The sequence below is a fragment of the Streptomyces sp. NPDC096079 genome (genome assembly GCF_040303145.1).
GTDB lineage: Bacteria > Actinomycetota > Actinomycetes > Streptomycetales > Streptomycetaceae > Streptomyces.
In genome coordinates this window covers 1-57,671 of sequence record NZ_JBEOST010000025.1, presented here as the reverse complement: position 1 = coordinate 57,671, position 57,671 = coordinate 1, and the positions used below count along the sequence as shown (strand labels likewise).

The 57,671-nt window shown below is 74.4% G+C and carries 45 protein-coding genes (1 of these 45 running past the window's edge); 26 read left to right on the top strand and 19 right to left on the bottom strand.

Annotated features, from left to right (window positions below; translation table 11 throughout):
* The 3 genes from ABTY59_RS32950 to ABTY59_RS32940 form a co-directional block, all read right to left on the bottom strand.
* A protein-coding gene (locus tag ABTY59_RS32950; RefSeq protein ID WP_352022774.1) for a phosphatase PAP2 family protein crosses the window boundary here: on the bottom strand, positions 1-116 show its 5' portion. 958 nt of this gene lie to the left of the window's left edge; only the first 116 of its 1,074 coding nucleotides appear in the window; the start codon lies at positions 114-116; its stop codon lies beyond the left edge, outside the window.
* A gap of 158 nt (positions 117-274) precedes the next feature.
* Positions 275-418, bottom strand: coding sequence for a hypothetical protein (locus ABTY59_RS32945; protein WP_352022773.1), 144 nt, complete (start codon positions 416-418; stop codon positions 275-277).
* 45 nt (positions 419-463) lie between these two features.
* Positions 464-2,299 (bottom strand): glycoside hydrolase family 15 protein, encoded by a 1,836-nt coding sequence (locus ABTY59_RS32940; protein WP_352022772.1) that lies wholly within the window; start codon positions 2,297-2,299, stop codon positions 464-466.
* A 135-nt stretch (positions 2,300-2,434) separates the two neighbouring features.
* On the opposite strand from ABTY59_RS32940, the gene ABTY59_RS32935 reads away from it, so the two are divergent.
* The 10 genes from ABTY59_RS32935 (at position 2,435) to ABTY59_RS32890 (ending at position 15,106) form a co-directional block, all read left to right on the top strand.
* Positions 2,435-3,217, top strand: coding sequence for a glycosyltransferase family 2 protein (locus ABTY59_RS32935; protein ID WP_352022771.1), 783 nt, complete (start codon positions 2,435-2,437; stop codon positions 3,215-3,217).
* Between the two features lie 299 nt (positions 3,218-3,516).
* On the top strand, positions 3,517-3,672 hold the full coding sequence (locus tag ABTY59_RS32930) for a hypothetical protein (RefSeq protein ID WP_352022770.1): 156 nt from the start codon (positions 3,517-3,519) through the stop codon (positions 3,670-3,672).
* Positions 3,673-3,765: 93 nt separating this feature from the next.
* Positions 3,766-4,515: a glycosyltransferase gene (locus ABTY59_RS32925; protein WP_352022769.1), complete on the top strand. Its 750-nt coding sequence runs from the start codon at positions 3,766-3,768 to the stop codon at positions 4,513-4,515.
* Positions 4,516-4,520: 5 nt separating this feature from the next.
* Entirely contained in the window at positions 4,521-5,972 is a 1,452-nt protein-coding gene (locus ABTY59_RS32920) for a glycosyltransferase family 4 protein (RefSeq protein WP_352022768.1), read from the top strand.
* Entirely contained in the window at positions 5,969-8,422 is a 2,454-nt protein-coding gene (locus ABTY59_RS32915) for a hypothetical protein (RefSeq protein ID WP_352022767.1), read from the top strand. The genes ABTY59_RS32920 and ABTY59_RS32915 overlap by 4 nt, the downstream gene beginning before the upstream one ends.
* Entirely contained in the window at positions 8,419-10,275 is a 1,857-nt protein-coding gene (locus tag ABTY59_RS32910; RefSeq protein WP_352022766.1) for a glycosyltransferase, read from the top strand. Before ABTY59_RS32915 ends, ABTY59_RS32910 begins: the two co-directional genes overlap by 4 nt.
* Positions 10,257-11,129 carry a PIG-L deacetylase family protein gene (locus tag ABTY59_RS32905; protein WP_352022765.1) on the top strand — a complete coding sequence of 291 codons (873 nt, stop codon included), beginning with the start codon at positions 10,257-10,259 and terminating at the stop codon, positions 11,127-11,129. The genes ABTY59_RS32910 and ABTY59_RS32905 overlap by 19 nt, the downstream gene beginning before the upstream one ends.
* Positions 11,126-12,754 carry a phospholipid carrier-dependent glycosyltransferase gene (locus ABTY59_RS32900; protein WP_352022764.1) on the top strand — a complete coding sequence of 543 codons (1,629 nt, stop codon included), beginning with the start codon at positions 11,126-11,128 and terminating at the stop codon, positions 12,752-12,754. Before ABTY59_RS32905 ends, ABTY59_RS32900 begins: the two co-directional genes overlap by 4 nt.
* Entirely contained in the window at positions 12,741-13,835 is a 1,095-nt protein-coding gene (locus tag ABTY59_RS32895; RefSeq protein ID WP_352022763.1) for a glycosyltransferase family 4 protein, read from the top strand. Before ABTY59_RS32900 ends, ABTY59_RS32895 begins: the two co-directional genes overlap by 14 nt.
* Positions 13,832-15,106, top strand: coding sequence for a beta-galactosidase (locus ABTY59_RS32890; protein WP_352022762.1), 1,275 nt, complete (start codon positions 13,832-13,834; stop codon positions 15,104-15,106). Before ABTY59_RS32895 ends, ABTY59_RS32890 begins: the two co-directional genes overlap by 4 nt.
* Here ABTY59_RS32890 and ABTY59_RS32885 read toward each other — a convergent pair.
* From ABTY59_RS32885 to ABTY59_RS32865, 5 genes are all read right to left on the bottom strand, one after another.
* Positions 15,097-15,906 carry a class I SAM-dependent methyltransferase gene (locus tag ABTY59_RS32885; protein ID WP_352022761.1) on the bottom strand — a complete coding sequence of 270 codons (810 nt, stop codon included), beginning with the start codon at positions 15,904-15,906 and terminating at the stop codon, positions 15,097-15,099. The two genes, ABTY59_RS32890 and ABTY59_RS32885, sit on opposite strands and share 10 nt — an antisense overlap.
* A complete protein-coding gene (locus tag ABTY59_RS32880) occupies positions 15,903-20,402 on the bottom strand; it encodes an aminotransferase class I/II-fold pyridoxal phosphate-dependent enzyme (protein ID WP_352022760.1) in 4,500 nt (1,499 codons plus the stop codon). Before ABTY59_RS32880 ends, ABTY59_RS32885 begins: the two co-directional genes overlap by 4 nt.
* A 116-nt stretch (positions 20,403-20,518) precedes the next feature.
* Complete coding sequence (locus tag ABTY59_RS32875) at positions 20,519-21,553, bottom strand: LacI family DNA-binding transcriptional regulator (RefSeq protein WP_352022759.1); 1,035 nt, start codon at positions 21,551-21,553, stop codon at positions 20,519-20,521.
* 94 nt (positions 21,554-21,647) lie between these two features.
* Positions 21,648-21,977 carry a putative quinol monooxygenase gene (locus tag ABTY59_RS32870; protein ID WP_352022758.1) on the bottom strand — a complete coding sequence of 110 codons (330 nt, stop codon included), beginning with the start codon at positions 21,975-21,977 and terminating at the stop codon, positions 21,648-21,650.
* A gap of 45 nt (positions 21,978-22,022) precedes the next feature.
* Positions 22,023-22,775, bottom strand: a complete 753-nt coding sequence (locus tag ABTY59_RS32865; RefSeq protein ID WP_352022757.1) for an IclR family transcriptional regulator — start codon at positions 22,773-22,775, stop codon at positions 22,023-22,025.
* A gap of 187 nt (positions 22,776-22,962) precedes the next feature.
* Between ABTY59_RS32865 and ABTY59_RS32860 the strand changes: the two genes are divergently transcribed.
* Both ABTY59_RS32860 and ABTY59_RS32855 read left to right on the top strand, forming a co-directional pair.
* A complete protein-coding gene (locus tag ABTY59_RS32860; protein WP_352022756.1) occupies positions 22,963-24,765 on the top strand; it encodes a VanW family protein in 1,803 nt (600 codons plus the stop codon).
* A 104-nt stretch (positions 24,766-24,869) separates the two neighbouring features.
* Entirely contained in the window at positions 24,870-25,901 is a 1,032-nt protein-coding gene (locus ABTY59_RS32855) for a serine hydrolase domain-containing protein (protein WP_352022755.1), read from the top strand.
* An 86-nt stretch (positions 25,902-25,987) separates the two neighbouring features.
* On the opposite strand, the gene ABTY59_RS32850 is transcribed toward ABTY59_RS32855, so the two are convergent.
* The gene (locus ABTY59_RS32850) at positions 25,988-29,107 is read right to left on the bottom strand and encodes an AfsR/SARP family transcriptional regulator (RefSeq protein WP_352022754.1); all 3,120 of its coding nucleotides are present in this window, start codon (positions 29,105-29,107) and stop codon (positions 25,988-25,990) included.
* Positions 29,108-29,244: 137 nt separating this feature from the next.
* Between ABTY59_RS32850 and ABTY59_RS32845 the strand changes: the two genes are divergently transcribed.
* From ABTY59_RS32845 to ABTY59_RS32825, 5 genes are all read left to right on the top strand, one after another.
* Positions 29,245-30,690, top strand: a complete 1,446-nt coding sequence (locus ABTY59_RS32845) for a glyceraldehyde-3-phosphate dehydrogenase (protein ID WP_352022753.1) — start codon at positions 29,245-29,247, stop codon at positions 30,688-30,690.
* Positions 30,691-30,792: 102 nt separating this feature from the next.
* Positions 30,793-31,671, top strand: a complete 879-nt coding sequence (locus ABTY59_RS32840) for a DUF817 domain-containing protein (RefSeq protein ID WP_352022752.1) — start codon at positions 30,793-30,795, stop codon at positions 31,669-31,671.
* Between the two features lie 142 nt (positions 31,672-31,813).
* Positions 31,814-32,017, top strand: coding sequence for a cold-shock protein (locus tag ABTY59_RS32835; protein WP_015031667.1), 204 nt, complete (start codon positions 31,814-31,816; stop codon positions 32,015-32,017).
* A 94-nt stretch (positions 32,018-32,111) separates the two neighbouring features.
* Positions 32,112-33,485, top strand: coding sequence for a DEAD/DEAH box helicase (locus ABTY59_RS32830; protein ID WP_352022751.1), 1,374 nt, complete (start codon positions 32,112-32,114; stop codon positions 33,483-33,485).
* 108 nt (positions 33,486-33,593) lie between these two features.
* Positions 33,594-33,971: a MazG-like family protein gene (locus tag ABTY59_RS32825; protein WP_352022750.1), complete on the top strand. Its 378-nt coding sequence runs from the start codon at positions 33,594-33,596 to the stop codon at positions 33,969-33,971.
* On the opposite strand, the gene ABTY59_RS32820 is transcribed toward ABTY59_RS32825, so the two are convergent.
* Together ABTY59_RS32820 and ABTY59_RS32815 are read right to left on the bottom strand one after the other, a co-directional pair.
* Positions 33,940-36,555: an MDR family MFS transporter gene (locus ABTY59_RS32820; protein ID WP_352022749.1), complete on the bottom strand. Its 2,616-nt coding sequence runs from the start codon at positions 36,553-36,555 to the stop codon at positions 33,940-33,942. The genes ABTY59_RS32825 and ABTY59_RS32820 overlap by 32 nt on opposite strands.
* Before the next feature lie 151 nt (positions 36,556-36,706).
* Positions 36,707-37,255: a hypothetical protein gene (locus ABTY59_RS32815; protein ID WP_352022748.1), complete on the bottom strand. Its 549-nt coding sequence runs from the start codon at positions 37,253-37,255 to the stop codon at positions 36,707-36,709.
* A 167-nt stretch (positions 37,256-37,422) separates the two neighbouring features.
* Between ABTY59_RS32815 and ABTY59_RS32810 the strand changes: the two genes are divergently transcribed.
* From ABTY59_RS32810 to ABTY59_RS32795, 4 genes are all read left to right on the top strand, one after another.
* Positions 37,423-40,554, top strand: coding sequence for an AfsR/SARP family transcriptional regulator (locus tag ABTY59_RS32810; RefSeq protein WP_352022747.1), 3,132 nt, complete (start codon positions 37,423-37,425; stop codon positions 40,552-40,554).
* A gap of 275 nt (positions 40,555-40,829) precedes the next feature.
* Complete coding sequence (locus tag ABTY59_RS32805) at positions 40,830-41,267, top strand: DUF3995 domain-containing protein (RefSeq protein ID WP_352022746.1); 438 nt, start codon at positions 40,830-40,832, stop codon at positions 41,265-41,267.
* Positions 41,254-41,775, top strand: coding sequence for an RNA polymerase sigma factor (locus ABTY59_RS32800; RefSeq protein WP_352022745.1), 522 nt, complete (start codon positions 41,254-41,256; stop codon positions 41,773-41,775). The genes ABTY59_RS32805 and ABTY59_RS32800 overlap by 14 nt, the downstream gene beginning before the upstream one ends.
* The gene (locus ABTY59_RS32795; RefSeq protein ID WP_352022744.1) at positions 41,772-42,245 is read left to right on the top strand and encodes an SRPBCC family protein; all 474 of its coding nucleotides are present in this window, start codon (positions 41,772-41,774) and stop codon (positions 42,243-42,245) included. Before ABTY59_RS32800 ends, ABTY59_RS32795 begins: the two co-directional genes overlap by 4 nt.
* Here the strand turns inward: ABTY59_RS32795 and ABTY59_RS32790 are convergent.
* From ABTY59_RS32790 to ABTY59_RS32765, 6 genes are all read right to left on the bottom strand, one after another.
* Positions 42,242-42,664 (bottom strand): VOC family protein, encoded by a 423-nt coding sequence (locus tag ABTY59_RS32790; RefSeq protein WP_352022743.1) that lies wholly within the window; start codon positions 42,662-42,664, stop codon positions 42,242-42,244. The two genes, ABTY59_RS32795 and ABTY59_RS32790, sit on opposite strands and share 4 nt — an antisense overlap.
* Before the next feature lie 135 nt (positions 42,665-42,799).
* Complete coding sequence (locus ABTY59_RS32785) at positions 42,800-44,209, bottom strand: amidase (protein ID WP_352022742.1); 1,410 nt, start codon at positions 44,207-44,209, stop codon at positions 42,800-42,802.
* Between the two features lie 83 nt (positions 44,210-44,292).
* The gene (locus ABTY59_RS32780) at positions 44,293-45,378 is read right to left on the bottom strand and encodes a chitinase (protein WP_352022741.1); all 1,086 of its coding nucleotides are present in this window, start codon (positions 45,376-45,378) and stop codon (positions 44,293-44,295) included.
* Positions 45,379-45,530: 152 nt separating this feature from the next.
* Positions 45,531-46,379: a YhjD/YihY/BrkB family envelope integrity protein gene (locus ABTY59_RS32775; RefSeq protein ID WP_352022740.1), complete on the bottom strand. Its 849-nt coding sequence runs from the start codon at positions 46,377-46,379 to the stop codon at positions 45,531-45,533.
* 50 nt (positions 46,380-46,429) lie between these two features.
* The gene (locus ABTY59_RS32770) at positions 46,430-47,125 is read right to left on the bottom strand and encodes a DUF6766 family protein (protein WP_352022739.1); all 696 of its coding nucleotides are present in this window, start codon (positions 47,123-47,125) and stop codon (positions 46,430-46,432) included.
* Between the two features lie 81 nt (positions 47,126-47,206).
* Positions 47,207-47,410, bottom strand: a complete 204-nt coding sequence (locus tag ABTY59_RS32765) for a hypothetical protein (protein WP_352022738.1) — start codon at positions 47,408-47,410, stop codon at positions 47,207-47,209.
* 342 nt (positions 47,411-47,752) lie between these two features.
* Here ABTY59_RS32765 and ABTY59_RS32760 point away from each other — a divergent pair, with 342 nt between their 5' ends.
* Positions 47,753-48,106 (top strand): PRC-barrel domain-containing protein, encoded by a 354-nt coding sequence (locus ABTY59_RS32760; RefSeq protein WP_352022737.1) that lies wholly within the window; start codon positions 47,753-47,755, stop codon positions 48,104-48,106.
* A gap of 45 nt (positions 48,107-48,151) precedes the next feature.
* Here ABTY59_RS32760 and ABTY59_RS32755 read toward each other — a convergent pair whose 3' ends face one another.
* Positions 48,152-49,486 carry a M64 family metallopeptidase gene (locus tag ABTY59_RS32755; RefSeq protein WP_352022736.1) on the bottom strand — a complete coding sequence of 445 codons (1,335 nt, stop codon included), beginning with the start codon at positions 49,484-49,486 and terminating at the stop codon, positions 48,152-48,154.
* A gap of 133 nt (positions 49,487-49,619) precedes the next feature.
* Between ABTY59_RS32755 and ABTY59_RS32750 the strand changes: the two genes are divergently transcribed.
* A complete protein-coding gene (locus ABTY59_RS32750) occupies positions 49,620-50,960 on the top strand; it encodes a helix-turn-helix domain-containing protein (protein WP_352022735.1) in 1,341 nt (446 codons plus the stop codon).
* A gap of 12 nt (positions 50,961-50,972) precedes the next feature.
* Here the strand turns inward: ABTY59_RS32750 and ABTY59_RS32745 are convergent, their stop codons facing one another.
* Positions 50,973-52,274: an MFS transporter gene (locus tag ABTY59_RS32745; protein WP_352022817.1), complete on the bottom strand. Its 1,302-nt coding sequence runs from the start codon at positions 52,272-52,274 to the stop codon at positions 50,973-50,975.
* Between the two features lie 314 nt (positions 52,275-52,588).
* On the opposite strand from ABTY59_RS32745, the gene ABTY59_RS32740 reads away from it, so the two are divergent.
* From ABTY59_RS32740 to ABTY59_RS32730, 3 genes are all read left to right on the top strand, one after another.
* A complete protein-coding gene (locus tag ABTY59_RS32740) occupies positions 52,589-53,188 on the top strand; it encodes an RNA polymerase sigma factor (protein ID WP_352022734.1) in 600 nt (199 codons plus the stop codon).
* Positions 53,185-53,544: a hypothetical protein gene (locus ABTY59_RS32735; protein ID WP_352022733.1), complete on the top strand. Its 360-nt coding sequence runs from the start codon at positions 53,185-53,187 to the stop codon at positions 53,542-53,544. Before ABTY59_RS32740 ends, ABTY59_RS32735 begins: the two co-directional genes overlap by 4 nt.
* 311 nt (positions 53,545-53,855) lie before the next feature.
* On the top strand, positions 53,856-57,671 hold a 3,816-nt coding region (locus ABTY59_RS32730; protein ID WP_352022732.1), incomplete at its 3' end, for a type I polyketide synthase.

The window sequence follows — 57,671 nt, the reverse complement described above, 5'->3', positions numbered from 1 at the left end:
ACCCGGGTGCTGAACGAGCCGGCGGCTTCGCCGGCCACGGCGGCGTACCACCAGGTGTCACGGGTCTTCGGCGGCCTCGGGGAGCCGCCGGCGCGGAGCCTGTCGTAGGAAGCCATGCCCCGATTCGAACCCACGCGCGGCCGTGGCGCCCGCTGGAGGCACCCGAACGACACGCCGGGCGGCGGGGCCCGGCCGGCCGGGCCCGGGCCGGGGCCCCGCCGGGCCGTGTGACGCCCGCGGGGTGCGGGCGGCCCGGCGCGGTTCCCGCCGCGCCTCAGCCGTCCTGGCGCGGGCGCTGGGACAGGGACAGGACGACGCGTCCGACGAGGAGCAGGCCCGGGGCGATCCCCGGGAACGCGGAACTCGCGCCGCGGGCGGCGAGCAGCACGGCGCTCGGGATCGCGAGATACCAGGACACGGTTCCCCCCCCGCCTCTCCGGCACGCCGCCGGAGGACGCGGCGATCATGCCACGGCGAGGTGCCGCGCGCGCTCGCGGCGGCGGGTGCCGTACAGGGTGAACGCCGTGTTCACGAGGGCGACATGACTGAGCGCCTGGGGCATGTTGCCGAGCTGGCGGCCGGCCACCGGGTCCCACTCCTCGGCGAGCAGCCCGACGTCGTTGCGGACGTCGAGGAGCCGCTCGAAGACGGTCCGGGCCTCGTCGGCGCGGCCGGTCATGGCGAGGGCGTCGGCGTACCAGAACGTGCAGGCGACGAAGCTGCCCTCGGTGCCGCCGAGGTCGTCGAGCTCGTGTGTGCCGCCGTCGCGGACGTCGCCGTACCGCCGCAGGAAGCCGTGGTCCGTGAGCCGGTCCATGGCCCGGACCGTGCCGAGGACGCGCGGGTCGGCGGCCGGGAGGAAGCCGAGCCGGGGGATCAGCAGGGCCGTGGCGTCGACCTGCCGGCTCCCGTAGTACTGGGTGAAGGAGCCCTGTTCCTCGCTCCACCCCCGGGCGCAGATCTCCGCGTGCAGTTCGGCGCGGAGCGCCTGCCAGCGGGCGAGCGAGCCGCGCAGTCCGGCGACGCGGGCGAGGCGGACGGCCCGGTCGGCGGCGACCCAGGCCATGACCTTGGAGTGGACGAAGTGGCGGCGCGGGCCCCGGACTTCCCAGATCCCCTCGTCGGGCTCCCGCCAGCGCTCGCCGAGGTACTCCAGGAGCGAGGCCACCAGCGCCCAGGCCGCGGGATCGAGGGAGACGCCGGCGCGCACGGCCGAGTAGACGGTGCTGAGCACCTCGCCGTAGACGTCGAGCTGGAACTGGCCGACGGCCGCGTTGCCGAATCTGACGGGACGTGAGTTCTCGTAGCCGGGCAGCCAGTCGGCGTTCGTCTCGGGGAGCCGTCGCTGGCCCTCGACCCCGTACAGCGGCTGGAGGTCGGCGGGGTCGCCCGCGACGGCGCGCAGCAGCCAGTCCGTCCAGGCCTGCGCCTCCCTGCGGTATCCGCCGCGGAGCAGACAGGAGAGGGTGAAGGTGGAGTCGCGCAGCCAGCAGAAGCGGTAGTCCCAGTTGCGGCCGCCGCCGATGGCCTCGGGGAGGGAGGTGGTGGCGGCGGCGACGATGCCGCCGGAGGGGGCGTAGGTGAGGGCCTTGAGGGTGAGGAGCGAGCGGATCACGGCCGGGCGTTCGGGTCCTTCGTAGCGGAGGGTGGCGGCCCAGTCGCTCCAGAAGGCGAGGGTGCGGTCGAGGGCGGCGGCGAGGTCGGCGGGTGACGCGGGCGGCGGGGCGGGGGCGTGCGAGGGGCTCCAGCCGAGGACGAAGGCGACCCGCAGGCCGGCCGTGACGGTGAACTCGCAGCTCGTGCGGTCCGGGGTGACGTCCAGTTCGACGCCGGGCCCGCAGGAGAGGTGGGCGGCGTCGGGTCCGGCGACGGAGACGACGGTGCGCCGGTCCGTCGAGCGGGTCCAGGGGACGATGCTGCCGTGGTGGAAGCGGACCCTCAACTCCCCCCGGACGGCGACCCGTCCGGCGATCCCCTCGACGACGCGGACGATCCTCGGACCGCTCTCGCCCGGGCGGCGCGGCGGCATGAAGTCGGTGACCCGGACGCTGCCGGAGAGGGTCTCCCACAGGGTGTCGAGGACGAGCGTGTCGCCCCGGTAACTCCTGCGCGCACAGCGCCCCTTGCCGACTGGGGCGAGGATCCAGCGGCCGTGGTCCCGGTCCCCGAGGAGGGCGGCCAGACAGGCGGGCGAGTCGAAGCGGGGCGCGCACCACCAGTCGACGGACCCGTCGGTCCCCACGAGCGCGGCGGTCTCCAGGTCACCGACGAGGGCGTAGTCCTCAATTCGCCCTGCCATGACGGGATTGTATTCCCGTCGGAGCGCGCGCGCAGAAGTCGACGGAAAGGACGGCCTTCATCCCTTCACGGACGACCGCATATTCTTCCGCAATTCTTGACGTCATCACCCCGGGCGCAGGATTCTGAACGGACGATGAGCAGCGATTCGCACCCCCTGCGGCGGTCGACCGACCGGACGCCCCGTTCCGGCACCCGGACGGTGACCCTCGTCCTGACCGTCCGCCCCGGTGACGGGCAACCGGGAGCGGCGCTCGGCCTTCTCCTCGACCAGGTGCCGGCGAGCGTGCGGGAGGTCGTGCTGATCGGCGGCCCCGCCGGGCGGGGCGCCGCCCGCGAGGGGATCGACGTGCGGCGGCTCGGGGACTGGGACTTCACGCGGGGCGACATCCCGCACGCGGCACTGCTCGCGGCGACCGGGGACCTGGTGGTCCTGATGAACGCCGACGGGAGCATGTCACCGCACGAGATCCCGCATTACCTGCATTACCTGGAAAGCGGTTACGACTTCGTGAAGGGCTCGCGTTTCATCGCGGGCGGCGATTACGCCGACTATCCGCTGTCGCGGCGCCTCGGGCACCGCGCCCTGCTGCGGGTCGCCCGCCGTCTCTACGGTCAGCACCTCACGGATCTCTGGTACGGATTCTGCGCGTTCCGGCGGCCCTTCGTGGACCTGCTCGACCTGCGGGAGGACGGCGTCGAGCTCGGTGCCGAACTCGTCACGCACGCGCTGCACTACGGGCTGCGCGTGGCCGAGGTGCCGAGCCTCGAACTGCCGCGCCGTCACGGCCCGCCACACCCCCGCACGGTCCGCGACGGCGCCCGCATCCTCGGCACGCTCCTCCACGAGCGGCCGCACAACGCCCTCTCGCGCCTCGCGCACGGCCCCTTCCGCGGTTCCCGCACCCCTTCCGGTTGACGAACCCAGTCAAAGGGTGCTAACGGTAGGAGAAGCAACATTTCAGGACAAACCAGACCCTGAGCGCACACCCTCGGCAGGGTCGGTTGACGGAAGAGGCTCGTCGTGACCTCACATCCCCTCAGCCGAACGCCGGTGGCACCCGTTCCGCACCCGTTGCGACGCGTGACCGACTGGCCCCTCGCCGCTGCCCGGCGCCGCTCGCTCTGCCGTCCCCCGCAGCCCCCGACCGCCCACCCGGCCCGCCGGGCCTCCGACCGGATCGGCCTCGGCACCGCCCCGCCGCCCCGGAGCCGGGCGTGCAGGCCGCGCGGCACCCCGCGCCGGCGGCGGGCCCGTACGACCCACACGCGCACCGCGCGCCGAGGGCGCGGCTCGGGCCGATCGTCCGGCTCGTCCTGTTCACCCGGTTCACCCGGTTCACCCGGTTCACCAGGCTCGTCCGGCGCGGCTGACGGGAGCGCCCGCCGCACCCCGGTGCCCGCCCTGACCCCCCGCGCGACCGTGCGCCCCGCGCGCCGCGCCTTCCCCCGAGGAGGCGAGGCGTGATGGCCGCCGCACGCACCCACGCACCGCTCCCCCGCCGGCTCGTCCGCCCGCCGGTGGAACTGGAACTCCTGATCCCCGCGTTCAACGAGCGGCGCCGGCTGCCGTCCACCGTGGCCGCCACCGTCGACTACCTGACGACGAGGCCCTGGTCGTCGGCGGTCGTCGTCGTCGACAACAACAGCGCCGACGGCACGCTCGACGTCCTCCGGCGCTTCGCCGACTCCCCCGTACCCGTCCATGCCATCGGCTGCAGCGACCAGGGCAAGGGCGCGGCGGTGCGGCGCGGGATCGAGACCTCGTCGGCCCGGTTCGTCGGCTTCGCCGACGCCGACAACGCCACCCCCGTCGACACCCTGGACCGGGTCATGCGACTGCTCCGGGCCGGCCACGGCGCCGTCATCGCCTCCCGCCACGCGCCCGGCGCGCACCTCGACGTGGAACAGCCGTTCCTGCGGCGCGGCGGCGGCCTGCTCTTCCGGACGCTCGCGCACCTGTCGCTGCCCGGAGTGGCCGACACCCAGTGCGGCTTCAAGTTCTTCCCCGGCCCGCTGGCCCGGGCCGTCGTGCGGGACTGCCGCATCGACGGCTTCGCCTTCGACGTCGAACTGCTCGCCCGGGTCGTACGGGCCGGGCGGGACGTCGTGGAGGTGCCGGTGGTCTGGCACGACGTGCCCGGCTCGACGTTCTCGGCACGGCGCGACGGACTGCGCTCGATGGCCGACCTGCTGCGGATCTCGCTGGCCCGGTGATCGCCGTGACCGCACTCGAAGGGCTCGCCCGCACCGACCTCGCCTTCCTCAACTGGCGCGACCCCTCCCACCCGGAGGCGGGCGGGGCCGAGGCGTACTGCTGGGAGATCGCCCGGCGGTTCGCGGCGGCCGGCGCCCACGTCACCCTCTTCTCCTCGCGCCACCCCGGCTCGCGGGCGTGGGAGTACCGCGACGGCATCCGCGTCGTCCGCGGGGGCGGCACCTTCGGCGTGTACGGGGCGGCCGCGGCCCATCTGCTGCGGAACCGTCACGCGTACGACGCCGTGGTCGACTTCCAGAACGGGATCCCGTTCTTCTCCCCGCTCTTCACCCCCCGGTGGACCGCCGACATCTGCGTCATCCACCACGTCCACCAGCAGCAGTTCGACACCCGGTTCCACTGGCCCCTGAACTCCGTGGGGCGGGTCCTGGAGAAGCAGGTCAGCCGCCGGGTCTACCGGGGGCGGCCGGTGGTGGTCGTCTCGCCCTCCACCCGCGAGGGCACCCGCAGGGAACTCGGCTTCGGCAATCCGATCCACATCGTCCCCAACGGGCGTCCGGGCCCCGCGCCCGCCGCCCCGGCCGGGCACCGCTCCGAGCTGCCCGCGCTGACCGTGGTCAGCCGGCTCGTCCCGCAGAAGCGGGTCGACCTGATCCTCCGGGCCGTGCCCGCGCTGCTGCGCCGCCGACCCGAGCTGCGGGTGGACGTCTGCGGGGACGGACCGGAGGCGGAGCGACTGCGGAAGCTCGCCGCCGAACTCGGGGTGGGCGCGGCCGTCGTGTTCCACGGACACGTGAGCGACGAGCGCCGGCAGGAGCTGTTCCACCACGGGTGGCTGACGGTCGTGCCCTCCGTCGCCGAGGGCTGGGGACTCGCCGTCATCGAGGCGAACACCGTCGGCACCCCCGCGCTCGCCTTCGACGTGCCGGGGCTGCGGGACGCGATCAGGCCCGGTGTCAACGGCTGGCTGCTCGACCCCGGGGCCGACCTCGCGGACGGCGTGGCCGCCGCGCTCGACGCGCAGTCCACGCCCGAGGCGCGGCGCCTGACCGCGCTCCGCTGCCGGGCCTGGGCCGACGCCTTCTCCTGGGACGCCAGCGCCGAACGCCTCGCCCAGGTCGTCCTGGAGGACCTGCAGCGCATCCACCGCCACCGGCGCTCCCGGCGCCGCGCGAGCGACCTCTCGGTGCTCACCCGCTTCACCTCCGCCGACCCCGACGCGACCGAACGGGCGGTGCGGCGCTCCCTGCGCGAGACCGACGTCTGGAAGCGCGACGGCGAGGCCTTCCGGCTGCTCCTCCACGGCTGCGACGAGGTGCGGGCGCTGACCGCCCTGCGGCGGCTCGACGTCGCCGAGGCCGACGTCTCCCTGGCGAACGGCCACGACGTCCTGCTCGGTACGGCGGAGCCCGGTGACGGATCCGCCACGGGGCAGGCCCCGGGGAGGCGGCCGTGAAGGCCGCCGGCTCCGTCGCCTCCCGGCCCGCCGTACCCCAGGACGAGGTCACGGCGGTACACGGCGCACGCTGGATCGGCACGGCCGTGGTCGTGGTCGGCGCGCTGAACTACGCGTACTCCCTGGTCCTCACCCGGCTCCTCGACGTCGCCGGATACGCCACCTTCGCCGCCGGTCAGGGGCTCATCGTGTGCACCGCCGCGGTGGCCGTGGTGACCGTTCCCTGGATGCTCGCGCAGGCCCTGGCCCGCGCCCGCTCGGACGCCGAGCGGGGCGAGGCGGTCCGCTTCGCCGTGGTCACGGCGTTCGCCGGCGGCACCGTCGCCGCGATCGTGGTGGCCGCCGTGTCCCTGGAGTTCGCGAGCGCCGCGACGACGCTGGTCATCGCGGGCGGCACCATGGCCGTGTACGTCACCCGGGTCAGCGCGGGCTGGCTCCAGGGCACCGAACGGCTGCGGACCCTCGCCGTCCTCACCGCCCTGGAGGCCGCACTCAAGTTCGGCGTGGGGCTGTTCTTCGTCACGGCGCTCGGCATGGGCGAGACGGGCGCCCTCGCGGCCTTCGGGATCGCCGTCCTGCCGTACGTCTTCTTCCGGCCCCGTCGGATCCCCGGCGTCCCGCGCCGCCCCTGGCGGGCCGTGAGCGCCGACCGGCAGCTGTGGCGGCGGGCCATGGGCGTCGCCTCGCTCCAGGGCGTGGTCGCGATGCTCGCCGCCGTGGACATCGTGCTCGTCGCGATGCTGCCCACCGACCGTGCGGCGGCCGCCAGTTACCAGGCGGCCGTGATGCTGGGGCGGGTGCCGCTCTTCCTCGCCGGGGCCGTCTCCATCGCCTTCCTGCCCGCGCTGTCACGGCGGCGGGCGGGCGACCCTCTGACCGCGAGCGCCCTGCGGATGTACCTCACGGTGGCACTGCCGCTGACCGTGGTGGCCGCGACGGCGCCCGGCGCGGTGCTCGGCGTGATCTTCCCGCCGGGTTACTCGATGGTCGCCACCCTGATGGCCTGCACGGCCGCCTCGGGCCTGGCGCTCGGCGCGCTCGCCCTGCTCGTGACCTTCGCGCAGGCGGTCAACGACTACGCCTGCCTGCGGACCCTCCTCGCCGGTCTCACCGTGTACGTGACGGCCCTGGTGACCGGCTGGGCCGTCGGCGGGGTGCTCGGCATGGCGGTCGGCGGGCTGTGCGGGACGGTCACCGCGCTGGTGCTGCTCGCCGTCCGGCACGCCCGGCGGCACGGCTTCGGGACGGCGGAACGCCCCTTCGGCCGGGTGGTGCTGCCCGTGCTCGCGCTGGCCGCCGCGATGGCCCTGCTCCGGCCGTACGCCCACGCCTGGTTCGCCGCCGCCGTGGTCGTGACGGCCGTCGCCCTGTGGCGCTTCTTCGGACGGCGCGGCTCGCCCGTCGGGGCGGCCGAGGCCGATTCCGGTACGGCTGCCGCGGCCCCGGACACCGCCACCGTCTCCGGCCTCGACCGGCCCGGGACACCGGCGGGGGAGGCACGGCCGACGGAACGGGCCGCGGCCCACGACGAGCGGGGCGCGCCGCTGCTCGTCGACGCCGTGTGGCGGGGCCGGGTCCGGCCCGCCGACGACGAGGAGCTGCGCGACGCGCTGGCCGCGGCCCGGCGCAACCAGGTCGAGGGCCGGCTGGCCCGCGCGTATCCCCGGCAGCTCGCGGCGACGCTCGACGAGGTGAAGAGCGCGACCGGGCTGTTCCGGCGGAACCTGGTGGAGTCCACGGACCGGCTGCGGACGGCGGGCATCCCCACCGTCCTGATCAAGGCGGACCTCGCGGGCGACTACGTGTACGGCAACTTCGACCTGGTGGTGCCGCCGGGACGGCTGCGGGCGGCGCAGTCCGCGCTCGACGGCTGGTACGCGCACCGCACGACGTACTGGCTGGAACGCACCAGCAAGGTGCTCCTGGAGCCCCCGGACGGCCCGGCGGCGCACCTGCACGGCTCGGTCTCCTGGTTCGGCGTGCCGGTGGTGCCGAACGAGCGGCTCTTCGCGCGCGCCGAGCGGCCCGTCCACGCCGCCGGCGAGGCCGACGGATACGCCTGGCTGACGCCCTGCCCGTCGGACCGCCTGCGGATCTGGCTGGCGCACGCCCTCTTCCAGAACCTCACTCTGGACCTCTCCGAACTCCTCGCGCTGCGGCCGCTGCTGCGCCCCGAGGTGATCGCGGAGGCCTTCCGCGAGGCCGCCCGCGAAGGCTGGAGCGCGGGCGGCCGCGCGACCCTGGCCGTCGCCGTCGCGGCGATGGCGCGGCTCGACCGGGGCGAGTGCGTCCCGCTGCCGCTGCCGCTGCCCGTCGGGACCTCGCTCCGGGCCGGGGCCGAGCACTCCGGGCACCTCCTCGGCGCGGGCCGGGTCCGGGCCGCGACCCGTGAGGCGTCCCTGCGCGTCCCCCTGGTGATGACCAAGAAGCTGAGGGGGCGGGTGCCATGACGAACACCCGGGGCCCTCTGCTCGTCGCGGTGTCGGGACCGGACGGCGCGGGCAAGTCCTCGCTGGTCCGCCGGCTCTCCACGCTGCTCCGCGAGCGCGGGGTCACCGTCGTCACCACCCACAGCTACGGCTGCTTCCTGTGCCGCCGGTTCCCGGTCCCGCCCCGCGCGAGCGAGACGGACGGACCGGGCGGGGACGAGTGGGCACGGCGCGCCTCGGATCCCGAGCGCCGGGGATCCCGGCTGCGCCGTGCCCACGCGTTCCTGGACGCGGGCGAGCTCACCGCCCGGATCACCACGGCCCGGCTGCTCGCGCGAGCGCGGGCGCGCAGGCGCGGGCGCGCCGCGCCGGCGGTGGTCGTGACCGACCGGGGGCCGCTGGACGGCCTGGTGAAGTTCGACCTGCCGGCTTCCTCCGGGGCGGCGGCCGTCTTCCGCCGGATCGCCGACGGCTACGGCCTGACGCTGCTGATGGAGACCGGCCCCGAGACGCTGCGCGGCCGGGGCTGGGAGGAGATCGCGGGACCCCCCACCGTGTGGTGGGCCCGCTACCGGAGCTGGTCGCGGCGGCTTCCGGGGATCGAGCGGCTCGACGGCGAGCGCGCCCCGTCCCTGGTGGCGGCCACGGCCCTGGAACGGATCCTCGACGGGGTCCGGGAGCGGGACCGGGCGGCAACCGTGCAGCCGCCCGGCCCCGCGGACGACCGGCGGCATGTGGTGCTGTCGATCTACGACGACGCGGACAACCCCGCCTACCGGGGCGGCGGGGCGCTCGTGATCGGGAAGGTGGCGCGACGGCTGTCGGCGGACTTCCGGGTGACGGTGGTGACGGCGGGCCGGCGCGGCGCCACCGAGGACCGGGACGGCGTCCGGTACGTCCGGCTGCCGGTGGGCCGGGCCGGGCCGCGCGCCGGGCAGCTGCTGTTCCTCGCCGCGCTGCCGTTCGTGGCCCGCCGGATCCCGCACGACCTGTGGCTGGAGAGCTTCACTCCCCCGTTCTCGACGAGCTTCCTGCCCCTGGCGACCGCCGCGCCCGTGGTCGGAATCGACCAAGGGCGCAGCGCGGAGGCGCTGTGGCACCGCTACCACCTGCCGTTCTTCCTGGTCGAGCGCCTCGGGCTGCGCTGCTACCGGCACCTCGTCGCACTGAATGCCGCGGACGGATCCTCGCTCCGGAGGCTGAGCCCCCGCGCCGCCGTCCAGGTCATCCCCAACGGGGTGGAACAGCGGGGCCTCGACGAGACCCTGCTCGGGGCCGGGCAGTTCATCCTCTTCCTGGGCCGGATCGACACCTGGGTCAAGGGCCTCGACCTGCTGCTCGACGCCTACGACCGGGCCCGGCCCCCGCTCGACCTGCTGCTCGCGGGCAGCGGCACCCCCGCCGAGGAGCGCCGTCTCGCCGCGCTCGTCGCGGCGCGCGGCGGCGGCCCGCGGTCCCGGATCCACTGGGTGGGCTTCGCCGAGGAGGAGCGCAAGCGTCAGCTGCTGCGCGACAGCGCCTTCCTGGTGATGCCCTCGCGGCACGAGACCTTCGGCCTGGTGGCCCTGGAGGGCATGTCGTACGGCAAGCCCGTCCTGCACTTCGACCTGCCCGCGCTGCGCTGGATGCGCGACGGCGGAGACGTGGCGGTGCGGCCCTTCGACGTGGCGGCGCTCGGGGCGCGCATGACCGAGCTGGCCACGGACACCGCTCTCCGCCGCCGCCTCGGCCACCGTGCCGGGATCGCGGCACGGCACTACACGTGGGACGAGATGACGGGCCGCTACCTGGCCCTGGCCCACCGGCTTCTGGACGCGCCCGCCGCCGCACGGCGGCCGAGGAGGAGGGGAACGTCATGGCAGACGACCCGCTGACCGGTTTCGTCCGCACCGTCGTCGGCTCCGGCGTCCCGATGCTCGTGCTCTCGCCGCACCTGGACGACGCCGTCCTGTCCTGCGGCGCGCTGCTCGGCTGGGCGGGCCGGCGGGCTCCGGTGACGGTCGCCTCGCTGTTCACGGAGGCCGCACCGCCGCCGTACACCCTCTCCGCCCGGCAGTACCTGAGGCAGACCGGCGCCGTGGACGCGGAGGAGCTGTTCGCCGAGCGGCGCGCGGAGGACCTCGCGGTCCTGGAGGCGCTGGGCGTCGTCCCGCACCACGCGGGCCTGGTCGACGGGCTGTTCCGGCGACTGCCGGCGCCCCGTCCCGGCACGGCGCGGCTGGCCCGGCTGCTGCCCGAGCTGGCGCACGTGTATCCGACGTACCGGCTGCATCTGGCCCGGGGGCGGGTCTCCGCGCGCGACGCCGGGACCCTGCGCGCGGTCGGGGAGGCCATCGAGGCGCTGCTGCCCGCCCGCTCCGGCGGCCTGGTCCTCGCGCCCCTGGGGGTCGGCGGGCACGCCGACCACGTCCTGGTCCGCACCGCCGCCGAGCGGAGCGGTCGCCGGGTCGTTTACTACAGCGACTTCCCGTACAACCAGAACGCGCCCGCCGACGCCGAGTTCACCCGTCGGCACCGTCTGGTGGCCCGCGCCTGGGAGCGGGGCCTCGACAGGAAGGCGGAGCTGGTCCGGGGCTACCGGACCCAGGCCGACGCGCTGTTCCCCGGGGGCCGCGTGCCGCGCGCGCCCGAGGTGTACCTGCTGCCCGCCGCGGGCGCCGAGACCGCGCCCCGGAGCGCCGGCCGGCTGCCCGGGACCAGGGCCCGGACCGCCGGGGGTGTGCCGTGACCCTCCCGCACACCGCCGCCCCGTCCGCCGGTACCGCGCCGACGGCCCCGCCGTCCGCGCGCCTGCGGCACGGCACGGTCCCCACCTGGGTGTACGCGGCTCTGACGGCGCTGCTCACGGTGGTGCTGCGTCTGGTGGAGTCCAGCCGGGCCGGAGACGTGTTCATCGACGAGCCGATCTACCGGCGTCTCGGCGACAGCGCCGCCGCGGGCGGCTTCCCCCGCACCGACGAGGGGCTGTTCTTCCTGCACCCGCCCGGCTACTTCTACGTCGAGGCGGGCTGGACGAAGCTCGTCGGGGAGCACACGGACATCATCGCGGGCGTGCACTCCTCCCGGGTGCTCAACGCCCTGCTCGCGGGCGTCACGGCGGCCCTGATCGTCTTCCTGGTCGCCCGGGTGCGGTCACGCGGTGCGGGCGCGGTCGCCGGGCTGGTGTTCGCCCTGGACCAGTTCTGCATCCGGCAGAACGACCGGGTGCTCCTGGAGACCGCCACGATGATGTGGGTCCTCGCCGGGTACCTGGTCCTGGTGGGTCTCGCCCGCCCCGAACCGCCGGGCCGGCCCCGCGCACGGGCCCTGCTCGCCGGACTCCTCCTCGGCGTCGCGGTCCTGACGAAGGACCACGCCGCTCTGATCACCGTGCTCCCGCTGCTCGCCGCGCTGCTCCTCGGCTGGGGGCCGCCCCGGCGCCTGGTGGCGCTGACGCTGTCGGTGACGGCGCTCTCGTACGCCGTGTACGTGGCCCTCGTCGCCGGCTTCGGGCACTTCGACGAGTTCTGGGAGGCGAAGACCTCCGGAGTGCGGCGGCTCCTCGGGGTGGTGCAGGAGACCGGCTTCAACGCGGCGGGCACGCCCTCGCTCTCGGGCCGGCTCCTCGACGAACTCCCGGACTACGCCACCACGTACCTGCTGCTCGCGCTCACTCCGGTGGCCCTGGTGCTGCTCTGGCGGCGCAAGGAGCCCGTGTACCGGCTCCTCACGCTCTTCCACGCCTCCGCGATCGTCACCCTCGGATACGCCCTGGGCATCGGGACGCTGGAGGAGCAGGCCCTGTACCTGCTGTTCGTACCGAACCTGGTGGCCCTCGCGGTGACCGTACCGGTGCCGTCCCGGCACCGGCGCGGGCTGCGCCTCGTGGCGGCCGGCGCCCTGCTGGCCGTGCTGGCCACGCCCGCCGCCGTGTACGCCCAGAACCGCTGGACACCCGACGACGGCCTGCAGCGCCTGCGCGGGTACATGCTCGCGCACGTCCCGGCGGGCAGCGGCATCGTCACGGTCGACGGCCAGCGCACCCAGGGGGTGACGACCTGGGTGTTCGAGGACACGTACCGGCTCGGTCACTGGATGACACCCGGCGAACGCACCGCCGCCGGAGCCGGCTACCTGATCGTGCCGTGGCGCGTCATCGAGCAGGGATACGGCCGTGCCTCCCTCGCCGAGGTGCGGCGGCTGACGGACGGGCTGCGGCCCGTGGTCGCCTATCACGGGCCCACCTACGGCACCCTCGCCCTCTACCGGCTGCCGTCGCCGCTGCCCGGCCCCGACCTCACCCGCCTCGCCGTGTCCGGCTCCGGCCTCCCGGGGCCGCTGCTCCCGGCGGAGGTGCCCGATGCGCCACGGTGAGCGCCGGCCGCGCGTCCTGCTCCTGACCAGCAGTCCGCTGGACGGGTCGGAGGGCTGCGACGTGCGGCTGGCCGCCGACGTCCTGGGGGCGCTGCCCGGCGTGGACTTCGTGTGGTTCAGCCAGTGGCCGAAGGGCCGGCAGGCCCCGCCGGCACGAGGCAGGCCGGTCCGCATCCTCTCCCGGGACGGCGTGCCGCACGTCCCCGAGCGGCTCCAGGCGGCCTGTGCCGGGGCGCTGTTCGCCCGCCGGGTCGACCTCGTCCACGCCTTCCTGACCGTCGGCCGCACCTTCCCGGCCTACTCGCGGCTGCGCCCGCTGCTCCTCGGGGGGCGCCCGGTGCTCCACACCGTGCCCGGGGTGATGGACCACCGCTACCTCCGGCGCACCCGTCCGCTCGGCACGACGGTCGCCCTGTCCGAGTCGATGGCCCGTCGGCTGCGGGCCGCCGGCCTCGGCGACGTCCGGGTCGTGCCGCCCATGATCGGTCTCGACGAGTGGCCGTACCTGCCGCGCCCCGAGGGGATCCCCACGGTCCTCTTCGCCGGGCACCACGATCCGCACGGCGGGGCCGAAACCGCAATCGAGGCGGCGGCCGAGGCCCATCGCGAGGGAGCCAGGTTCCGTCTCGTGCTCGCGATGCGGGGGCGGCCGGGACAGGACGCCGGGGCCCTCGACGAGGCGCTGCGGGAACGGGCCGGCGCGGCGGGGCTGCCCGACGTCGAGGTGCGCGGGTACGTCGACGACATGCACGCCCTGCTGGCCTCCGTCCAGGTGCTGCTGTTCCCGCCGGCGGTGCTCGGCGGGAAGGCGGACATCCCGCTCACCGTGCTCCAGGCGCTGGCCTCGGGGCGGCCGTCGATCCTCAGCGACCTGCCCCAGTTCGCGGACTTCGGCCATGCCGTGCTGCGCGCCCCGGCGGGCGACGGGCGCCGCACCGGGCAGCAGCTGGCCTGGCTGCTCGGCCAGCCGCGGTCCTGGGAGATGCTGGCGGAGCGGGGACGCGCCCTGGTCGAGGAGCACTTCGGGCCTGAGCCCTTCGCCGCCCGGTACGCGGCGCTCTACCGGGAGTTGCTGCCATGACGGCGCCGTGGTGGACGGGGGGCCGGGGCGTGCCCGGCACGCTCGTGGCGCTCGCGGTGGTCCTGCTGCTCGGGGGCGCGCTCGGAGGGCCGGGGCGCGAGGACCCGCGCCCGGAACCGTACTGGTACGGCACGCTCCAGACCGATCAGGACCGCGCGCTCACCGAGTACGAGCACGGCATCCGGGTCGCCCACCTGCAGATCGACTGGGGCAGGCTCGAACCGGAGCAAGGGGTGTACGACGAGGCGTACGCGCGCGAGGTACGGGACCGGCTCGGCGCCTTCCGGGACGCGGGACTGCTCGTGGAGGCGGGGCTCGGGCTCAACCATCCGCCGTCCTGGCTGCCGGACGCCTATCCGGAGTCGGTCTGGGTGAACCAGTTCGGCGAGCGGTCATCGAGCACCCCGAACATCGTGTTCAGCGAGCCGGTGCGGGAGCAGGTCGCCGACTACGTGCGCGCGGTGGACCGGCTGATCGGCCTCGACGCCTTCTGGGCCGTCCGCGTCGGCGTGAACGAGAGCGGCGAGTTCGCCTATCCCACGCCGCTGTCCGAGAGCGGAGGACCGGCCGAGTTCTGGGCGTACGACAGCCACGCCCAGGCCGAGTCGCCGTTCCCCGGGTGGCGGCCCGGTGAGCGCACCTACCACGGGCGGCCGTTCACCCGGGAGGACGTGCGCCGCTGGTACGACTGGTACGCGGGCGCCCTCGCCGGGGCCGTGAACTGGCAGCTCGACCTGTACTCCTCCCTCGGGTACGGGGGCCGGCTCAAGGTCCTGGTGCCCGGCTCCGGGTTCTACCCGTCCGACCTGCGGGCCGCCGTCGACGCCCGGCTGACCGGCTCTCCGTCGATCCGGCTCGTCGGGCGCGCCGCGGGCTTCTTCCTGACGCTCGGGCTGATCGAGCACCGGGACTCGGTACGGATCGTGACGACCGCCCTGGTGGACGGCACGGGCACTCCCGTGGACAACGGCTGCGCGCCCGGCGACGCCCGCGTCGACGTGTCGTCACCGGACGACGGGGCGGTGCGCGACTGGTCCTCGGCGCGCTGGGTGGCGGCGGTGGCCCGGAGCGCGGGCTTCGACCGGCTGGCCGGGGAGAGCGCGGGGCCCCAGGTCGCCCCGTACCACGACGGGGTGACGGAGACGGCGTACCGGCAGATGGCGTCCTGCGGCCTGGAGGGCATGATGTGGGCCTTCGACCGGAACCTCTACGACGGGACGCCCGGTTCCTCCCTCGACGCGTACGCGGAGACGATACGGCGTCACCCCTGAGCCGGCGGGGGCCCACCGTCCGGCCGGCGGGCGGTGAGCAGCAGGACGCCCGTGTCCCCGTACTCGGGCAGGGTGAGGTCCTTCGCGAGCCGGGTGATCCGCAGGCCGGTGGTGCGGGGGACGAACACGGCGCGCAGGGCGGGCTCGTCCACGGGGCAGGCGGGCCAGACCGGTCCGGTGCCGATCCGGTAGCTGGGCATGCGTTCCATGAAGGCGGCGAGGAGCGTGCCGCCGGGGCGCACGGCCCGGACGAAGGCGGCGCAGAGGGCGGTGAACTCGTCGAAGTCCTCGGTGACGCTCTCGGCGACGAAGTTCATCGAGGCGAGGTCGTAGGTGCCGGGCACGAGGTCGTCCGCCGTGCCGCGGACGACCCGCACCCCGCGGAGCGCCTCGGCGGGGCTTTCCGGGAGCGCGGGGTCGAGGGAGCGGCAGAGGGCGTAGAAGGGCCGCCAGCTGTCGTCGACGCCGTGGGTGAGCTGTCCGCGCAGATAGCGCACGCTGGCGGCGCTGGGTTCGACGGCGTCGACGGCGCGGCTCGCGGCCCCGGCGAGCATCAGCGGGTACAGGTTGGGGCCGGCGCCGAGTTCCAGGGTCCGGGCGAGGCCGGCGGGCGCGAGGCGGCGGTAGACGGCGGCGTGGTGCCGGATCACGCCGATGTCGCAGGGGTGGAGCCTGCGGTAGTTCTCGGCGAGGTAGTCGTCGACGGGCCAGGCGTTCCAGTCGGCGTCCCGGTTGCGGCGGACCCGGTCCGTCGGTTCCGGGCCCGGCGGGGGCGGGCCGGGCGGGGGCGGGGGCGTCACTCGGCCGCCGGCCTTCCCGCGGTGACGGTACGGGTGGATCCGGCGGGCTGCAGGGTGAAGCGCGCGGCGAGTTCCGTGAGTGCGGCGCACAGCTGCTCGATCTCCTCGTCGGTGTTGGCTGCGGTGATCTGGATGCGGAAGCCGACCCGGTCGCGCGGGACGAGCGGGTAGGACGCGAGCGTGACGTAGATGCCGTGCTCCCAGAGGAAGGCGGCGACGGCGTCGAGGTCCGCGGGGTCGCCGAGCGGGATCTCGACGATCGGCAGGCCGTCCGTGTTGGGGGTGGCGATGCCGAGGCCGCGCACGCGGGCGAGGACGCGGGCCGTCATCCGGTACAGCCGTGCCCTGATCTCGTCGCCGCGCTCGTCGTTGAGGTCGAGTCCGGCGAGGGCGGTGGCGAGCGAGGCGGTCGGCGAGGGGCCCGAGTACAGATAGGGGGCCGCCGCCACCTTGAGGTGGTCCTTGAGCCAGCTCGGTACGGCGAGGAAGGCGAGGAGCGAGGAGAAGGCCTTGGAGAAGCCGCCGACGAGGACCAGGTTGTCGTAGGTCTCGCCGAGATGGCGGACGATGCTGTTGCCGCGCGAGCCGTACGGGCTGCTCTCCCCGGCCCGGCGCTCCCCGATGACGCCGAAGCCGTGGGCGTCGTCGACGTACAGCAGGGCGCCGTTCTCCCGGCAGATCCGTGCCAGGACCGGCAGGTCGGGGAAGTTGCCGGTCATGCTGTTGACGCCGTCCATGCACACGAGCCGTCCGGCGTCGGCGGGCGCGCCGCGCAGCAGCGCCGCCAGCTCGTCCGGCCGGTCGGCGCGGAAGCGGTGGATCTCCGCGCCCTGGCCGCGTGCGCCGACGCAGCCGTCGTACACGGTGCGGTGGGCCTGCGCCTCGACGAAGACCTGTCCGGTGCCGGCGAGGAGCGGGATGACGGACTGGTGGATGAGGGTGATGGTGGGCAGCAGCAGGGTGTCGGGGGCGCCGAGGAGTTCGGTGAGCCGCTCCTCGATGCGGGGGTACAGCCGGGGGCTTCCGATGAGCCTGGACCAGCTGGGGTGGGTGCCCCACCGCCGTACCTCGGGCTCGATGGCGTCGATGATCGCCGGTTCGAGGTCGAAGCCGAGGTAGTTGCAGGAGGCGAAGTCCACCAGCCAGTCGTCGCCGACGCGGATGCGGCGGCCCTCCACCTCGTCGATGACGGCGTCGCACATCAGGGTGTTGCGCTGGAGGTGCTCCAGGTCCCGCCAGCGCGACTCGCGCGGCGCCCGGACGGTGGGGGCCGGCGGCGGCGCGGGGCCCGAGAGCCGGGAGGCGCGCGCGGCGGACCCGGCGCCGCGACGCTCGACGGCACGGCCGGCGGCCGGGGCCCGGTGCAGATAGGACTCGGCCTGGTGGGCGGTCATGGGGCGGGCGAAGAGATAGCCCTGCCCGTACCGGCAGCCCATCTCGGCGAGCAGCGCCAGCTGTTCCTCGTGCTCGATGCCCTCGGCGACGACCTGGAGGCCGAGGACGTCGGCGATGCGCACGATGCCCTCCACGAGGGCCACCTGCTGCGGGTCGGTGGTGATGTCGTCGATGAACGACTTGTCGACCTTGAGGACGTCGATGGGGAACTCACGGAGGTAGCTCAGCGAGGAGAACCCGGTGCCGAAGTCGTCGATGGCGATGCCGACGCCCAGGTCCTTGAGGGCGGCCATCGTGGTCCTGATCTGGGCGTCCTTGCGCATGAGGACGGTCTCGGTGAGCTCCAGGACGAGGGAGCCGGGCGCGAGCCCGGAGGAGTGGAGGGCGCGGCGCACCTCGTCGAGGAACCCGGGGTCGCGGAACTGCCGCGCGGAGACGTTCACGTTGGCCCGCAGCGGGGTGGCGCGCGGGTGGGCCCGCTGCCAGCGGGCGATGTCGAGCGCCGCGTGTTCGAGGACCCAGGCGCCCAGCGGCATGATGTGGCCGCTCTCCTCGGCGAGGGTGATGAACTGGTCGGGCGGCACCATGCCGCGGCGGGCGTGCGGCCAGCGGATGAGCGCTTCGAGACCGGCCGGGGCGCCGCCGTCCACCTCGACGATGGGCTGGTAGCGCAGGGCGAAGGAGTGGTCGGCGATGGCGGTGTCCATGCCCGCCTGGAGTTCGTGGCGGGCGACGAGCCGGGAGTGCAGCTCCGGGTGGAAGAGCCGCCACCGCTTCTTTCCCGCGGCCTTCGCCGCGTAGAGGGCCAGGTCGGCGTGGCCGAGGAGCTCCTCCGCGTGGGCGCTGTCGAGCACGGTCGCGATGCCGACGCTGGTGGACACGGAGACGGCGCCGTCGGTCAGGTGGAACGGCTGGCTGAGGGTGTGCACGATCTCGGCCGCGAGGGCCTCGGCGTCCCGGGGCTCGCGCGCGCCCTCGATGAGGACGGCGAACTCGTCGCCGCCGAGCCGGGCGGCGGTGTCGGTGAGCCGCAGGACCGAGGTGAGGCGGCGGGCGACGGCGACGAGGAGTTCGTCGCCGACGGAGTGCCCCATCGTGTCGTTGACGACCTTGAAGTCGTCGAGGTCGACGAAGAGCATGCAGGTCAGGGTGGACTCGCGGCGGCCGCGGAGCAGCGCACGCTCGATCCGTTCGAGGAGCAGGACCCGGTTGGGCAGTCCGGTGAGGGAGTCGTGGAAGGCCCGGTGGGTCAGCTCCCGTTCCAGCTTCCGCTGCTCGGTCACGTCCCGCAGGGTGAGGACGAGGCCGTGGACGGTGTGCTCGTCGCGCAGGTTGCTGCACCGGACCTCGACCTCCAGCTCGTCGGCGCCGCCGTGCAGCAGCTTCCAGTCGTCCCGGGCGTCGGCCGCGCCGCGGGCGCGCGCGTCGGCGACGAGGCGCAGGGCGCTCGCCGTGTCGGAGGGGGCGAGGAGGTCGGTGAGCGGGGTGCCGGGCAGCAGGGAGCGGCCGAACATGGTCTCGGCGGAGGGGCTCGCGTACCGGATGGTGTCGTCGTCGTCGACGATCAGGATGACGTCCGAGGTGTTGTGCACGAGGGTACGGAAGTAGGCCTCGCTGGTGCGGCGGTTGACCTCCTCGCTCAGCCCGAAGCGTTCGAGGGCCAGGGCCGCCTGGGAGGCGAGGGACTGGGCGGGGCCGGAGATCTCCGCGAGCTTCTTCTCCTCTCCCGCGAAGAGCAGCACGCCGAGCACCGGTTCGCCGCCGGCGGGGGCCTGGAGCTCCAGGGGGCAGAGCAGCGCGTGGGTCTCGGGCGTGATCTCGGCGGCGACGGACGGGTCGAGCCGGGTCAGCGGAAGGAGCCGGGCGCCCTCCGCGACGAGCTCGGACCAGGAGGTCCCGCGGGGCCGGATCAGTTCGTCGGTGCGGCAGCTCCAGGGGTGTTCGGCGGTGGCCACGGCGGTGAGGCCGCCCCGGCGGTCCCGGGTCATCAGGAGCACGCGGTGCGAGGTGCCGGGGCCGAAGAGGGTCGCGGAGGCCGTCTCGACGGCTCCCGCGACCTCGCGGGGGCTGAGGGCGGCGACGAGGGAGGCGGAGGCGACCCGGAGGCTGCGCTCGCGGGCCTCGGCCTTGCCGTGGTCGTTCATCATGCCCCAGAGCCGTGCGAGGACCAGCAGGAACATCAGCGCCGAGAAGATCGCGATGACGGCGATGTCCTTGCTCTCGTCGTGGCGCAGGGACTGGAGGAGCAGCAGGCCCGGGGCGACCAGGGAGGCGCCGGCGAGCAGCGCGAGCCGCCGCTCGGCGACGCGCCGGGTCGGTTCGGGGGCGCGCTCGGTGAGGCCGGTCATGGACGGGTGGAGCGCGGCGAGGCCCCAGGCGGTGAAGAACACCACCCAGCCGAGGTCCCAGGGCGTGCCGACCTGCCAGGTGCCCTTCAGCTGGAGGATGCCGTAGATGACGTCGGACGCGAGGATGCCGCAGGTGCCGATGGTGAGGAGCTGGACGGACCGGGAGCGCAGCCCGCCGGGCACCAGGAGCCGCGCCAGCATCGCGAGCATCAGCACGTCGCCGAGCGGGTAGGCGATGGAGATGGCCTTCTCGGTCCAGGTCATCTCCTCGCTCCTGGCGAGCGGGTTGATCAGGTTGACCCAGCAGAGCAGCGCGAGGCCCGAGGTGAGGATCAGCGCGTCGAGCACGACGGCGAGGTCCCGGCCCACCGCCCGGTAGCGGATGAACCCGAACAGGCCGACCGCGAACAGCGGATAGGTGACGAGGTAGAGGGCGTCGGCGACGGACGGGAAGGGCCGGGTCTGGCCGAAGAAGGCCTCCAGGGCGTTGTAGGCGGTGTCGCCGCCGACGAAGGCGAGGTTGGCCGCCGCGAGGACCAGCCAGGGCCAGCGCCGGGAGGGCCGGTGCAGGCGCACGCCGACCAGGATGGCGATGACGCCGCTGAGCCCGATGAGCGCCCACAGGGTGGTGTGGCGGGCGGGGAGCTCCAGGTACGCGACGGTCAGCAGGGTCACGATCAGGAGGTACACGAGGGTCCAGGCGCGCAGTGCCCGTGACGCGGTGGGCTGCCGGTTCGTCCGGCTCAGCGACATCGTCCACCGCCCCCTTGCCGGGTCGGACGCCGTGCGCCCTGGTCGCGGATAGGGACCCCGTACGGTGTCCATTCTCGGGGGCGCCCGGCACCGCTGCATCTCGGCGCCGGCCGGACTCAGGACGAGGCGCGCACCACGAGTTCGGTGGGGAGCATCCGGCGGGGCTGTTCGTCCGGGTCGCTCGGGGCGGCGATCTCCTGGAGGAGGAGACGCGCCATGGTGCGGCCCATCTCCTCGATGGGCTGGCGCACGCTCGTCAGGGGCGGGTCCATGTGGCGGGCGACGGCCGAGTCGTCGACGCCGACGAGGGCCACGTCCTCGGGGACGCGGCGGCCCGCCTCGCGCAGCACGCTCCGGGCACCGGCCGCCATGACGTCGGAGGCCGCGAAGACGGCGTCCAGGTCGGGGCGGCGGTCCAGCAGTTCCCGCATGGCGCGCCGGCCGCCGTCCTCGGTGAAGTCCCCGGTGGCGACGAGCGTCTCGTCGGGGGTGAGTCCGGCCTCCGTCAGGCCCTCCCGGTAGCCGTCGAGGCGGCAGCGGGCCACGTACATGTCGAGGGGGCCGGTGACGGTGGCGATCGTCCGGCGGCCGCGGGCGGCGAGGTGGGCGACGGCGGTCCGGCCCGCGCCGGTGTTGTCGGAGTCGACGAAGGCGACGCTCTCGGCCTCGGTGCGCCGGCCGTTGAGGACGGCGGGCAGGCCGAGGGCCCGGACCTGGTCGGGCAGCGGGTCGTCGCCGTGCACGGAGACGAGCAGGACGCCGTCGACGCGCTGCGCGGCGAGGTACTGCTCGAAGCGCTGCCGCTCCTGTTCGCTGCGGATGAGGGTGAGGAGCAGCTGCTTGTCGGCGTCGGCGAGCTCGGTGCTGACCCCGCGGATGATGTCGAGGAAGTACGGCTCCGCGAAGAGGCGCGCCTCGGTCTCGGGGATCACCAGGGCCACGGCGTCGGTACGGCTGCCGGCGAGGGCGCGGGCGGCCCGGTTGGGGACGTAGCCGAGTTCGGCAACGGCCCGCTCGACGGCGGCCTTGGCCTGTTCGCTCACCTTCGGGGAGCCGTTGATGACCCGGGAGACGGTGCCGCGGCCGACTCCGGCCCGCGCCGCGACCTCCTCGAGGGTGGGCCTGCCGGTCTGTCGCCCGCTCGCCGCCATGTGCCGCTTCTCCCCTCGGGCCGCCGCCCCGCCTGCGTGTGCACGCGAACCTATCAGGCGGGACGGCGGGCCCCCGGGGCCGCCGGAGCCGGGCTCAGGGGGCGGTCGGGGAGAGTTCGGCCATGGCGCCCCAGCCCTGCTGCGGGACCTCGACGTTGATGATCTCGGGGGTGGTGGCGATGGCGCCGGCCATGGCGGCGAGCCCGGCCGTGAAGTGCGGGGAGGCGACGTGCGCGGCGCCGGCCTCGGCGTCGGCGAAGGCCTCCAGGAGGACGAAGACGTTCGGGTCGTCGACGCTGCGGGACCAGTCGAAGAAGAGGTTGCCGGGTTCCGCGCGGGTGGCGCGGGTGAAGTCGTCGACCAGGTCGAGCCAGCGGTCGGCCTGGTCGGGGCGGGCGGTGAACCGAACGGCGATGAAGATCATGGGTCAAGACTGCGGGGCGTCGGCGGCCCCGGCCAGCCGGGCCGGTCAGGATTCCGGCAGGGCCGGAAACTCCGGTACGGCCCGCGCGAGCGCGACCCGGATGTCGCCCTGCCGCCGGGCGAAGTCCGCGGTGGGCAGGGAGACGGACAGGGCGTGCACGATGCCGTCACCGCGCTCGGGCAGGGCGACGGCGAGACAGGTGTACGCGAGGTCGGCCTCGCCGACGGACACGGCGAAGCCCTGGCCGCGCACCCGGTCCACCTCGGCCTCGAACCGCTCGCCGCTGGTGATCGTCCGCTCGGTGAAGCGGGCCATGCCGTGCTCCGCGAGGTAGCGGCGGCGCAGGGGGCGCGGCAGCGCGGCGAGCAGCGCCTTGCCGTGGGCGGTCGCGTGGGCGCGGGCCTCGGGGCCGGGGGTGAAGGGGTGGTCCGCGTCGGTCACGGGGGCGGTGGTGTCGACGACGGTGATCAGGCCGTCGCGGTAGGCGGTGTGGTAGGCCTCGGCGCCGGTGGCCCGCCGGAGCCGTCCGAGGAGGTCGCCGGTCCCGGTGCCGAGCCCGTGGTGGCGCTGGTGGGAGCGGTGCAGGGCGGGGACGCGGGGCCCGGGCGCGTACCCTTCGGCGGTCCGGACGAGGTAGCCGCGGGCGAGCAGGGGTCCGGTCAGGTGGTAGACGGTCGAGAGGGCGCAGCCGAGCCGCCGGGCGAGCGCCTTCGCCCCGACGGGCCGGTCGGCGTCGGCGACGGCGTCGAGCACGGCGAGGGCCCGGTCGACGGACTGGGGCCCGGGGGTGACGGACATCGCCCCACCCTACGCGGGGCGGGGCCCGGCCCCGGGTCCGTGCCGGGCCGGGCACCCGGCGCGCACCGTCTGTGTCCGGTTCGCCCCGCTCCGTATCTCCGCAGGTCAAACCACCCTTATGTGCATAAGACACTCTTTCGGCGTACCGTCGTGTGGTTCCCCTTTCCTCGACGCCCCGGGAGAGCGTGTGCCCCGCTCCAGGACCGACCTTGACCCGACGCCCCGCGAGGGGCGCCGTCCACGGCTCCGGACGGCGGCGATCGCTACGGGTGTGGTCGCCGTCGCCGCGGGCGGCCTGTACGTGGCGGGGCTGCTCGCCACCGGGGACGACATATCCGCCGGCACCCGGGTCGACGGCGTCGACATCGGCGGCATGAGCCGCGCGGAGGCCGAGGCGAAGCTGACGGCCGCGGCCCCCGCGTCCTGGAAGGCGCCGATACCCGTGAAGGTCGGCGACCGCGCCGCCACCGTGGACCCGGCCGCCGCCGGTCTGACCGTGGACGTGGCGAAGACCGCCGACGAGGCGGCCGACCCGTCCCGGGACCCCTTCACCGTCATCGGACGGCTCTTCTCCTCCGGCGAGCGCGAGGTCCGCCCCGTCCTCGCGTACGACGAGGGCAAGACCCGTGCCGCGGTGGCCGAGCTGGCGCGGCAGAACGACCGCACGGTCCGCGAGGGGTCCGTCGCCTTCCGCGAGGGCCGGGCCGTCGCGACCCAGCCGGTGACGGGCCGGGCGCTGGACACGGGACGGGCCGCCGAGAACCTGCGCGCCGCCTACCCGGCCGGCACCGGCGCCGCCGCGGTGACGCTCCCGGTCTCGGTGACGGAGCCGAAGCTGCCCGTCGGCGAGGTGAACCGGTTCCTCGACGCGTACGCGAAGCCCGCCGTCTCCGGCCCGGTGACGCTGACCGCCGGCAACCAGCGGGTGCGGATCTCCGCCGCCACCCTCGGCGACCACCTCACCGTGAAGAACGACGGCGGCCGTCTCTCCGCTTCCCTCGACGAGGACGCGCTGCTGCGCGACCCGGACGTGGCCCGCCCGCTCGCCGCGCTGACGGGCGCGCCGACGGAGGCGAGCCTCGGGGTGCGCGACGGCAAGGTCGTCGTGGAGTCGGAGGGCCGGCCGGGCCACGAGGTGACCGCCAAGGCCCTCGGCGACGCCGTGCGTCCGCTGCTGACCAGGTCCGGCGACGCGGCCCGCACGGCTCCGGTGGCCACCACGGTCACCGAGCCCGAGCTGACCTCCGGCTCCCTGGCCCGACTGGGCATCAAGGAGCAGATGTCGACGTTCACCGTGAACTTCCCCACCGCTCCGTACCGGACGACCAACATCGGCCGGGCCGCCGAGCTGATCAACGGCTCGCTGGTGCGGCCCGGCGAGGTGTGGAGCTTCAACGAGACCGTCGGCGAGCGGACCCCGGACAACGGCTTCGTCGACGGCACGATGATCCTCGACGGCCAGTACCGCTCGGCGCCCGGCGGCGGCGTGTCGGCCATGGCCACCACCGTCTACAACGCCATGTTCTTCGCGGGCGTGCAGCCCGTCGAGCACGGCGCGCACTCCTTCTACATCGAGCGCTACCCGGCGGGCCGCGAGGCCACCGTCGCCTGGGGCTCGCTCGACCTGAAGTTCCGCAACGACACGGGCAAGCCGATCTACATCAAGGCGAGCGCCACGGACTCCTCGGTGACCGTGAGCTTCCTCGGCACCAAGAAGTACGACTCGGTGGAGGCGGTGGCCGGTCCGCGCACCCACCTCACGCAGCCCACCAAGCGCGAGGGCACCGGCGAGGCCTGTGTGCCGCAGCCGCCCCTGGAGGGCTTCGACATCTCGGTGGACCGGGTCTTCAAGAACGGCGGCACCGAGGTCAAGCGCGAGACGTACAAGACGCACTACACCCCGCGCGACGAGGTGACCTGCAAGCCGGTCGACAAGGACGCGGGGCAGGACCGCGCCCAGGACACCGGGCAGGGCGGCGACCGCCGCTGACGGAAGGGTGTCTTCCCGTACGGCCGGGGCATGTCTTCGGAGCGCGGCCCGCCGTCCCCTCCGACGGGCCGCCCCGCACCTCCCCGGACCGTCGGAGGCACCCCTTGGCACAGTTCGGCGACCCCTTCGGACGACTCCTCGGCGAGGCCGCGCGCGCGGGCACGTACCCGGGGGCCACCTGGGCCGTGGGCGACGCCCGCACGACCCTCTCGTCGGGGGCCGTCGGGCTCCTCGACCCCGCGCGCCCGGCCGAACCGGCCCGCCACGACACCCTGTTCGACGTCGCGAGCCTCACCAAGATCCTCGCGGTCTGGGCGGTCGTCGGCACGCTCGTCGACTCCGGGAAGCTCGATCTCACCGCCCCGCTCGGCTCGTACTGGCCGGAGGCCGCCGGCCGGCCCCTCGCCGGCGTCACGGCGCACCACCTCCTCACCCACACCGCCGGCCTGCCGCTGCGGGCCAACCTCCGGCACCTGTACGGCTCCGATCCGCAGGACGTCCGTGACGGCGTCCTCGCCGAGCGGCTCCGGCACCGGCCCGGGGAGGCCGTCGCGTACACCGACCGGGCGGCGCTGGTCCTCGGCTACCTCGCCGAGCACCTCAGCCGCCGGCCGCTCCCCCGGCTCGCCGTGGAGCGGATCTGGACGCCGCTGGCCATGACCGACACCCGGTACGGTCCGCTGCCCGCCGGGCTCACGGAGCGTTGCGCGCCCACCGAGTACGACGAGGAGAGCGGGGCGCCGCTCCGGGGCACCGTCCACGACTTCTCGGCCCGGCTCCTCGGGGGCGCCTGCGGGATCGCGGGGGTCTTCACCACCACCGCGGACATCGGCCTGTTCCTGCGCCATCTGCTCGACCCGGTGCCCGGCACCTTCTCCGCCGAGTGGACCGCCGCCTCGCTGCGGGTCCACACCGGCCGGCTCGTCCCGCCGCGCGGCCTGTTCTGGCATCCGGCGCCGGGCACCGCACCCGCGGAGGACGTCTGGGCGCACTTCGGCTTCACGGGCACGGCCCTGTGGGTGTCGCCCACGCGGGGCCGCTGGGCCGTCCTGCTCACCAACCGGCTCCGCCTCACCCGCGACCCCGGCCCGCTGGCCCGGGTGAGGGACACCTTCCGGACCCTCGCCTTCCGCTGACCGGCACGCGGAGTCCGGGTGCCGGTCCGGCCCCGGCCGCTCCCGGCGTCCCCGAGGGGCCGAGAGGGCCGGGCTCGGTGAACCCCCTACGTGTCGCCGAAAGGCTGGGCCGCCAGGGCCTTCAGGCCCTCCAGGCACTCGTCGACCCGCTTGGCCAGGTCGTGCCGGCGCGCCAGCTCCAGGCACGACTCCCAGGTCTCCCGGGCCGCGTCCCGTTCCCCGAAGTGGTGGTGGGCGCGCGCCGTGAAGACCAGGCAGTCGGCCGTACCGCCCTGGTCGTCCATCCGGCGCCGGATGGCGAGCGCCTCCGCCAGCGACTCGAACGCCGCGTCGCGCTCCCCGAGGAGGCGCAGCACGTCGCCGTAGTTGGTGAGCGCGGTGGCCAGGAACACCCCGTGGCCCGTGCCCCTGACCAGCTCGATGACCCGGCGGTAGTCCACGGCCGCGAGGTCCGGCTCGCCGCGCATCTTGTGGACGTCCGCGATCCTGCTGAGGAGGAGCGCCTCGCCGCGGGCGTTCCGGGTCGCGCGGTACAGATCGCGGGAGCGCTCGGCGTGGACGAGCGCCTGGTCGGCGTCCCCGATCTGCAGGTACACCGCCGACATGTTGCCCAGGATGGACGCCTGGGCCGTGAGGTCCGCGCGCTCGGTGAAGAGGCCGAGGGCGATCCGCAGGTGTTCCAGGCAGGCCTCGTTCCGGAAGGCCATGCCGTGGGCGACGGCCGTGCGCCGGTGCAGCCAGGCCTGCCCGAGCCGGTCGCCGTGGCGCCGCGCGACGTCCATGGCCTGCTCCAGGCAGGCGTCCCACTCCCCCGTCCACCAGTGCGTGCTCGCGTGGCCGAAGAGGCCGACGGCGATCCGCCAGGCGATGTCGGAGCGGCCGAGCTCCGCGGCGCGGGTGAGGGCGTCCCGGACGGCCGGCAGCTCCCGCGCGGTCCACCGGATCGCCTCGTCGTCGTCGGCGAACTCGGGCAGCACCAGGTGCCGCACGGCGTCCCCGGAGAGCGGGGGCGGGGACTGCGTCTCGCGGGTGGCCGCCTGGGTCGCGGCGCCCAGGGCGGCGGCGTACCAGGAGAGCAGCCGGACGAGGGCGGCGGTGCGCTCCTGCTCGGTGTCCTCCTCGTCCCGCTGCGCCGCGTACTCGCCGAGCAGGTCGTGCAGCCGGTAGCGGTCGGGCTCCGGGTTGAGGACGAGGTGGGCGTCGGCGAGGACGTCGAGGACGGCGGCCGCGCGGGCCTCCGTCACGTCGAGGAGCGCCGCGGCGGACTGCGGGGTGACGGCGTGCGCCGACCACACCCGGCCCAGCAGCCGGAAGGCCCGTGCGGCCTCGCGCTCCAGGGGCTGGTCGCTGTCCCGGATGGCGACGTAGCTCATGGCGAAGGTGCGCCGGACGTCGAAGTGGCCCATGGCGAGGGTGTCGAGCCGGCCCCGGTGCGGGGTGAGCCGTTTCGCCAGGAGCGCGAGCGGCCAGGAGGGCCGGGAGGCCAGTCGGCCGCCGACGATGCGCAGGGCGAGCGGCAGGCCCCCGCAGGCGGCCATGATGTCGGCCAGCGCCTCGGGTTCGCTCCGGACGCGGGCGGGCCCGGCGAGCGTGGCGAGCAGCGCGCGCTGGTCGGACTCGGGCAGCGGGGAGAGCGGCACCGTGGCGGAGCCCGGCAGGTCGGCGAGCAGCTGGCGGCTGGTGATCAGCGCGGCGCTGTCGCCCGCGGCGGGCAGCAGCGGGGCGACGTGGGCGGCGTTGCGCGCGTTGTCGAGGACCAGGAGGACCCGGCGTTCGGCGAGCGCCGACCTGAGGAGGAGGGCCCGGTCGTCGGTGTCCTCGGGCAGGGTGTCCTGGTGGACGCCGAGGTCGGACAGGAAGCGGGCGAGCAGTTCGTGGGCCGTGCGCGCCCCGCCCACGCAGTAGCCGCGCAGGTCGGCGTAGAGGGCGCCGTCGGGGAAGGCCTCGCGCACCCGGTGCGCGACGTGCACCGCGAGGGCGGTCTTGCCGACGCCTCCCATGCCGGAGATGACGACGGCCCGCGCGGGGCGCGTGCCCCGGTCGCGCCCCGTACCGTCGCGCCCCGTACCGGCGTGCCCCATGCCGGCGTGCCCCATGCCGTCGTGCCCCATGCCGGCATGCGCCGTGGCGTCGTGCGCGGTGCCGTCGTGCGCCGTACCGTCGTGCGCGGTGCCGTCGCGCCCCGTGCCGGCGTGCCCCGTGGCGTCGTGCGCCGTACCGGCGCGCCCCGTGCCGTCGTGCGCCGTACCGTCGTGCGCGGTGCCGGCGCGCCCCGTACCGGCGTGCCCCGTGCCGGCGCCCGACCCGGCGTCCCCGCTCCCCGCCCCGAGCAGGGCCCGCACGGTCGCCACCTCGGCCTCGCGGCCCGTGAAGGCGTCGCCCTCGCAGGGCAGTTGGAAGGGCGGGCGGACCGCGGCGGGCCGGGGGCGGGGGCGCGGGGCCGGTTCCCCCGCGAGCACCTCCTCGTAGGCCGCCCGGACGGCGGATCCGGGTTCCGTGCCGAGTTCCTCGACCAGGTTCCGGCGCAGCCGGTGATAGACGGAGAAGGCCTCGGCCTGGCGGCCCGAGCGGTGCAGGGCGAGCATCAGCCGCCGGTGGAAGCCCTCCCGCAGCGGGTGCTCGCCCGCCAGCGCGGTGAGCGGGGCGACGGCCTCGTGGTGCCGGCCGAGGCACAGTTCGGCGTCGTGGCTCCACTCCAGGGCCTGGAGGCGCGCCTCCGTCAGCTGGTGGACGCGGAGCGCGGGCGCCTCGGTGTCGGAGAAGGGGGCGAGGTCGGCGAGGGGGGTGCCGCGCCAGAGGCGCAGGGCGAGGTCGGTCTCGCGGCGGACCGCCTCCCAGTCCTCCTCGTGGTGCGCCTGGCGGACGGCGCGGACCCGGGCCTCGAAGGCGTCGGCGTCCAGCTCGCCCTCGTGGACGGTCAGCTGGTAGCCGGGGGCGACGGTGCGCAGGCGCTCGTCGCCCCCGCCGTCGGCCGCGGCCAGGACGCGGCGGAGCCGGGTGAGGTGGTTGGCGAGGGCCGCGTCGGCGCTGGCGGGGACCGCGTCGCCCCAGAGGGCTTCCTTGAGGGCGTCCCGGGAGACCGTGCGGTTGGCCTGGAGGAGCAGGGCGGCGAGGAGGACGCGGACCTTGGGGCCGGTCACCGGCCGCGGTTCCGTCCCGTCGTGGACGACGAGTGATCCGAGCAGCCCGAACTTCACCACCACCATGCCCCCGCATCAAGGTAGGCGGGTCCGCCCGCCTGCGGCGGATCCCGACGGGCCCATCGTACGGTTCGGCACCCCTTGATTGATCAAACCGGCCGGGGGTTACCATATGAGCGCCGCCTAGCTCGAAAGATAATCTTGTGACTGTCAATGACGACTCGTTCACCAGTTGGAAGAACCGCGAGGAGATCGCGGAGTCGATGATCCCGATCATCGGGAAGCTGCACCGGGAGCAGGACGTCACCGTCCTGGTCCACAGCCGCTCCCTGGTGAACAAGTCGGTGGTCAGCATCCTCAAGACCCACCGCTTCGCCCGGCAGATCGACGGCGAGGAGCTCTCGGTCACCGAGACGCTGCCGTTCCTCCAGACGCTCACGACCCTCGACCTGGGCCCCTGCCAGATCGACATCGGCGTGCTCGCCGCCGACTACAAGACCGACGACCGCGGTCTCACGGTCGCGGAGTTCACCGCCGAGGCCGTCGCCGGCGCCACCGGTGAGAACAAGATCGAGCGCCGTGACGGCCGCGACGTCGTCCTCTACGGCTTCGGCCGCATCGGCCGCCTCGTCGCCCGCCTCCTCATCGAGAAGGCCGGTTCGGGCAACGGTCTGCGCCTGCGCGCGATCGTCGTCCGCGGCGGCGGCGACCAGGACCTCGTGAAGCGCGCCTCGCTGCTGCGCCGCGACTCCATCCACGGCCAGTTCCAGGGCACGATCACGGTCGACGAGGCGAACAGCACGATCGTCGCCAACGGCAACACGATCAAGGTGATCTACGCCAACGACCCCTCCGAGGTCGACTACACGGCGTACGGCATCGAGAACGCCATCCTGATCGACAACACCGGCAAGTGGCGGGACCGCGAGGGCCTCTCCAAGCACCTGCGCCCCGGCATCGACAAGGTCGTCCTGACCGCGCCCGGCAAGGGCGACGTGCCGAACATCGTGCACGGCGTCAACCACGACACGGTCAAGCCGGACGAGCAGATCCTCTCCTGCGCCTCCTGCACCACCAACGCGATCGTCCCGCCGCTGAAGGCCATGGACGACGAGTACGGCGTGCTGCGCGGTCACGTGGAGACGGTCCACTCGTTCACGAACGACCAGAACCTGCTCGACAACTACCACAAGGCGGACCGTCGCGGTCGTTCCGCGCCGCTCAACATGGTGATCACCGAGACCGGTGCCGCCTCGGCCGTCGCCAAGGCGCTGCCGGACCTGAAGGCCCCGATCACCGGCAGCTCGATCCGCGTCCCCGTCCCGGACGTCTCGATCGCGATCCTGAGCCTGCGCCTGGGCCGCGAGACCACCCGCGAGGAGGTCCTGGAGTACCTCCGCGACGTCTCGCTGCACTCGCCGCTGAAGCGCCAGATCGACTTCACCACGGCCCCCGACGCCGTCTCGATGGACTTCGTCGGCTCGCGCCACGCGTCCATCGTCGACGCCGGCGCGACCAAGGTCGACGGCGACAACGCGATCCTGTACCTGTGGTACGACAACGAGTTCGGCTACTCGTGCCAGGTCATCCGGGTCGTCCAGCACGTCTCCGGCGTGGAGTACCCGACCTTCCCGTCCCCGGCGGTCTGATCTCCCACGCACAGCACGGCGGCGCGCCGCACCTCCCTCCGGAGGTGCGGCGCGCCGCCGTTTCCGGCGAACCGAACGCGGGCCTCCGACGTCCCTGCCGTTATGAACACGTTCAAGAAGGGGATGCGCCAGCTGCTGCGCTTCGCGGTCCTGGAGGCGCGCTGCTGCGCCTTCGCCGTCGCGCTCGTCGGCGGCATCGCCGTCTCGAAGCTGCTGCCCGGGCTGCCGGTCGCCCGCTACGACCTGCTGCTCCTGTACGGGGTCGGGCTCACCGTCCTGGCGTGGCGGCTCGGCTGGGACTCCGGCCGGGACGTGGCCGTGATCGCCGGATGCCATGCCATCGGGCTCCTCTTCGAGCTGGTCAAGGTACGGATGGGCTCCTGGAGCTACCCCGAGGACGCCCTGACGAAGTTCGGCGGGGTGCCGCTCTACGGCGGGTTCCTGTACGCGGCGCTCGGCAGCTACGTCTGCCGCGCCTGGCACCTGCTCGACCTGCGGCTCAGCGGCTACCGGCCCCGGACCACGGCGGTGCTCGCCGGAGCCGTCTACGTGAACTTCTTCAGCCACCACTGGCTGCCCGACGCCCGCTGGGTGCTCGCGGCGCTGCTGCTCGCCGCGACGGCGGGGACCTGGGTCCGCTTCCGGGTCGGCGGGAGCGACCACCGGATGCCCCTGGCCCTGGCCTTCGTGCTGATCGGCTTCTTCCTCTGGGTCGCCGAGAACGCGGCCACCTACGTCGGCGCCTGGAGCTACCCGGACCAGCTGGACGGCTGGCAGCCGGTCTCCCTCGCGAAGTTCGGGGCCTGGGCGCTGCTCGTCACGGTCACCTTCGTCCTGACCGTACGCGGCGGCCAGGGGCACGCTCACGGTGCGTCCGGAAGGAATCCACGCTCGGCGACACGGAAGAATCGGACATTCTTCGTGCGCGACCGGGGACACCGTGCTACAGTCGAGATCAGTTGCAGTCGTGGTTCCCATTGAGCTGACAAGTGCCTTCGACGATTCGACATCGTCAGGCACTTGATGTGTTTTCGGTGCAGTTTTCCGGACGGGGCAATCATCACGGCGACGCCGGGATCCGCACAGTGCGGATTCCAGGGCTACGCCCCGAAGGAGATCTGACATGGCTAATGGCACCGTGAAGTGGTTCAACTCGGAAAAGGGCTTCGGCTTCATCGAGCAGGAGGGTGGCGGCCCGGACGTGTTCGCCCACTACTCCAACATCGCCACCTCCGGCTTCCGTGAGCTCCAGGAAGGCCAGAAGGTGACCTTCGACGTCACGCAGGGCCAGAAGGGCCCGCAGGCGGAGAACATCCTCCCCGCCTGACGTTGACACGTCCGACGCGGCCGGAGCCCCACCCTCGTGGTGCGGGCTCCGGCCCGTCGCATTTTCCCGCCCTTTCCCACGGACCAGGTGCCGCATGACCACCCCGCCCCCGCAGGACGCCGCCCCGGCGGCCGTGACCTTCGCCGGATCCGGCCTGCCGGCCGAGCTGCTCGCGGAGCTCACCCGCCACGGTGTCGTCGCGCCCTTCCCGATCCAGGCGGCGACGCTGCCGGACGCCCTCGCGGGCCGCGACGTCCTCGGACGCGGCCGGACCGGCTCCGGCAAGACGCTCGCGTTCGGGCTGCCGCTGCTCGCCCGCACCGACGGCCGCCGAGCCGAGGCCCGCAAGCCCCTCGCCCTGGTCCTGGTCCCCACCCGCGAGCTGGCCCAGCAGGTCACCGACGCCCTCGCCCCCTACGCCGACGCCCTGCGGCTGCGCCTGGCCACCGTGGTCGGTGGCCTGTCGATGGGACGGCAGGCCACCGCGCTGCGCGACGGGGCCGAGGTCCTGATCGCCACCCCCGGCCGACTCCTCGACCTCGTCGAGCGCAAGGACTGCCGCCTCGACCGCGTGGCCGTCACCGTCCTCGACGAGGCCGACCGGATGGCCGACCTGGGCTTCCTGCCGCAGGTCACCGAGGTCCTCGACCAGGTGCCGCGGGACGGCCAGCGGATGCTGTTCTCGGCCACCCTCGACGGTGACGTCGACGAGCTGGTCGAGCGCTACCTCCAGGACCCGGCCGGGCACTCCGTGGACCCCTCGGCCGCCGCCGTCTCCACGATGGAGCACCACGTGCTGCACGTGCACGGCGCCGACAAGTTCGCCACCGCCACGGAGATCGCCGCCCGCGACGGGCGCGTGATCATGTTCCTGCGCACCAAGGCCTCCGTCGACCGCTTCGCCAAGCACCTCCTCGGCAGCGGCGTGCGGGCAGCGGCCCTGCACGGCGGCAAGTCGCAGCCGCTGCGGGCCAGGACCCTGGAGCGCTTCCGGAGCGGCGAGGTCCCCGTCCTGGTCGTCACGGACGTGGCGGCGCGCGGCATCCACGTCGACGAGCTCGACCTCGTCGTCAACGTCGACCCGCCCGCCGACGCCAAGGGCTACCTGCACCGCGGCGGACGCACCGCGCGCGCCGGGGAGTCCGGAGTCGTCGTCACGCTGGTCACGGAGGAGGAGCGCAAGGACGTCGCCCGGCTCATGGCGGAGGCCGGCATCCGGCCCCAGGTCACCCGGGTCCGCTCCGGGGAGGCCGAGCTGACCCGTATCACGGGCGCGCGGAAGCCCTCGGGCGTACCGGTCGACGGCAGCGCGCCCAGCCAGGAGCGTCCCCAGCGCGGCGCGGCCTTCCGGGGCATGGGCACCGTCCCCGGCCGCCCGGGACGCGCGAAGAACGAGTCCCGCCGCGCCGCCGAGGCCCGCAAGACGGCCGAGGCGCGACGTGCCGCGAAGGTCCGCCGGGGCGGCTGAGCGGCGGGAACCCTCCGGCCGGCCGGGGGCCCTCCCGTGTCCTGGTCACGGGTGTCCGACCTGGGCGCCCGTTCGTTGGTCCGGTGACGGACGGACGAGGGAGGGCTCATGAAGGACGACACCCCGTGGGACACGATCGGTTCGCTCGCCGCGCTGTTCGCGCGGCTCGACTCCGAGCGGGGGCTGACGACGGAGGAGCAGTGGACGCTTCAGGTCCTCAAGCTCTCCGAGGAGGTCGGCGAGGCCGCTCAGGCCGTCATCGGCGTCCGGGCGACGAATCCCCGCAAGGGCCGCAGCCACACCTGGGAGCACGTCCAGGAGGAGGTCGCCGACGCCGTGATCACCGGGATGGTGGCCCTGGCCCGGATGCGGCCGGACGACGCCGCCGACTACCTGGCGGGCGTGCTCGCGGAGAAGTCGGCGACGTTCCTTCCCGGGGCGGCCCGGCCGCCCGTCACCGGACCTGTTCCGTCGGCCTCGTCGTGACCAGAAGGCCCGAGAGGAGCGCCGCGAGGGCCAGGAGGCCGGTCACCGACCAGAGGACGACGGAGTAGCCGTCCAGGACGACCGCGTTCGCGCGTTCGACGGCGTCGGCCATGGAGGCCGGGAGGTTGTACGGGTCGAGAAGGACGCCGCTCCTGGCCACCTCCGCCACGAGCGGCGGCAGCTCGGCACCCGTCCTGCTGCCCGAGATCATCGAGGCGAGGACGCTGCCGAAGAGCGGGACGGCCAGTCCGGCACCGACGGTCTGGGCGGCCAGGACGGTCCCCGCCGTGCCCCCGGAACCCCGGGGGCCGGTCGCGCCGGTCACGGTGCCGAGGAGCGGACCCAGGGCGAGACCGAGGCCGAGCCCGAGGAGGATCAGCCCGGGCAGCACCACCGCGGCGTACGAGCTGTCGACCTCCAGGCCGGCCAGGAGCCCTGTGCCGACCGCAGCGAGGACCAGCCCGGGCACGATCAGGTGGCGGGGGGCGAGGCGGGCCTGGAGGGGACCGGAGACGAGGGCGGCCACGAGGACCGCGCCGGCCATGGGCAGCAGGGCGAGGCCGGTCCAGTGCGGGGTGTCGCGCAGGACGGCCTGGAGGAACAGGGTCAGGATCAGGAGCACCGTGGGCGTACACGCGCCGACCAGGACGAGGGCGGCGAGCGATCCGGCGCGGTCACGGTCCCGGAAGAGCCCCTGCGGGACGAGCAGGCCGCTCGACCGGGACTGCCACCCGACGAAGGCCGCCAGGAGCGCCGCGCCGGCCAGCAGCAGGATCACGGTCGGCGGCGAGGTCCAGCCGCTGCCGTCGGGGCCCGCCGCGTCGTACACCCCTGCGATCCGGTGGAAGCCGAGGAGCAGGGCGGCCAGTGCGCCGGTGCCGAGCAGCAGACCCGGCACGTCGGGGCGGACGGAGGCGCGCTCGGACCGGTCGTCGCGCAGCCGGGCGGCCGGGATCACGGCGACGAGCACGAGCGGGACCGTGCCGTACAGGGACCAGCGCCAGCTGAGCGCCTCGACCAGCCAGCCGCCCGTGAACGCGCCGACGGCCAGGCCTCCGCCGGCGAGCACGGCGTAGATCGCGAAGGCCTTGCCGCGCTCCTTCGGATCGGTGAAGCCGCCGGCGACCAGGGCGAGCGCGGCCGTGGACAGCAGGGCGGCGCACCCGCCCTGGAGGGCGAGCGCCGCGATGAACACACCGGCGGCGGGAGCGAGACCGCCGAGCACGGAGGCGGCGGCGAAACCGGCGAGGCCGATGATCGCCGCCCGCTTGCGGCCGAGGAGGTCCGTCAGGTGCCCGCCGAGCAGGAGCAGCGCGCCGAAGGCGAGGCCGTAGGCGAGGGACAGCGACTGCAGCTCGTCGACCGAGAGCCCGAGGTCGGCCTGGATGACGGGCAGCGCCGCGTTCGTGCCCGCGGTGCCGACGAGGACGACGAACTGCGCCAGCACGGCGACCGCGAGGCCCGCCCATCGCCGGGGCGACCCGCCGGGCTGCCCGTCCGGGGCGGTGGGCGCCGCCCACGCGCCGGGCACGGCGTCGACGGCCGGCCCGAAACCGGGCGGCACCGGGTTCCCCCCGACCGGAGCGGTCGGGCCGTACGCGGGGTGCGGAGGGAGGGACGGGGGCTGCTGCGGGGCGGCGTACTGTGCCGGGATCCGCGGGTCCGCCGGCGCCGCCGCGCGCGTCTCCGGCGTGAAGTCCAGCAACCGCGCGGCACGACGGCCGAGTTGAGCCAGTACGGAACCGGGCAGCCACTCCTCCGCGTGCCCCGTCGCCGTGCGCGCCGCCACCTCGGCGGGCGTCGGCCTCCGCGCCGGGTCCTTGTCCAGGCACTCCCGTACGAGACCGGCCAGCGAGTCCGGCACGCCCGTGAGGTCCGGCTCCTCCTCCGCGATCCGGAAGAGGTGCGCGCTGAGGCCGGTGTCCGTGGCGCCGAAGAGCAGCCTTCCGGTGGCGGCGTACACGAGGACGGCGCCCAGACAGAACACGTCGCTGGCCGGGGTGAGTTCGCGCCCGCGCACCTGCTCGGGCGACATGAAGCCCGGCGAGCCGATGAGCATGCCCGTCCGGGTGTGGAGGCTGTCCCCGCCGAGACCGTCCATGGCCCGCGCGATGCCGAAGTCGATGACGCGCGGCCCGTCCACCGTGACCAGCACGTTGGACGGCTTCAGGTCGCGGTGGATCAGCCCCGCCGCGTGCACGGACCCCAGGGCCACGGCGAGCCGGTGGGCGAGGACGCGCACCGAGTGCTCGGGCAGCGGACCGAAGTCCCTCGCCACCACGGCGGTCAGGTCGGGGCCGGGGATGTACTGGGTCGCCACCCACGGCACCGGCGCCTCGGTGTCGGCGTCGAGGACCGCCGCCGTCCACTCACCGCCCACCCGCCGGGCGGCCTCCACCTCGCGCGCGAAGCGCCGGCGGAACTCGGGCTCCCTGGCGTACTCGGCCTGCACGACCTTCACGGCGACCGTCCGCCCGGCCTCGGACCGGCCGAGGTACACGAGGCCCATTCCGCCCGCGCCGAGACGGCCGATGAGGCGGTACGGTCCGATGCGCGCCGGGTCTTCGGTGATCAACTCGTCCACGAGAGCAACATAGTTGAGCGGAACCCCGCCCCGTGCGGGATCGCCCGAACCCTCGGCCACGTCCCGCCTCCCTTCGTCTTCTCCGCCCGTCACCGGGTCCTCGCGCGGGCAGCCCGCCACCCCCGTGGACGGGCTGCTCCTGACCTGGCTCCTACACCGCGGCGCGCTCGCCGGCCCCGTCCACGACGACGATCCGCAGGTGCGCGGGGGCGTACTTCCGGGCCTTGCCCACCATCTTCCGCAGGTCGAACTTGTCGCGCGGGACGGCGACATGGATCGGCGCGGGCATGGCCGGGTCGTGCGCGGCCGGGACGGCGCCCGCCGGCAGGGAGGCGCCGGGCCGCAGCCGCGCCCCGATCAGCGCGTGCGCGGCGCCCTCCGGCGTCGCCACGACGAGCTCGGTGACGTCGCCCCAGGGCAGCGGCACGGTGCCGAACCTGACGCCCGCCGCGTCGAACTGGAAGGCCGTACGCCTGTTCTCGTACCAGGAGACGATGAAGGGGACGGCGGCGACGAGCACCACGCCGCCCTTCATGTCGAGCGCCCACCCCAGCAGGACGGCGAGTCCGACGGCACCCGCGATCGCTCCCCACAGGCCCGCCTGGGCCCCCGCGGAGAACGGACGGGTGACCCGGTAGCGCTCCCAACGGGCGGCGCGGCGGGTGGGCCGCGCCCCGGGCGTGCTGCCGGCCTGTGCCATGACGGTCTCTCCCTCGCTCGACGACGCGGGCCGGCTGCCGCCCCCACGGCGGCAGCCGACCCGACGGCGCCCACCCTGACGCGGCCCGCTGCAAGGCCGATGAAATGCTGCTGAACCGAAGGTCATGGGCAGCGGTGCGGGCACCGCGCACGGGGGGACGTGGGGGCGTGGACGTGAGGGTGGAACCGGAGGGCCGGGGCAGGGGACCGGCCGCGACGAGCTGTCCCCTGCGGATCGAACTGCTCGGGCCCGTCCGGGCGCTGCGCGGCGACGTCCCCCTGCCCCTCGGGCCGGTCCGGCGGCAGGCGGTGCTCGCCGCCCTGGTGCTGCGCGCCCCGGGCTTCGTGACGTACCGCCGGCTCCTCGACGACGTCTGGGGCGTCGAACCGCCGGGCACCGGCCACCGCGTCCTGCCGAGTTACGTGTACGCGCTCCGCAGGGCCCTGGACCCGGCGGGCGCCGGGCCGGACCGGTCGGTGATCGGCGGCGTGCGCGGCGGCTACCGCTTCGAACCCGGCGGCACCCGCACCGACCTCGCCGAACTCGCCGAACAGACGGCGCTCGGCCGCCACGCGAAAGCCGCCGGCGACCTCGCGGCCGCCCTCGACGCGGGCGGCCGGGCGCTCGCGCTGCTCCGCGGCGAGCCCCTCCCCGGTCTGCCGGGGCCGCTCGCCGACACCGAGCGGCAGCGGCTCACCCGGCTGCGCCGGGCCCTGCACCAGGAGCGGGCGGAGTGCCTCGTCCTGCTGGGGCGGCACCCGGAGGCGCTGGACGGCCTGATGGCGGCGCCCCTGGCCCTGCCGTACGACGAACCCCTCGCCGCCCTGCGGATGCGCGCGCTGTACGGCAGCGGCCGGCAGGCCGAGGCGCTGGCCGTCTACCGGGAGACCCGCGACCGGCTCCTCGACGAACTGGGCGTGGAGCCCGGCGAGGACCTGCGCCGGGTGCACCAGGCCGTCCTGCGCCGGGACGACGTGCTGCTGCTGGGCCGAGACCGCTGGGCCCCGGCGCCCACCGCCGGGCCGGGCGGTTCCACGGGCCCCGGCGACGGCAAGCCGCACGACGGCACCCACGCGCACTACGGCTCACCCGGCGACGCCCACGCGCACGACGGCTCACCCGGCCGCAACGCCACCTCCGACGGCTCCCCCGGCCGCACGGGTTCGGCCGCCGGCCGTTCGCCGCGCCGCCGTGACGACGTCGCTCTCGCCGTCCCCGGGCGCAACGAACTGCCCGGGGACACCGCACGCCTGGTCGGGCGCGCGAGGGAACTCGTGCGGCTCACCGCTCCCGTCGCCCCGGACGCCGTGTCGGTCCTGACCGTGGACGGGACGGCGGGCGTCGGGAAGACCGCGCTCGTCGTGCGCGCCGCGTGGACGCTCGCCGCCGAGCACCCGGACGGGTGTCTGTTCGTGGACCTGGAGGCGCACGGCGCCGGCCCTCACCGGGCGCTGCGCAGGCTGCTCCGCGCGGTGCGGGGCGGCGGCGAGGAGCTCCCCGGGGACGGCGACGGCGCGGACGACCTGGTCGCGGCCTGGCGGGCGGCCACGAGCGGGCTGCGGCTGCTCCTCGTCGTGGACGGCGCCCGCAGCGCCGAGCAGGTCCGTCCCCTGCTGCCCGCGGGACCGGGGAGCCGGGTGCTCGTGGCGGGTCGGCAGCGTCTGCCCGGCCTCGACGCCGACGTGCGGCTGACCGTGGAGCCGCTGGCCACGGACGACGCGCTCGGGCTGCTCCGCGCCCTGCTCGGGGAGGCGCGGGCGGACCGGGAGCCGGCCGCGGCCCTGGAGCTGGCGCGGCGCTGCGGCGGGCTGCCGCTCGCCCTGCGGATCGCGAGCGCCCGGCTGCAGAACCGCCCGTCGTGGACCCTGGCCTTCCTGGCCGGGCGGATGTCCGACGACGCGCGGGGTCTCGGCGAGCTGCGCGCGGAGGACCGCAGCGTGGAGGCCGCCTTCGGGCTCTCGTACGATCGGCTCGAACCCGAACTCCGGCGTGGTTTCAGGGCCTTGGGGGCCATTCCGACGATCCGATTCGACGGGACCGCTCTCGCCGCCGTACTGGACCGGCCCCGTGCCGACGCCGAGGGGATCCTGGAGGACCTGGTCGACGCGAGTCTGCTCCAGGAGCCGCATCCGGGCCGCTACCGCTTGCACGACCTCGTCCGGGTGCACGCGCGGCAGCTCGCCGCCTCGGCGGCGTCGGAGGCGGCCGCGGACCGGGTGGCGGTGCTGCGGCTGTACGCGGTGGCGGGTCGGATGGCCGGCGACTGGGGCACGGACGCCTTCCCCACCGGCCCCGACGCCGCCGGCGCTCCGTTCGCCGACTGGCGGGACGCCTCGGCGTGGCTGGACGCGGCGGGCGGGGAGCTGGTCGACGTCGTGGCGTACGCGGTGGCGGCCGGGGAGTTCGACCACGCCTGCTGGATCGCCGAGGGCCTGGTCGACCACCTGCTCCGCATCGGCCACCACCACGAGTGCCGGACGGCTCTGGAACTCGCCCTGTCCTGCGCCGACCGGGCCCACGACCGGCGGATGCCGGCCTCGCTGCGCAACTGCATGGGCTTCGTCGACGTCCATCAGGGGCGGTTCCGGCAGGCGCACGCCTGGTTCGCCGACGCGCTGCGCCTCAGCCCCGGCGAGGACGGCCGCGGCGGCCCGCGGGACCGTGACCGGGCCCGGGCCCTCGCGGGGATCGGCGTCGCCGAGTGGACGCAGGGCCGCGTCGAGCAGGGCACCGGGCACCTGGAGGAGGCCGCGGAGCTGGCTGCGGGCATCGGCGACGACTGGCTCACCGGCGTCGTGACCTGCAACCTCGGCGCGATCCACCACCAGCGGGGACTTCACGGGCGGGCGCTCGAACTGTACTCCTCGGCCCTCGCGCTCGCGGAGAGGAGCGGCCGGCCCCGCACGATCGGCAGCAGCCTCTGTTTCGTCGCCGACGCCCACCTGGCGCTCGGCCGGACCGAGGACGCCATCGGCCTGCTGCGCCGTGCGGCGGGCCTGGCCCACGAGGCGGACGACGTGCCGCTCCGCACGGCGGCCCTGTCCCGGCTCGCCTCCGCGGAGCACGCCCTGGGGCGGCTGGGAGCGGCCGTCGACACCCACCGGGAGGCCCTCTCGACGCTCACCGAACACACCAGCAGCTGGCTGGAGATGGAGGTGCGCATCCGGCTCGGCGCCACCTACGCGGCGGCGGGCCGCCGGGCGGACGCCGCCCGCGAGTTCCGCGCCGCCCTCTCCCTCCCCGACGCCGAGGACCATCCCGGCCAGTGCGCCCGGGCCCGCGAGGGCCTCCTCGGCTAGTGCTGTGGCCGGAAGGGTTTGCCGGGTCGCGGCGTCCGGTCCGGTGCATCGCAAGGCGGAGGGCCTCGGCTCGTACTGGACGTACTCGCGAGGGCCGACAACGCGGCGAGGTGCCGTGCCGGGCGTCGCGACCCGGTGAACCTTTCCGGTCACAGCACTAGACGGCCACGGCGGGACGTGAGCCGGGTCACAGGGAACGTTCGCGGGGGCCGGGTCCTCCTTCAGGTGTCGGGGCGGTGATGCTCCGGCACCGGGCACCGACAAGGAGGGAACCCATGGCGGACATCGGCTTCGAGCGGCCCCGCGCGGGCGGCGGCGGGCGGGCCGTCGCCGTGCTGCTCGCCGTTCTCGCGCTGACGCACGTGTACTGGGCGACGGGGCTGACCTGGCCCGCCGCCGACGAACGGAGTCTCTCGCTCGCGGTCCTCGGCGGTGTCGTGTCCTTCGGTCCCGGGGTGGTGCTGCCGCTCGCGGTGCTGGAGGGGGGCGCCGCGCTGGCGGTGGCCGCCCACGCGCGCGGGGTCGCCGGCCGGGTGCCGCGCCTCGTCACGTACGCGGTGGCCGCGGGCATGCTGCTGCGCGGGGCCGTCGGTCTGGTGTGGATCGTGCTGGGCCGGGACGGGTCAGGGGCGGCCTTCCCGTGGCTGAACGCGCTCCTCTACACCCCGCTGAGCCTGGTCTTCGGCTGGACGGCCCTGCGTGCCGCCCGCTGAGGCCGCCGGTCCCGTGGACCGGGGTGTCGCGCTCGTCCGGGCCGCCCGGCGCGGCGACACGCTGGCCCTGCACGACCTGCTCGATCACCTCACCCCGTACATCACCCGGATCTGCGGCCCCATCGCGCTCGACGACGGGCCGGACGCCACCCAGGAGGCACTGGTCGCCGTCTTCACCTCGCTGCGGTCGCTGCGGGAACCCGAGGCGCTGTACGGATGGGTGCGGGCGATCTCCGTACGGGAGGCGGTACGGGTCGCCAGGCGGGCGGCGCGGGCGCGGCCCGCCGAGCTCCCCGACGTACCCGAGCGCGGTGATCCGCAGCTGGCCGCCGACATCGGGGACGTCCTGGCCCGGCTGTCGCCCGGGCATCGGGCGGTGCTCGTGCTGCGGGACGTCGAGGGGATGGACGAGGAGTCCGCGGCGGCGCTCCTCGGGGTGCCGGCCGGCACGGCGAAATCCCGGTTGCACCGGGCACGGCAGAGCTTCCGGAAGGCGTGGTCCGCGTGAGTGACGAGAAGACGACCCGCGAGGCGTTCGGCCCCGGGATCGACGAGGTGGGACGGCTGCGGGTGCTGGGTGCCGGTGTTCCCGGTGCGCGGATCGTGGAGCGGGTGCTGGCCGCGCCGTTCGACGCCGTGTGGGGCGTCATGGGCGACCTGGAGGGAGGCTTCGGGGAGTTCCAGCCCGACATGCGGTCGGTGCGGGTCCTGCGCCGGGACGGCGACCGGGTGGAGGCCCTCGCCCGCAGCCGGTACGGCTTCCGGGCCCGTTTCCACGGTGTCCTGCGGCCGGGCTGGTGCTGGCTGCAGAGCCGGTTCCTGATCGTCGGGATGGCGGCGGTGGACGAGGGCGGCCGGACCCGGGTGGCGCTGACCGGCGGCGTCCGCGTCCCGGGGCGGGCCGCGCTGGTCCCGTTCGGGGCGCGCCGTGAACTGGAGGAGGCCATGGCGCGCCTGGCCGAACGGGTGGGCGGCTAGGACGCGTTCTGCGGGCTGGTGATGTTGACCATCCAGGTGATGCCGAAGCGGTCCTTGCACATGCCGAAGACGTCGCCCCACATCTGCTTCTCCAGCGGGACGGCGACCGTGCCGGTCCCGGAGAGCTTGTCCCAGTAGCGGCGGAGTTCGTCGGCGTCCTCGCCGCTCACGCTCACGGAGATGTTGTCCCCGGGGTTGTGCGACATGCCCGGGGGGACGTCCGCGGCCATGAGGGTGAAGCCGTTGTCGGTCTCCAGCATGCCGTGCATGATCTTGTCGGCGGCCTCCCCCGCCTTGTCCGCGCCGAAGGCGCCGAAGGTGTTGAGCGCCAGGGTGCCGCCGAAGACCTCCTTGTAGAACTCCATGGCTTGCCGGGCGTCGCCGTCGAAGCTGATGTACGGGTTGAGGCGGGAGGGCATGGGTTCCCCTTCGTCGGCCGGGTGGTGGTTTCGGCCGACGCTAGGGGACGGGGGGCCGCCGGACGTGGCGGCGCCTCGGCCGGCGGCGGGAATTCGACCTGATGCCCCAATCCGTGGGGGCGCGTCGCGGTGCGGTCAGAGGTCCTGGATCCGCCGGAACGGCCGCTCCGCCTCCAGGGTGAACGCCACGTCCAGGAGGGTCCGTTCGCTTCCGGGGCGGCCGGCGAACATGACGCCGACGGGCAGTCCGTCGGCGGTGGCCCGGGTGCTGGGGAGGGAGATCGACGGGGTGCCGACGACGTTGTCGACCGGGGTGAACGCGACGTACGCGAGGATCCGCTCGATGAGCGTCGGGTAGGGGACGGTCGGCGCCAGGTGGCCGAGCGGCGGGGCGGGGTGCGCGAGGACGGGGCTGAGGAGCAGGTCGAGGCCGCGGAAGGCGGCCGCGTACGCCACCTTCGTGCGCTTCAGGCGCCGCAGGACGCCCGGGGTGCGGTGCCAGTTCTCCAGGTACGTGGCGCGCAGCCCGCGGCTGAGGCCGTCCATGCGGTGCCGGTCGAAGTCCGCGCCGAGGGTGCGGCCGGTGGTGCCGAGGAGGAAGGAGAGCATGCCCCAGTAGGTGAGGAAGTCGTCGGTGAAGCGCGGGTCGATGGCGATCTCGACGGGTTCGACGGTGTGGCCGAGCCGTTCGAGCGTCGTCGCGGTCTCGGTGACGGCCTCGCGGGTGACGGCGTCGGTGGCGACGCCGTTGGGCGAGTCGAGGAGGAGTCCGATGCGCAGGCGTCGCCCGGACGGCCCTTCGACGAGGCCCACGGGCGGCAGCTTCGGGTTGCGCCGGTACGTCTCGGCGCCGGCGAGGAACGCGGCGGTGTCCCGTACGGAGCGGCTCACGACGCCGTCGACCACGAGGTCCAGGGGCAGCCGGCGGCTCTGCTCGTTCGGCACCATCCGGCCGCGGGTCGGCTTGAGGCCGACGAGCCCGCAGCAGGCGGCGGGTATCCGTATGGATCCGCCGCCGTCGTTGGCGTGCGCGATCGGCACCGCTCCGGCGGCGACGAGCGCCGCGCTGCCGCCGGAGGAACCGCCGGCGGAGTGACCGGTGTTCCAGGGGTTGCGGACGGGTTCGGCGTTCTCGTACTCCGTGGTCGGGCTGAAGCCGAACTCGGGCAGCCGGGTCTTGCCCAGCACGGTGAAGCCGTTGCCGAGGAACTGCCGGGTGAAGGGGGCGTCCCGTCGGGCCGGTCCGGGCGTGAACGCCGCGCTGCCGTGGCCAGTGGGCAGCCCCCGGTGGTCGGTGTTGTCCTTGACGAAGGACGGGACGCCCGCGAAGGCGCCGCCGGTGCCGGGCGCCGGGGCTTCGGCGTGCGCCTGGACGGCGTGGAGCCGTTCCTCGACGTCCCGTACCCGCTCGGCCGCGTCCCGGGCGGCCTCGGCGGCGCCGACCTCGCCGCGCCGGATGGCGTCGGCGAGCCCGACGGCGTCGTGCTCTCCCAGGGCGTCGTCCCGGAACGCGTGCACCCTGGTCTTCTCGTCGAACGTCGTCACCGTCGCCTCAGCCCCCGGCCCGTGTGGATGGTCTCCCGCCATCATTGCCTACCAGCGGGTAACAGGCGAGGGGGCGGAGCGGATCAGCGCCCCTGGAGCGCCTTGACGTTGTCGCCGAAGGTCCAGCCCTTCGAGCCGTCCCAGTTGGCCGACCAGGTCATCAGGCCCTTGAGCGAGCCTCCGTAGTGGTTCCAGGCCTGGGCCACGGCGGACGGCGTCATGTGTCCGCCGCCGGCGCCGGGCTGGGCCGGGAGGCCGGGGACCTGCTTGTCGTACGGGACCTTGACGGTGGTGCCCTGGATCACGAGCCCGCGGTTCAGACAGTCCGTCTGGGCGACGAATCCGGCGACGGTGCCGGCGGCGTACGAGTCTCCGGAGCAGCCGTACATGCTGCCGTTGTAGTACTGCATGTTGAGCCACCAGAGGCGCCCGTTGTCCGCGTACTTCTTGACGATCGGCAGGTACGCGCCCCAGATCGAGCCGTAGGCCACGCTGCCGCCGGTGACGTACGCCGTCTCCGGCGCCATGGTGAGCCCGAAGCCGGCGGGCATGCGGGCGAGGACCCCGTCGATGATGTGCACCAGGTTGGCCTGCGAGGCGGACAGGGTGCCGATGCTGCCGCTGCCGACGAGGCCGGTCTCGATGTCGATGTCGATCCCGTCGAAGTTGTACGTCTTCAGGATCGGCACGATGGTCTCGACGAAGCGGTCGGCGACGGCGCGGGAGCTGAGGTCGATCCCGGCGGCGGCGCCTCCGATGGACATCAGGATCGTCGCCCCGGCCGCCTTGGCCCGGCACATCTCCGCCGGGGTGGCGACCCGGACGGTGCTGTCCATGCCGTCCTGCCACAGCACCGTCCCGTCCGAGCGGATCACGGGGAAGGCGGCGTTGATGACGTTGTAGCCGTGGGCCGCGAAGCGCGGGTCGTCGATGGGCGCCCAGCCGAACGGCGGGTGGACGCCGTTGGCCGCGCCGTCCCAGTTCTCCCAGTAGCCCTGGAGCACCTTCCCGGTGGGCCTCGGTTTGAGGGCACAGGTGTCGGCGGCGGCGGAGGACGGGGACCGCTCGGGCGGCGCGCCTTCGGCGGCGGCGGTGCCGGTGAGGACGGCGGCGGCGAGCAGGGCGGCGAGCCCCGCTCCGAGGACACGGGTGATCCGGGGGCCTGGCATGCGTGCTCCTGGGGACGTGGGGGGATGGGTCCTGGTCGTGGCGCGCGCTCCAGCAGACCGTAGGTTGGTCCAGACCTTTAGTCAACCACCCTTGCACGTAGGGGAGTTGCACCCGGATCCATGACTCGCGTGCACGCCCCGCCACCGCTCCGTCACGGCGGTGGCGGCCCCCGACGGCGTCCGCGCCGCTCGCGCGCCCGCGTCACCCGGGGCAGCTCCTCGTGGACCAGGCGCCCCGTGAGCGCGCCCCCGAAGACGACGACGCCCACGGCGACGAGCCAGGTCTCGATGACGAGGAACGCCCCGAACGGGCCGTACGTGACGGCGCTGGACGCGATCAGCGGGGAGAAGACCAGCTCGGAGAAGACCCTCAGCCCCAGCAGCCCGAGCGCGGTGCACACGGCTCCCGGCAGCAGGGCCCGCCATCCGACGCGGCCGGCGAGCAGCAGCCACTGCGACCACCAGAAGAACAGGGTGCCGCTCAGCAGGCTGATGGCCCCACTCGCCGGCACCCCGTGCCAGAAGGGGGCGACCGCGAACGCGTAGAGGACCCCGATGAGCACGGCGAGCCACAGCACGTGACGCCAGCGGTTCCGCCAGTGCGCCGGAGGGAGGTCCCAGACCTTCTCGTAGCCGCTCTGGACGACCGTGCCGAACGTCAGACCGAAGACGGCGAGCAGGGCGAGGCCGAACGCCGTCGTGGTCCGCCGCACCTGACCCGGCAGCGCGAACAGCCGCTCGATCTCCGCCCTGGCCGCCTCGGAGACCCCGATGCCGTCCCCCAGCCACTGCGCGAACCCCTTCCCGCTGCCCGCGCCCGCCGCCGACACGACGATCAGCAACGGCACCAGCGTGAGGAAGCCGAGCGCGGCGAAACCCAGCGAACGCTGCCACAGCCCCAGGTCCCGCACCGGTGCCCACCGGTGTCCGGCCCGGACCCGGCGGATCGCGCTGCGGATCCGCCCGGCCCGGAACCATCGCCCGGTGGGACGGGTGACCATCCCTCCACGGTAGAACCGCGGCGCCGGGGCGACCAACGGGTCGGGCGGCGTCAGCCCTCGACGCCCGTGGCCTCGTGAGCGGCACCGACGGGCTTGGACTCGGGTGAGCCCCGTTGACGGAGGTAGACGGAGAGGACGGCCATCGCCGCGACGGCCAGCAGCTCCGACTGCCAGTTCTGCAGGGACCGGTTCCAGAAGTCGGCGGAGGCGAGGTAGGAGGCCCAGCCGACGGGGGCCTGGAGCTGCCGCAGGCGCAGTTCGTTGAAGGCGGCGGTGCCGGCGATCGACTGCGCCAGCCAGGACAGCAGGAAGAAGACGGCCATGACGAGGCCGAGGGAACGGGAGTACACGGCCTGCCGCCAGTCCTTCGTCCCTGCCCAGCGCGGCGAGTCGACCCGGGCGTGATCACCCATGCGCTGGTCGCGCTCGCTCTCCGTGCCCGCCTTGTGCAGCGGTTTGGACTCCGGCGAACCACGCTGGAGCAGATGGACCGTGCCGAAGACGTACAGGAAGAACTGCAGGAACTCCGACTGCCAGTTCTCGGTCACGTCGACGGCGAAGTCCGAGGACGTCAGGTACGCGCCGAGGCCGATCTGCTGCAGCCCCTCGACGGCGAGTTGCTCGTTGAACTCCGCGCGTCCTGCGACCGCCTGGGCGCCCAGGACCACCAGGAAGGCCGCGCCGAAGCCGAGCGTGAGGCTGTTCGACCGCCAGAACGCTCCCTTCGCGGCCCGGTCGTCCGTCACCGGTGCATCGCTCCGATCGCCGTGAAGTAGGCGAGCCCGCCCACGATGGTCACCACGCACACCACGAAGAGGGCCCGCACCTCACGCCCCCTTCAGCACGCAGTGGTACGGCGTGTCGCCCGGTTCGGCCACACAGCCGGCGGCGACGACCCGCCACCCCTCGTCGAACTCGGAGAGGAACAGGGTGTCGCCGCGGAGGCCGAGCAGCGCCTGCCTGCCGTAGACGTCCACGCTCCGTACCCCGCCGCCGCGGGGCAGGCCTGCCCCGCCAGCGCCTCCGCACACGGCTTCTCCTCCCCCTCCGCGAGCTGCTCACGGCTCTCGGGCGCGAGCAGCGCGCACGCGGCACGGAAGTCGCCGGCGGCCAGCGACTCCTCGAAGAAGCGGCCCGCCCGGGCCGCTTCGTCCTGGCGGGCCTGCGGGGCACCACAGGCGCCCAGGACGATCACGGCCGTCGTCACTCCGAGGAGCGGGGGGACTCTCACGCCCACACCCTGCATCCCCCGTCGGCGACGGCACGGGACGAGAGGTCGCGCGGACCCGCGCCTCACCCGTTCGGATCACCGGGGCGACGACGTGCGGGTGCCGGTGGCCCAGCGGACCATGGGAGGGAGGAGAGGTGCCGCCATGAGTGAGTTCGACATCTGGAACTACCGCCCCGCCGCCGGGTACCGGCAGGGCGTCGATCTCGTCGGGTACAAGGTCGAGGCCACGGACGGCGGCATCGGGAAGATCGACAGGCATTCCGAGGACGTCGGCTCCTCGTATCTGGTCGTCGACGTCGGCGCGTGGATCTTCGGACGGCGCGTGCTCCTCCCCGCCGGCACGATCGAGCTGATCGACACCGTCGAGGAGAAGGTGTACGTCGACCGCACGAAGGACCAGATCAAGGACGCCCCGGACTTCGACGAGGCGAGGTACGGCGGCGAGCCCACGTATCTGGAGCAGTTCGCCCGGTACTACGGCCAGCCGCACATGTGAGGGCGGCCGGGCCCGCGCCGGGCCGCCCTCCCGGGCCGGTGACGGTCAGCGCACGCGCCACGTGAGCGAGTTGCCCGTCGCCGCGCGGACGGCCGGGTCGCGGACGGCCGAGGTGGTGTCGGTGACCGTGGCCGTGACGCGCTGGCCGCTGCGGGTGGCGCCGAGCGCCGCGGGGGTCACGGCGCGGTCGCCCGCGGCCCGGGCGACCTGCTTGCCGTCGACGTACCAGGTCAGCCTCAGGGCGGACAGGCCGTTCACCGGGGCGAGGCTCACGGCGATCTTCTGGCCCGGTCGGACCCGGGTGCCGGACGGCACCGTCGAGGTGAGGCCGTCCGCGTACGCGTAGAAGCCCTTGATCATCGCCTCGCGGCCGACGTGGTTGAACTCCGTGGACGCCAGGGTGCGCATGAGGGAGGTGCTGGTGGGACGGTAGACGCCCGTCTCGTAGTAGTCGCCGCCCTCGTACGTGCCGATGACCGAGCCGGTCGGGTCCTGCTCGCCGAGCCAGCGGGACCACTTGCCCGTGCCGAGGTCGGGGGTGACCGAGATGTTGGCGCTCTCGGACGAGGGGTACGGGTAGGCGCCGTAGCCGGCGTACTGGTACTCGTCGGCCAGGTTGCCTATGGAGTGGCCGAGTTCATGGGCGCCGATCAGGTACGACTGCGGGTTGTCCGAGGACATCGTCGCCACGCCGTGGTACGAGGCACCGGTCGGCGGGGTGGGGAAGCTGTAGCCCGCGCCGCCGTACTTGGCGGAGTTGGCGATGACGAAGACGATGTCGGAGGCCGGCGCCTGGTTCGCGTACGCGGTGACCTTGTCCGTGTCCAGGCAGAGCAGCCGCTCGGTGTCCTCGCAGAAGAAGTACGAGCCGAGCGCGGTGTTCCTCACCACGCCGGCGGTCGGGTCGCCGGAGACGCCGGACTCGGCCGAGGCGGTGTCCACGAGCCAGATGTTGAACAGGCCGCGGTAACTGGCGTACGGCTCGATGGCGAAGACGTGGTCGAGGGTGGCCTGCGCGTCCGCGCGGAAGTCGGCCTGCTGGGCGGCCGTGTAGCCGTCGCCCATGATCACGAGGTCGAGGCGCCCGGAGACCGGTCCCGTCTCCTGGACGGGCGTGACCGAGGCGGCCGGGACGGCGGCCGAACCCGGTGCCTGGCGGCGGGCGATCCGGGCCGGGGGCTCGGCCGGGACCCGCTTGTGCCGGGGTGTGGCGCCCGGTCCGTCGAAGTACTCGACCTCGTGGGTCGCCACCGCGCCGGTCCCGGCGGCGGGAGCCGGGGCCGCTCCCGCCGTGTGCGCGCCCGCGAGCAGGGCGGCGGCGATGGCGACGGATCCGACGGAGGTGATCCAGCGTGTGCGGGCAGTTCCGTGTCCGGGCACGACGACCTCTCTCAACCGATGAGTTAAATGTGCTTAAGTAGCCGCTTAAGCTAGGGGGTTGGGAGGAGAGGGCACAAGCCCTCGGCGTGCGGGACACGAAAGGGGCGAGGTGGGCACTGGCATGATGGGGCGCATGGCGAAGCGGGACGACCCCGGGACGATCGGGCGCAGGGTGCAGGCCCTGCGGCTCCGGCGCGGCCTGACACAGCGCCAGCTCGCCGAGCCCGCGTACACGCCCGCCTACGTCTCCACCCTGGAGGCCGGACGCGTCCGCCCGTCCGACGAGGCGCTGCGCCACCTCGCCGACCGGCTCGGCGTCGCCTTCGAGGAACTCGCCACGGGACGGCCCGCCCACCTCGCCACCGACCTGCGCCTCCGGCTCACCGGGGCCCAGCGCACCCTCGCCGACGGCGAGGCCGAGGAGGCCGCCGTCCGGTACGCGGGACTCCTCGACGAGGCCGTGGCCCACGGGCTCGTCGAGGAGCAGGCCACGGCGCTGCTCGGACTCGGCGAGTGCCGCCTCGACACCGGGGACCTGGTGGCCGCCCGCGAGCACTTCGAGCACGCCGAGCGGACCCTCGCCGAGGCGTCCCTGCCCGCCCGCGTCCCGGCCCGGCGGGGGCGCGCCGTGGCCCACTACCTGGCCGGTGAACTCCGCTACGCGGTCTACCTCCTGGAGTCCACCCTCGACGAGCTCAACCTCGCCGGGCTCCACGACCCCGACGCGCTGCTCCTGCTCTACACCGCCGTGATCGGCCCCTACATGGACATGGGCGCCCAGGCCCGCGCCGCCCAGGCGGCCGAGCTGGCGCTCGCACTCGCCCCACGGGCCGAGGATCCCGCGCTGATCGCCCGGATGCACCGCTCGGTCGCGCGCACCCTGCTCGCCGAGGGCCGGATCGCCGAGGCCGACGCCTCGCTCGGCAAGGCGGCCGAGATGTACCGTCAGCTGAAGATCCGTACCGAGCTGGCCAACTGCCGCTGGATGCGCGGCTACGTGTACGCCCAGAACGGCGACCTCGCCCGCGCCGAGGAGGAACTGCGCGCCGCCCGGGCCATGCTCGCCTCGCACCGCGCCACGCTCTACAGCAGTCAGGTCGCCGTCGAGCTGGCCGACGTGCTGCACCGGCGAGGCACCTCCGACGAGGCCGCCGAGCTGCTGCGGGGGGTGCTCGGCGCCCTCTCCCCGGAGCGCGGCGCCGTCCACGCCGCCGCCGCGCACCGGCTCCTCGGCATCATCGCCGAGGACGCGGACGACACCGAGACCGCCGAAGAGCACTACGTGCGGGCCCTCAGCCTCCTGGAGCGGGCGGGCGCGGCAGGCGACCTCGCCGACCTGTGCCGCCTCCTCGGCGACCTGCTGCGCCGTACGGGACGGGTGGAGGCGGCGCTCGACGCGTACCGCACGGGGCTCGGGCACCGCACGGCCGGCACCACCACCCTGGGCCCGGCCCCCGCGCAGCCGCCCCTGTAGGCGCCGTGTCCGTCAGGCCGCGGCGCCGGCCGTCCGCCGGTCGCGCCGGGCCGGGACGAGGGCGGTGAGCATCAGGGCGGCGGTGAGCGCGAAGGCGGCCGGGTAGCCGGTCCGGGCCGCGAGGATCCCGAAGCCCACGGCCCCGACGCCCATGCCGGCGTCGAAGGCGAAGTTCCAGAGGGCGCTGACCGTGCCGTAGCCCGAGGCGGGGACCCGCGCGTACATCAGCGTCAGGGTGGCGTTCTGGGTGATGCCGAACCCGATGCCGAACAGGGTCACGCCGATCACGACGGCGACCGGGCTGTGCGTCAGGGCGGTGAGCAGCGTTCCCCCGGCCGCGGCGAGGAGGCCGGGCACGAGCAGGCGGGCCTGCCCGTGCCGGTCTCCCTGCCGGCCCGCGACCCAGCGGGCCGCGGTGGCGGCAGCGGTCTGGGCGAAGAGGGCGGTGGCGACGACGCCCGCCGAGGCCCTGGGGACGGCGAGCGGGAGGAAGGTGACGAGGATCCCGGCGGCGAGGGCGGTGACCCCGAAGACGAGCGCGGGCCGCGACAGCGCGGGGCTCCGGAAACCGTCGACCACGCCCGGGGGCCGGTCACCAGCTGCCGCTTCCTCGCGCCGCGCGCCGTCCATCGCCTCCTCGCGCCGTACACCGTCCATCGCCTCCTCGCGCCGTGCGCCGTCCGTCGTCGCGGCGGGCCGTGCGCGGGCCGTCCCCGCGTCCCGCTCGCGGTCCGGCAGGCCCGGGATCGAGGCGACGGCGGCCAGGGCGGCCACCGCTCCGGCGGCGAACACCGGGCCGTACCCCACGTGCGACACCAGCCACACTCCCAGGGGCAGCGCCACCACGGACGGGACCCCGGTGACGATGCCGACCAGGGCGAGACCCTCGCCGCGGCGCTCCGCCGGTATGAGCGAGGCGCTCAGGGCGCCGCCCGCGACCACGGTGAACGCGAAGCCGAGACCGCGCAGGACGCAGACCGCCGCGATCCACGGCGCGCTCCCCGACGCGGAGAGAGCGAACGCGGGCGCGCCGAGGAGGACGAGCCCCGCCACCAGCGCGAAGCGGTAGCCGAAGCGCGCGACGAGCCGGGGCGTGGCCAGCTCGCCCGCGACCGTGGCCAGCATCAGCGCGCCCGTGGCGAGCCCGGCGGCGGCGCCGTGGCCGCCGGCGGCGTCCTCGGCGTAGAGGGGGACGACCGACAGGAGCAGGTAGAAGCTCGTCGAGGCGCCGATGATCGAGACGAAACGCAGCAGCAGGGGCCGCGTCACCAGGGGCGGCCGTGAACCGGCGCCCTCCGCTGGGGAGTTGAGCATCTTGGTCACCCGCCGACGCTATCCACCCGTCGCGCCTCCCGGGGCCGCTCGGGGGGCGGTGACCCACCTCTCCGGGACGTGCGGAAAAAAACTTCGGCGGAACGCGAATCCTCTCGGCACCTCGCCGTCTCTTATGTGTGTACCGGCCGAACGGGGCCGGCGTAACCGGGAGGAAACAGCAAAATGGTGACTGCCATCATCGTGATCGGCGTGGTGCTCGTGGGTGCGTGCAGCTGGCACCTGATGCGGCGCTTCAACAAGAGCCGAAGCTGACCTGCGCCTGCGCGCGGGGTGCCTTCCGGTATGAGTAGCACATGAATCAACGCTTCCCCTGGCCTGACGAGCGGCTGATCAAGGCCGCTCAGGACGGCGACGTCACGTCGCTCACCACCGTCGTCATGGAATCGCAGCCGCATGTGCGCAAGTTCGCCATATCGCTGTGCGCCTCGCCGCAGGACGCGGAGGACGCGGCACAGGAGGCGCTGATCATCCTGTACCGGAAGATCGGCACCTTGCGGGCCACCGGCGCGCTCGCCTCGTGGATGTTCCGGATCGTGCGCAACGAATGCCTCCGGTCGCTACGGCTACTCGTCGCACGACGTGACGAAGTGACCGACGAACCGGGGGCGTACACGGAGCCGTCGGCCGAGGAGGCCGTGCTGTACAGGCTGGAAGTGGAGCGGATCGCGGCCGCGGTCAGCGCCCTTCCGCGCGACCAGCGGCAGGTCCTGATCATGCGCGACGTCCAGGGCCTGCCCGGCAAGACCGTGGCTCACACGCTCGGCCTGAGCAGCGCGGCGATGAAGTCGCGGCTGCACCGCGCACGTGCGGCACTGCGTCTCGCGCTGGAGGCGACCGACCAGCCGTCCGATCAAGCCATCGACCGACCAGTCGAAGGAGACCCACGACCATGAACACCGTGAACATCGTGAAGCCCCCCGAGGGCGTGAAGGCCCCGGTCACCGCGCCGTCCGCGGACCGGACCGGCGCGCCGTCCGCGGCGCCGAACTTCGCGAGCAAGTCCGTCCCGCGCCACCTGGCGCGCGGCGTCATCGGTTTCGGGCTGATCATCGGCTCGATCGCCATGGTGCCCGTGGCCGGCCCGGCCACGCTCCTCGCGGCGCCGCTCGCGCTCATCGCCTTCCGCGGCTGCCCGACCTGCTGGATGGTCGGCCTGGCGCAGACCATCTCCCGGGGCCGTCTGGAGCGCCAGTGCGTGGACGGCGTCTGCACCCTGACCAAGGCGCAGACGGGAGCGAAGAACGACTGAACCCCCAGCCCCACCGGCCTCCTGCCCCGGCCTGACCCCCACCCTCCCGCAGTCCGTCCCGGAGGGTGGTGTCACCGGGCCGGGAGGCTGCGGCCATGCCCCGAAACAGCCGTGAGACGACCGTCTCAAGAACGCCGCACAAGAGCATTCTGCTTTATCCGTCACATTCGTTTTGCCTACCAAACCCCCGTTCTAGCCATTGGTTTACGGACCGGCGCCTCGGTGCTAGGGTCCGCATCGAGATTGAGTCCGGCAGGGCCGCCGAGTCGGCAACGCCGTTGATCGTGCTTCACGGGGGGAGCAACAACACCATGATCCGCCATTCCCAGAACCGGGAAGAATCGGTCAGGGACGCACAGCCACGCCCGGCGTCCGAACAGATCGATGAGCACACCGTCGCCGTCGTGGGCCTTTCCTGCCGTTTTCCCGGCGGTGCCAACCCCGCCGAATTCTGGAATCTCCTCAGGAACGGCCAGGACGCCATAGCGGAACCGCCCGCCGATCGCGCGCACCTCGGTGTCCGGGACGACGGTTTACCGCGGCCCGGCGGTTTTCTGCCGCGCGTCGACACCTTCGACGCCGAGTTCTTCGGCATATCCCCGCGTGAAGCGGCCGCCATGGACCCGCAGCAGCGGCTCGTCCTCGAGCTCGCCTGGGAGGCACTCGAGGACGCCGGCATCGTCCCGGCCGCCCTCGCCGGCACGGCGACCGGCGTCTTCGTCGGCGCGATCGCCGACGACTACGCGGCCCTCACCCACGCGGCGGGCCCCGAGGCCACCTCCGCGCACACGGTGACGGGCCTGCACCGGAGCATCATCGCCAACCGCGTGTCCTACGTCCTCGGGCTCCAGGGCCCCAGCATGGTGGTGGACAGCGCGCAGTCGTCGTCGCTGGTCGCGGTACATCTGGCCTGTGAGAGCCTGCGGCGCGGCGAGTCCGTGACCGCGCTCGTCGGCGGCGTCAACCTCAACCTCGCGCCGGAGAGCACCCAGGCCCTGGCGGCCTTCGGCAGTCTCTCGCCCGACGGGCGATGTTACTCGTTGGACGCCCGGGCGAACGGGTATGTGCGAGGTGAGGGCGGCGGCGTCGTGGCGCTGAAACTCCTCAGTCGGGCCATCGCCGACGGGGACCGCATCCACTGTCTGCTGCACGGCGGGGCCGTGGGCAGCGACGGTGCGAGCGACACCCTCCCCACCCCTGACGGGAAAGCCCAGGAACGCGTCATACGTGACGCCTGGGAAAACTCCGGATTAACTCCGGAGCAAGCCCAGTACATCGAAATTCACGGGTCGGGCACCCGGGTCGGCGATCCCATCGAAGCCTCTGCTCTGGGCGCCGTATTCGCCTCCTCCCGCACGCCGGACAATCCGCTCCTGCTCGGATCCGTCAAGACGAACATCGGCCACCTCGAAGGGGCCGCGGGCATCGCAGGACTCGTCAAGACGATTCTCTGCGTCAAGGAACGAGAAATCGTTCCAACCCTCAACTATCGCACCCCCAATCCGCAGATCCCCTTCGCGGAACTGCGCCTCGCCGCCGCCACCGAAACGGGTCCGTGGCCGAATCCCGACGGCCCGCTCTACGCCGGTGTGACATCGGTCGGAATGGGCGGCACGAACTGCCATCTCGTCCTCGGCGAATGGCCGCGCACCACCGCCTCGCCCGATGAGGACCAGCCGGAATCGGCGCCGGGCCGAAACGCCTCCGCTCTCCTTCCGTGGGTCCTGTCCGGCCGCGGCGACACGGCGCTCCGCGCCCAGGCCGCCCGGCTCCGCGAGCACCTCACCGCCCACCCGGACCTCGACCCCGCCGAGGTCGCCCGGTCCCTCGTCCAGGACCGCACCGCCTTCTCCCACCGCGCCGTCCTGACCGGCACCGACCGGGCCGGACTGCTCGCCGCCCTGGACGCGGTCGCCGACGCCGGCGTCTCGCCGGACACGGTCTCCGGCAGCACCCCCGGCGCCCCGCGGCGCGCGGTCTTCGTCTTCCCCGGTCAGGGCTCCCAGTGGGCCGGCATGGCCGCCGGACTCCTCGACAGCGCACCCGTGTTCGCCCAGGCCGTCCAGGACTGCGAGCGCGCGCTCCGCCCGTACCGCGACTGGTCGCTGACCGACGTCCTGCGCGGCCGCCCCGACGCCCCCGCCCTCGACCGCGACGACGTCGTGCAGCCCGCCCTGTGGGCCGTGATGGTCGGACTCGCCGCCCTCTGGCGGGCGGCGGGGGTCGAACCGGCAGCGGTCGTGGGCCACTCGCAGGGCGAGATCGCCGCCGCCACCGTCAGCGGCGCGCTCACCCTGGACGACGCGGCCCGGCTGATCGCCGTGCGCAGCACCGCACTCGGCGCGCTCGCCGGGCGCGGCGGCGGCATGCTCACCGTCGCGCTCCCCGCCGACCGGGTCCGCGAGGACCTGGCCGGACGCCCCGGCCTCAGCGTGGCCGCGGTCAACTCGCCCGGCATGACCGTGGTCGCCGGCGACGGCGACGCCCTGGACGCCCTGGCCGCGCACTACGGCGAGGACGTCCGCACCCGTCGCGTCCCGGTCGCCTACGCCTCGCACAGCCCGCACGTCGACGCCGTCCGCGACACGCTCCCCGCCGAGCTCGCCGGGATCGCGCCGCGCGCCGGAACGGTGCCGCTGCACTCCACCGTGACCGGTACGGCCCTCGACGGTTCCGAGCTGGACGTCGACTACTGGTACCGCAACCTCCGTGAACCCGTCGGCTTCGAACCCGCCGTACGCGCCCTCCTTGAGGCGGGGCACGAACTGTTCATCGAGATGAGCCCGCACCCGGTCCTGGCGCTCGCGGTCCAGCAGACCGCGGAGGCCGCCGACCTGCCCGTCGCCGCGCTGGGGACCCTGCGCCGCGGCGAGGGCGGACCCCGCCGCCTGCTGCTCGCGTTCGGCGAGGCGTTCTGCCACGGCGCCGAGGTGGACTGGTCGACGCTCCTGCCCACCGGCACCGCCCGCGCCGAACTCCCGACGTACGCCTTCCAGCGGCGGCGCCACTGGATCTCCGGGCAGCCCCACGCCGCCCGGGCCCTCGCGCCCGCCGCCCCGACACCGCCGGCCGACGCGCTCCCGGAGGACGCCGCGGACGCGCCCGGCACCGAGCCCGGCCGCTCGCTGACCGGCCCGGCCGCCCTGGACCTCGTACGGGCACACACCGCCGCCGTACTCGGCCACGACTCCGTCGCCGAGGTCGAACCCCGGCGCACCTTCAAGGAGTTGGGCATCGACTCGGCCATGGTCGTCGAGCTCCGCAACCGGCTCGTCACCGCCACCGGGCGGGGGCTCCCCACCACCGTCGTGTACGACCACCCCAGCCCCGCCCGGCTCGCCGCGCTGCTCGCCGACGCGCCGGACGAGGCCGTGGCGGCGCCCGAGGCCCGTACCGACGAGGACGACCCCGTCGTGATCGTCGGCATCGGCTGCCGCTTCCCCGGCGGGATCGACTCGCCCGAGGCGCTGTGGCGGGTCGTCGCCGAACAGCGCGACGTCATCTCCGGCTTCCCCGCCGACCGGGGCTGGGACCTCGACGGGCTCTACCACCCCGATCCCGCCCACGTGGGCACCACCTACGTCCGCAACGGCGGATTCCTCGAAGGCGCCGCGGAGTTCGACGCCGAACTGTTCGGGATATCGCCGCGCGAGGCGCTCGCGATGGACCCGCAGCAGCGTGCCTACCTGGAGGTGTGCTGGGAGGCGCTGGAGCGCGCGGGCATCGCTCCTGACTCCCTGCGCGGTACCCAGGCCGGCGTGTTCGCCGGCGTGATGGCCCAGGAGTACGGTCCGCGCCTCGGCGAGGCGGGGGCGGGCGCCGCCGGGTTCGGTCTGACGGGGACGACGCCGAGTGTCACCTCCGGCCGCGTCGCGTACACGCTGGGTCTCCAGGGCCCGGCCCTCACCGTCGACACGGCCTGTTCGTCCTCGCTCGTGGCCCTGCACCTCGCGGTCAACGCCCTGCGGTCCGGGGAGTGTTCGCTGGCCCTCGCCGGCGGTGTGACGGTCATGTCGACACCCGGCATCTTCGTCGAGTTCTCGCGGCAGCGGGGCCTGGCGGCGGACGGCCGCTGCAAGTCGTTCTCCGCGGACGCCGACGGCACCGCCTGGGCCGAAGGCGTCGGC

Coding starts and splice junctions, on each gene's coding strand:
- ABTY59_RS32740 (WP_352022734.1), top strand. CDS start 52,589: ATGAATCAACGCTTCCCCTGGCCTGACGAGCGGCTGATCAAGGCCGCT.
- ABTY59_RS32745 (WP_352022817.1), bottom strand. CDS start 52,274: ATGCTCAACTCCCCAGCGGAGGGCGCCGGTTCACGGCCGCCCCTGGTG.
- ABTY59_RS32910 (WP_352022766.1), top strand. CDS start 8,419: ATGACGAACACCCGGGGCCCTCTGCTCGTCGCGGTGTCGGGACCGGAC.
- ABTY59_RS32905 (WP_352022765.1), top strand. CDS start 10,257: ATGGCAGACGACCCGCTGACCGGTTTCGTCCGCACCGTCGTCGGCTCC.
- ABTY59_RS32775 (WP_352022740.1), bottom strand. CDS start 46,379: ATGGTCACCCGTCCCACCGGGCGATGGTTCCGGGCCGGGCGGATCCGC.
- ABTY59_RS32870 (WP_352022758.1), bottom strand. CDS start 21,977: ATGATCTTCATCGCCGTTCGGTTCACCGCCCGCCCCGACCAGGCCGAC.
- ABTY59_RS32895 (WP_352022763.1), top strand. CDS start 12,741: ATGCGCCACGGTGAGCGCCGGCCGCGCGTCCTGCTCCTGACCAGCAGT.
- ABTY59_RS32890 (WP_352022762.1), top strand. CDS start 13,832: ATGACGGCGCCGTGGTGGACGGGGGGCCGGGGCGTGCCCGGCACGCTC.
- ABTY59_RS32875 (WP_352022759.1), bottom strand. CDS start 21,553: ATGGCGGCGAGCGGGCGACAGACCGGCAGGCCCACCCTCGAGGAGGTC.
- ABTY59_RS32840 (WP_352022752.1), top strand. CDS start 30,793: ATGAACACGTTCAAGAAGGGGATGCGCCAGCTGCTGCGCTTCGCGGTC.
- ABTY59_RS32780 (WP_352022741.1), bottom strand. CDS start 45,378: ATGCCAGGCCCCCGGATCACCCGTGTCCTCGGAGCGGGGCTCGCCGCC.
- ABTY59_RS32790 (WP_352022743.1), bottom strand. CDS start 42,664: ATGCCCTCCCGCCTCAACCCGTACATCAGCTTCGACGGCGACGCCCGG.
- ABTY59_RS32935 (WP_352022771.1), top strand. CDS start 2,435: ATGAGCAGCGATTCGCACCCCCTGCGGCGGTCGACCGACCGGACGCCC.
- ABTY59_RS32850 (WP_352022754.1), bottom strand. CDS start 29,107: ATGGTGGTGGTGAAGTTCGGGCTGCTCGGATCACTCGTCGTCCACGAC.
- ABTY59_RS32835 (WP_015031667.1), top strand. CDS start 31,814: ATGGCTAATGGCACCGTGAAGTGGTTCAACTCGGAAAAGGGCTTCGGC.
- ABTY59_RS32735 (WP_352022733.1), top strand. CDS start 53,185: ATGAACACCGTGAACATCGTGAAGCCCCCCGAGGGCGTGAAGGCCCCG.
- ABTY59_RS32750 (WP_352022735.1), top strand. CDS start 49,620: ATGGCGAAGCGGGACGACCCCGGGACGATCGGGCGCAGGGTGCAGGCC.
- ABTY59_RS32925 (WP_352022769.1), top strand. CDS start 3,766: ATGGCCGCCGCACGCACCCACGCACCGCTCCCCCGCCGGCTCGTCCGC.
- ABTY59_RS32830 (WP_352022751.1), top strand. CDS start 32,112: ATGACCACCCCGCCCCCGCAGGACGCCGCCCCGGCGGCCGTGACCTTC.
- ABTY59_RS32760 (WP_352022737.1), top strand. CDS start 47,753: ATGAGTGAGTTCGACATCTGGAACTACCGCCCCGCCGCCGGGTACCGG.
- ABTY59_RS32825 (WP_352022750.1), top strand. CDS start 33,594: ATGAAGGACGACACCCCGTGGGACACGATCGGTTCGCTCGCCGCGCTG.
- ABTY59_RS32940 (WP_352022772.1), bottom strand. CDS start 2,299: ATGGCAGGGCGAATTGAGGACTACGCCCTCGTCGGTGACCTGGAGACC.
- ABTY59_RS32815 (WP_352022748.1), bottom strand. CDS start 37,255: ATGGCACAGGCCGGCAGCACGCCCGGGGCGCGGCCCACCCGCCGCGCC.
- ABTY59_RS32865 (WP_352022757.1), bottom strand. CDS start 22,775: ATGTCCGTCACCCCCGGGCCCCAGTCCGTCGACCGGGCCCTCGCCGTG.
- ABTY59_RS32880 (WP_352022760.1), bottom strand. CDS start 20,402: ATGTCGCTGAGCCGGACGAACCGGCAGCCCACCGCGTCACGGGCACTG.
- ABTY59_RS32805 (WP_352022746.1), top strand. CDS start 40,830: ATGGCGGACATCGGCTTCGAGCGGCCCCGCGCGGGCGGCGGCGGGCGG.